General features: G+C 41.2%; 50 protein-coding genes, 1 tRNA gene and 1 pseudogene (2 of these 52 cut by a window edge). 11 read left to right on the forward strand and 41 right to left on the reverse strand.

Annotation, left to right across the window (positions count from 1 at the left end):
- Both QYC40_RS09675 and QYC40_RS09680 read right to left on the reverse strand, forming a co-directional pair.
- A protein-coding gene (locus tag QYC40_RS09675) for a SusC/RagA family TonB-linked outer membrane protein (RefSeq protein WP_301990046.1) crosses the window boundary here: on the reverse strand, positions 1-2,551 show its 5' portion. The gene continues 818 nt to the left of window position 1, outside the view; only the first 2,551 of its 3,369 coding nucleotides appear in the window; the start codon lies at positions 2,549-2,551; its stop codon lies off the left edge, out of view.
- A gap of 205 nt (positions 2,552-2,756) precedes the next feature.
- Positions 2,757-3,011, reverse strand: a complete 255-nt coding sequence (locus QYC40_RS09680; RefSeq protein WP_301990047.1) for a hypothetical protein — start codon at positions 3,009-3,011, stop codon at positions 2,757-2,759.
- A gap of 190 nt (positions 3,012-3,201) precedes the next feature.
- Between QYC40_RS09680 and QYC40_RS09685 the strand changes: the two genes are divergently transcribed.
- Positions 3,202-4,827, forward strand: coding sequence for an ABC-F family ATP-binding cassette domain-containing protein (locus tag QYC40_RS09685; RefSeq protein WP_301990048.1), 1,626 nt, complete (start codon positions 3,202-3,204; stop codon positions 4,825-4,827).
- Between the two features lie 415 nt (positions 4,828-5,242).
- Here QYC40_RS09685 and QYC40_RS09690 read toward each other — a convergent pair whose 3' ends face one another.
- The 9 genes from QYC40_RS09690 to QYC40_RS09730 form a co-directional block, all read right to left on the reverse strand.
- A complete protein-coding gene (locus QYC40_RS09690) occupies positions 5,243-5,965 on the reverse strand; it encodes an AAA family ATPase (protein ID WP_301990049.1) in 723 nt (240 codons plus the stop codon).
- A 47-nt stretch (positions 5,966-6,012) separates the two neighbouring features.
- Positions 6,013-6,456, reverse strand: a complete 444-nt coding sequence (locus tag QYC40_RS09695) for a GNAT family N-acetyltransferase (protein ID WP_301990050.1) — start codon at positions 6,454-6,456, stop codon at positions 6,013-6,015.
- On the reverse strand, positions 6,435-6,980 hold the full coding sequence (locus QYC40_RS09700; protein WP_301990051.1) for a GNAT family N-acetyltransferase: 546 nt from the start codon (positions 6,978-6,980) through the stop codon (positions 6,435-6,437). Before QYC40_RS09700 ends, QYC40_RS09695 begins: the two co-directional genes overlap by 22 nt.
- Before the next feature lie 44 nt (positions 6,981-7,024).
- A complete protein-coding gene (locus tag QYC40_RS09705) occupies positions 7,025-10,681 on the reverse strand; it encodes a M1 family aminopeptidase (protein ID WP_301990052.1) in 3,657 nt (1,218 codons plus the stop codon).
- Entirely contained in the window at positions 10,674-11,558 is an 885-nt protein-coding gene (locus QYC40_RS09710; RefSeq protein WP_301990053.1) for an ABC transporter ATP-binding protein, read from the reverse strand. Before QYC40_RS09710 ends, QYC40_RS09705 begins: the two co-directional genes overlap by 8 nt.
- Before the next feature lie 514 nt (positions 11,559-12,072).
- On the reverse strand, positions 12,073-12,873 hold the full coding sequence (locus QYC40_RS09715; protein WP_301990054.1) for a M48 family metallopeptidase: 801 nt from the start codon (positions 12,871-12,873) through the stop codon (positions 12,073-12,075).
- 72 nt (positions 12,874-12,945) lie between these two features.
- Positions 12,946-13,596 (reverse strand): glycerol-3-phosphate 1-O-acyltransferase PlsY, encoded by a 651-nt coding sequence (plsY, locus tag QYC40_RS09720; RefSeq protein ID WP_301990055.1) that lies wholly within the window; start codon positions 13,594-13,596, stop codon positions 12,946-12,948.
- Between the two features lie 13 nt (positions 13,597-13,609).
- Positions 13,610-14,467 carry a carboxylating nicotinate-nucleotide diphosphorylase gene (nadC, locus tag QYC40_RS09725; protein WP_301990056.1) on the reverse strand — a complete coding sequence of 286 codons (858 nt, stop codon included), beginning with the start codon at positions 14,465-14,467 and terminating at the stop codon, positions 13,610-13,612.
- 72 nt (positions 14,468-14,539) lie between these two features.
- On the reverse strand, positions 14,540-14,839 hold the full coding sequence (locus QYC40_RS09730) for a DUF4783 domain-containing protein (protein WP_301990057.1): 300 nt from the start codon (positions 14,837-14,839) through the stop codon (positions 14,540-14,542).
- A gap of 282 nt (positions 14,840-15,121) precedes the next feature.
- On the opposite strand from QYC40_RS09730, the gene gpmI reads away from it, so the two are divergent.
- Together gpmI and QYC40_RS09740 are read left to right on the forward strand one after the other, a co-directional pair.
- On the forward strand, positions 15,122-16,657 hold the full coding sequence (gene gpmI, locus QYC40_RS09735) for a 2,3-bisphosphoglycerate-independent phosphoglycerate mutase (RefSeq protein WP_301990058.1): 1,536 nt from the start codon (positions 15,122-15,124) through the stop codon (positions 16,655-16,657).
- Positions 16,641-17,219 carry a hypothetical protein gene (locus QYC40_RS09740; RefSeq protein ID WP_301990059.1) on the forward strand — a complete coding sequence of 193 codons (579 nt, stop codon included), beginning with the start codon at positions 16,641-16,643 and terminating at the stop codon, positions 17,217-17,219. The genes gpmI and QYC40_RS09740 overlap by 17 nt, the downstream gene beginning before the upstream one ends.
- Before the next feature lie 100 nt (positions 17,220-17,319).
- Here QYC40_RS09740 and QYC40_RS09745 read toward each other — a convergent pair whose 3' ends face one another.
- Genes QYC40_RS09745 through QYC40_RS09755 form a run of 3 tightly spaced genes read right to left on the reverse strand, consistent with a single transcriptional unit; the run spans position 17,320 to position 19,559 of the window.
- Positions 17,320-18,093: a TerC family protein gene (locus QYC40_RS09745; RefSeq protein WP_301990060.1), complete on the reverse strand. Its 774-nt coding sequence runs from the start codon at positions 18,091-18,093 to the stop codon at positions 17,320-17,322.
- A 30-nt stretch (positions 18,094-18,123) separates the two neighbouring features.
- On the reverse strand, positions 18,124-18,654 hold the full coding sequence (locus tag QYC40_RS09750) for an adenine phosphoribosyltransferase (RefSeq protein ID WP_301990061.1): 531 nt from the start codon (positions 18,652-18,654) through the stop codon (positions 18,124-18,126).
- A complete protein-coding gene (locus QYC40_RS09755; RefSeq protein ID WP_301990062.1) occupies positions 18,651-19,559 on the reverse strand; it encodes a helix-hairpin-helix domain-containing protein in 909 nt (302 codons plus the stop codon). The genes QYC40_RS09750 and QYC40_RS09755 overlap by 4 nt, the downstream gene beginning before the upstream one ends.
- A 70-nt stretch (positions 19,560-19,629) precedes the next feature.
- On the opposite strand from QYC40_RS09755, the gene QYC40_RS09760 reads away from it, so the two are divergent.
- Positions 19,630-20,238 (forward strand): polysaccharide deacetylase family protein, encoded by a 609-nt coding sequence (locus tag QYC40_RS09760; protein ID WP_301990063.1) that lies wholly within the window; start codon positions 19,630-19,632, stop codon positions 20,236-20,238.
- On the opposite strand, the gene QYC40_RS09765 is transcribed toward QYC40_RS09760, so the two are convergent.
- The 6 genes from QYC40_RS09765 to QYC40_RS09790 form a co-directional block, all read right to left on the reverse strand.
- Positions 20,235-21,053, reverse strand: a complete 819-nt coding sequence (locus QYC40_RS09765; RefSeq protein WP_301990064.1) for a DUF4249 domain-containing protein — start codon at positions 21,051-21,053, stop codon at positions 20,235-20,237. The two genes, QYC40_RS09760 and QYC40_RS09765, sit on opposite strands and share 4 nt — an antisense overlap.
- Before the next feature lie 3 nt (positions 21,054-21,056).
- A complete protein-coding gene (locus QYC40_RS09770; RefSeq protein ID WP_301990065.1) occupies positions 21,057-23,387 on the reverse strand; it encodes a TonB-dependent receptor in 2,331 nt (776 codons plus the stop codon).
- Positions 23,388-23,517: 130 nt separating this feature from the next.
- Complete coding sequence (locus QYC40_RS09775) at positions 23,518-24,342, reverse strand: alpha/beta hydrolase family protein (RefSeq protein WP_301990066.1); 825 nt, start codon at positions 24,340-24,342, stop codon at positions 23,518-23,520.
- The gene (locus QYC40_RS09780) at positions 24,339-25,220 is read right to left on the reverse strand and encodes a hypothetical protein (protein ID WP_301990068.1); all 882 of its coding nucleotides are present in this window, start codon (positions 25,218-25,220) and stop codon (positions 24,339-24,341) included. Before QYC40_RS09780 ends, QYC40_RS09775 begins: the two co-directional genes overlap by 4 nt.
- 367 nt (positions 25,221-25,587) lie before the next feature.
- Positions 25,588-26,241, reverse strand: a complete 654-nt coding sequence (locus QYC40_RS09785; protein WP_301990069.1) for a hypothetical protein — start codon at positions 26,239-26,241, stop codon at positions 25,588-25,590.
- 45 nt (positions 26,242-26,286) lie between these two features.
- Positions 26,287-29,211, reverse strand: a complete 2,925-nt coding sequence (locus QYC40_RS09790) for an FAD-binding and (Fe-S)-binding domain-containing protein (RefSeq protein WP_301990070.1) — start codon at positions 29,209-29,211, stop codon at positions 26,287-26,289.
- 327 nt (positions 29,212-29,538) lie between these two features.
- On the opposite strand from QYC40_RS09790, the gene QYC40_RS09795 reads away from it, so the two are divergent.
- Positions 29,539-30,018: an Lrp/AsnC family transcriptional regulator gene (locus tag QYC40_RS09795; RefSeq protein ID WP_149526474.1), complete on the forward strand. Its 480-nt coding sequence runs from the start codon at positions 29,539-29,541 to the stop codon at positions 30,016-30,018.
- A 7-nt stretch (positions 30,019-30,025) separates the two neighbouring features.
- Entirely contained in the window at positions 30,026-31,174 is a 1,149-nt protein-coding gene (locus tag QYC40_RS09800; RefSeq protein ID WP_301990071.1) for an EamA family transporter, read from the forward strand.
- Positions 31,175-31,250: 76 nt separating this feature from the next.
- Here QYC40_RS09800 and QYC40_RS09805 read toward each other — a convergent pair whose 3' ends face one another.
- Genes QYC40_RS09805 through QYC40_RS09820 form a run of 4 tightly spaced genes read right to left on the reverse strand, consistent with a single transcriptional unit; the run spans position 31,251 to position 38,346 of the window.
- Positions 31,251-32,522 carry a glucose-1-phosphate adenylyltransferase gene (locus QYC40_RS09805; RefSeq protein WP_301990072.1) on the reverse strand — a complete coding sequence of 424 codons (1,272 nt, stop codon included), beginning with the start codon at positions 32,520-32,522 and terminating at the stop codon, positions 31,251-31,253.
- 1 nt (position 32,523) lies between these two features.
- Entirely contained in the window at positions 32,524-33,939 is a 1,416-nt protein-coding gene (locus QYC40_RS09810) for a glycogen synthase (RefSeq protein WP_301990073.1), read from the reverse strand.
- 3 nt (positions 33,940-33,942) lie between these two features.
- Positions 33,943-35,856 carry a 1,4-alpha-glucan branching protein GlgB gene (gene glgB / locus QYC40_RS09815; protein WP_301990074.1) on the reverse strand — a complete coding sequence of 638 codons (1,914 nt, stop codon included), beginning with the start codon at positions 35,854-35,856 and terminating at the stop codon, positions 33,943-33,945.
- A 30-nt stretch (positions 35,857-35,886) separates the two neighbouring features.
- Positions 35,887-38,346, reverse strand: coding sequence for a TIM-barrel domain-containing protein (locus tag QYC40_RS09820; protein WP_301990075.1), 2,460 nt, complete (start codon positions 38,344-38,346; stop codon positions 35,887-35,889).
- A gap of 267 nt (positions 38,347-38,613) precedes the next feature.
- Between QYC40_RS09820 and queA the strand changes: the two genes are divergently transcribed.
- Together queA and QYC40_RS09830 are read left to right on the forward strand one after the other, a co-directional pair.
- Positions 38,614-39,663: a tRNA preQ1(34) S-adenosylmethionine ribosyltransferase-isomerase QueA gene (queA, locus tag QYC40_RS09825; RefSeq protein ID WP_149526480.1), complete on the forward strand. Its 1,050-nt coding sequence runs from the start codon at positions 38,614-38,616 to the stop codon at positions 39,661-39,663.
- Positions 39,664-39,730: 67 nt separating this feature from the next.
- Positions 39,731-40,426, forward strand: a complete 696-nt coding sequence (locus tag QYC40_RS09830) for a 2-C-methyl-D-erythritol 4-phosphate cytidylyltransferase (RefSeq protein ID WP_301990076.1) — start codon at positions 39,731-39,733, stop codon at positions 40,424-40,426.
- A gap of 6 nt (positions 40,427-40,432) precedes the next feature.
- Here QYC40_RS09830 and QYC40_RS09835 read toward each other — a convergent pair whose 3' ends face one another.
- The 10 genes from QYC40_RS09835 to QYC40_RS09880 form a co-directional block, all read right to left on the reverse strand.
- A complete protein-coding gene (locus QYC40_RS09835; RefSeq protein WP_149526482.1) occupies positions 40,433-40,585 on the reverse strand; it encodes a lmo0937 family membrane protein in 153 nt (50 codons plus the stop codon).
- A gap of 380 nt (positions 40,586-40,965) precedes the next feature.
- A complete protein-coding gene (locus QYC40_RS09840) occupies positions 40,966-41,736 on the reverse strand; it encodes an MBL fold metallo-hydrolase (protein ID WP_301990077.1) in 771 nt (256 codons plus the stop codon).
- The gene (locus tag QYC40_RS09845; protein ID WP_301990078.1) at positions 41,733-42,005 is read right to left on the reverse strand and encodes a hypothetical protein; all 273 of its coding nucleotides are present in this window, start codon (positions 42,003-42,005) and stop codon (positions 41,733-41,735) included. Before QYC40_RS09845 ends, QYC40_RS09840 begins: the two co-directional genes overlap by 4 nt.
- Positions 42,006-42,036: 31 nt before the next feature.
- Positions 42,037-43,053 (reverse strand): glycosyltransferase, encoded by a 1,017-nt coding sequence (locus QYC40_RS09850; RefSeq protein ID WP_301990079.1) that lies wholly within the window; start codon positions 43,051-43,053, stop codon positions 42,037-42,039.
- 1 nt (position 43,054) lies between these two features.
- Positions 43,055-44,005 (reverse strand): glycosyltransferase family 2 protein, encoded by a 951-nt coding sequence (locus QYC40_RS09855; protein ID WP_301990080.1) that lies wholly within the window; start codon positions 44,003-44,005, stop codon positions 43,055-43,057.
- 64 nt (positions 44,006-44,069) lie between these two features.
- Positions 44,070-44,690 (reverse strand): DUF4199 domain-containing protein, encoded by a 621-nt coding sequence (locus QYC40_RS09860; RefSeq protein ID WP_301990081.1) that lies wholly within the window; start codon positions 44,688-44,690, stop codon positions 44,070-44,072.
- Positions 44,690-45,358: a hypothetical protein gene (locus QYC40_RS09865; RefSeq protein ID WP_301990082.1), complete on the reverse strand. Its 669-nt coding sequence runs from the start codon at positions 45,356-45,358 to the stop codon at positions 44,690-44,692. Before QYC40_RS09865 ends, QYC40_RS09860 begins: the two co-directional genes overlap by 1 nt.
- Position 45,359: 1 nt before the next feature.
- The gene (locus tag QYC40_RS09870) at positions 45,360-46,628 is read right to left on the reverse strand and encodes a dihydroorotase family protein (protein WP_301990083.1); all 1,269 of its coding nucleotides are present in this window, start codon (positions 46,626-46,628) and stop codon (positions 45,360-45,362) included.
- A 271-nt stretch (positions 46,629-46,899) separates the two neighbouring features.
- Positions 46,900-47,466, reverse strand: coding sequence for a UbiX family flavin prenyltransferase (locus QYC40_RS09875; RefSeq protein WP_301990084.1), 567 nt, complete (start codon positions 47,464-47,466; stop codon positions 46,900-46,902).
- 159 nt (positions 47,467-47,625) lie between these two features.
- Positions 47,626-48,693 carry a LacI family DNA-binding transcriptional regulator gene (locus tag QYC40_RS09880; protein ID WP_301990085.1) on the reverse strand — a complete coding sequence of 356 codons (1,068 nt, stop codon included), beginning with the start codon at positions 48,691-48,693 and terminating at the stop codon, positions 47,626-47,628.
- Between the two features lie 678 nt (positions 48,694-49,371).
- Here QYC40_RS09880 and QYC40_RS09885 point away from each other — a divergent pair.
- The gene (locus QYC40_RS09885; RefSeq protein WP_301990086.1) at positions 49,372-50,022 is read left to right on the forward strand and encodes an ankyrin repeat domain-containing protein; all 651 of its coding nucleotides are present in this window, start codon (positions 49,372-49,374) and stop codon (positions 50,020-50,022) included.
- Here QYC40_RS09885 and QYC40_RS09890 read toward each other — a convergent pair.
- Entirely contained in the window at positions 50,019-51,299 is a 1,281-nt protein-coding gene (locus QYC40_RS09890) for a DUF2851 family protein (RefSeq protein ID WP_301990087.1), read from the reverse strand. The two genes, QYC40_RS09885 and QYC40_RS09890, sit on opposite strands and share 4 nt — an antisense overlap.
- A 50-nt stretch (positions 51,300-51,349) precedes the next feature.
- Positions 51,350-52,402 (reverse strand): bifunctional diaminohydroxyphosphoribosylaminopyrimidine deaminase/5-amino-6-(5-phosphoribosylamino)uracil reductase RibD, encoded by a 1,053-nt coding sequence (gene ribD / locus QYC40_RS09895; protein ID WP_301990088.1) that lies wholly within the window; start codon positions 52,400-52,402, stop codon positions 51,350-51,352.
- Positions 52,403-52,467: 65 nt separating this feature from the next.
- Here ribD and prmC point away from each other — a divergent pair, with 65 nt between their 5' ends.
- Positions 52,468-53,322 (forward strand): peptide chain release factor N(5)-glutamine methyltransferase, encoded by an 855-nt coding sequence (gene prmC, locus QYC40_RS09900; RefSeq protein WP_301990089.1) that lies wholly within the window; start codon positions 52,468-52,470, stop codon positions 53,320-53,322.
- 249 nt (positions 53,323-53,571) lie between these two features.
- Positions 53,572-53,644, forward strand: a tRNA-Lys gene (locus QYC40_RS09905).
- A gap of 231 nt (positions 53,645-53,875) precedes the next feature.
- Here the strand turns inward: QYC40_RS09905 and QYC40_RS09910 are convergent.
- From QYC40_RS09910 to ppk1, 5 genes and pseudogenes are all read right to left on the reverse strand, one after another.
- A pseudogene (locus QYC40_RS09910) lies at positions 53,876-54,040 on the reverse strand (hypothetical protein); the annotation flags it as partial.
- Positions 54,039-54,176 carry a peroxiredoxin family protein gene (locus QYC40_RS18575; protein ID WP_367652267.1) on the reverse strand — a complete coding sequence of 46 codons (138 nt, stop codon included), beginning with the start codon at positions 54,174-54,176 and terminating at the stop codon, positions 54,039-54,041. The pseudogene QYC40_RS09910 and the gene QYC40_RS18575, both read right to left, overlap by 2 nt.
- Before the next feature lie 57 nt (positions 54,177-54,233).
- On the reverse strand, positions 54,234-54,929 hold the full coding sequence (locus QYC40_RS09915; RefSeq protein WP_301990090.1) for a hypothetical protein: 696 nt from the start codon (positions 54,927-54,929) through the stop codon (positions 54,234-54,236).
- A gap of 327 nt (positions 54,930-55,256) precedes the next feature.
- Positions 55,257-56,771, reverse strand: coding sequence for an NAD(P)H-dependent oxidoreductase (locus QYC40_RS09920; RefSeq protein ID WP_301990091.1), 1,515 nt, complete (start codon positions 56,769-56,771; stop codon positions 55,257-55,259).
- Between the two features lie 63 nt (positions 56,772-56,834).
- A protein-coding gene (ppk1, locus tag QYC40_RS09925; RefSeq protein ID WP_301990092.1) for a polyphosphate kinase 1 crosses the window boundary here: on the reverse strand, positions 56,835-57,671 show its end. 1,209 nt of this gene lie beyond the right edge of the window; the window shows 837 of its 2,046 coding nt (coding positions 1,210-2,046); its start codon lies off the right edge, out of view; the stop codon is at positions 56,835-56,837.

Raw genomic sequence — 57,671 nt, forward strand, 5'->3', positions numbered from 1 at the left:
AAGCTTCCATATCGGCATAGTTTGCCAACTTCATGGGCTCCCCGTCTATTCCTCCTGTTCGGATAAGACCAATCAGATCATAGCTATCGTGATCATAATAATCCATTGTTAGGGTCAGTTTATTATTCCACATAGCCATATCAAATCCGATATTAGCTTTGTACATTTTTTCCCAGGTCAACTCGGAGTTCTCGACGTGGTCTATCCCAATCACAGACTCTCTTTCGGTTAAGTATGGTCTATTCGCGGCACGATTGCGCAGTACCACGCTTGAGTTCGTCGCGGGCCCGCTACTTGCGGTCAAACCATAACTGGCGCGAAGCGTCGCAGTGTTTATAAAGCTTTGGTTTTGGAAGAATGCTTCGCCATCGATGTTCCAGGAGCCACTGACGTTCCAAGTTGGTAACCAACGTGCGGTATTCGTGCGTCCCATTAAGTTGGAGCCGTCATAGCGAACAGTTCCTGCCAGGTTGTATCGATCTTTGAATGTATATCGTGTATTTAAACCATAGGCTAGAAATCGCTCCTTTCGTTTGGACATCTCAAAATAGTTGGCATTCGCTTCGACCATCATTTTCAGAAACTTAGGGTCTACATACGGCACACCGCCCTTATCAAATTGATAGCCATATCCGTTGAATTGCTTAAACTTTCTGTCTGCTGAACGTAGCTCCATAAAGGCGTAAGTGTTCAGCTTATGGTCTTTAGCGAGTTTTACATTATAGTCCAACGAATTCCGCAGGATGTAACTAACCATATTAACATCGTCGGTATTGTAGAACCCTCCATAAGGTAGTATAACAATAGGCTCCGCCTCTGGATTATCCGGATCGCGATACAGGAATCGGTTCGATTCTCGGATCGTCGCATCTGCATCCGCGCGGTACGCATTAGGCATATTCGAGTTTTCATGAATATTATGCTCTTGGTTGGTGACGGCGTATCGATATGCTCCTTCAAAAGAAAACTTAAGGTTATTTAGAATATTATAGCGCAAATCACCCTGCATCTTGAAATCAATAAAGTTCAGCTTGATATTATTGTATTCTAACTCGTTAAGAATGTTGAAGGGTGCAAAATTGCGTCTGAAATATTCAAGGTTACCATGTTCGTCATACGGTGTAAGCACTCTGCTTGTATTCAATGCATAACTAAACGGGTTGATATCAAAATCACGATCAAAACTCCCCGTAACCTGATTACTGGTTCGACCTAAAGTTCCCGGTGCATTTTGATCACGTATGGAACCTTGGGCGATTATTCCAAAGTTCAGGCGCTTACTTGGGGTAAAAGTTGCCCGCACGTTCCCCGTATAACGTTGAACCGCATCGGCTTTACTCCAACCATTATCGTTCAAATAACTAGTAGATACATACAACTGACCATTTTCGGTACCCATCGAAACACTTAATGCATGTTCCTGCATCAGCGAATTATTGAACAGTACATCAAACCAATCGGTATTTGCATTCGCATAGCGCTCCAAAAAGGCGCGTCTGCTCGCAGGATCATTCTTCAATCCAAATTGTCCATTCGATTCGTCATACTGATTGATCAAATCGGCCATCTTAACGAAGACACCCCCATTTGCGAACCGCGATGTTTGCCCATAATTCAACCAGCCCTTGCGCTGCAATTCAGCATACATAGACATCTGATCGTGGGAATTCATGATGTTGAATTGACCGTAAGAAGGTTTAAGATAGGTCGAGAAATTTCCTGTGTAAGAAACCAAAGGCGTGCCGACCCGACCTTTTTTAGTGGTAATCACGATCACCCCGTTCATGGCGCGGGCGCCATATAGAGAAGTCGCAGCGGCATCTTTTAAGATCTCGAAACTCTCAATATCGTCGGGATTTAATCCCGCAACAGAGGAGCCGATTAATGTCGCTGGGTCACCAGTCGACAGCTGCTCGTTAGAAATATTGATAATGTCCTCTAGGATCATCCCATCAACAACCCATAAGGGTTTGTTGTCCCCGCTGATGGAAGTTGCACCCCGGACACGGATTTTAGGAGCAGCACCAAATGTCCCCGACACATTCTGAACCGAAACACCCGCAACTTGCCCTTCCAACATTCTGCTGACATCGGCAATACCGTCGCGACGGACATCTTCGGTGTTAATCTTGGTCGAAGCGCCAGTAAACTGTCGCTTACTCACAATCTGATAGCCCGTCACGACGACATCATCTAGAACGGTGCTTGTAGCCTTCAGACGAACACTGATAAAGTCACGAGTACCAACAGCAATATCTTGCCCTTCATAGCCTAATAATCGAATTTGGAGAACTGCATCCGCAGGAACCTGAAGTGTAAACTGTCCTTTTGAATCCGTTGACAGTCCTTGAGATGTTCCCTTGATCATCACCGAAGCTCCAGACAATGGATTACCCGCCTGATCACGCACTTCCCCTTTAATCGTTCTTTGGATTTTTATCAAATCAATACCATTCGCCTCAGCGTTCGATACACAGCATAAAACCAACATCAAAGAAAATGTTGTTATCCAAAACGACTTTGCTTTGTTAAAAATTAAAAATAAATCCATATAGTTAAGTAATTAGTCATAAAAATTCTGTCAAAACTTAAAGTGTATTTTGGTTAATTATTATCGAATGATGATGTTTAGAACAGCGTTTTGCCGTTCAGTATTTCAATGAGATGCCCTAATTAATTGTTGTATTATGCTCCAATTTGCTATGGTTATTATTTAGTTGGTTTGTCTTAAATGCTAATTAGCCTGCTAGTCGAGACTATCTCTTCCCATTGCGATCTTCCATGTGCTTTTCCCTTTCAACCTCCTCCAAAAACATCTTTCTGCATACTTCTAGCACCGTCTCATCCACTCGCTCTTTCAAAACATTCTCCCATGCCCTATCCAAATATTGATCTAGATGTTGCTTTCCTTCGATCGAACTTAAATACTCCTCTACGAACTTCAGTTCTTCTTTGGAGCAACTATCGGATAGATACTTATCCAACAATAATTCTGTAATCCTCACGGTCATAATTGGCTTTATTATGTTCGAACGACGCGAAAGAATGAGGTTCGTTCAATAGTATAAACAGTATTTTTCAGGCTGAGTACTATCGACTACTGAAATTTATTTTCAATTTATCAAATCGACTACTAATCAGTCCCTAATTATTAGCGACTTGACCGTACACTAATCCAATCGAAAAGCGTATCTTTGCAGCATGATTAATGTATCAAATTTATCTCTTCGCTATGGAAAACGTATTCTATTCGAAGATGTCAACCTAAAATTTACTCCCGGAAATTGTTACGGTATTATTGGTGCCAATGGTGCTGGTAAATCTACATTCCTAAAAATCATATCAGGAGAAGTAGATCCAAGTACAGGATCAGTTTCTTTTACTCCAGGTGAGCGCATGTCCGTTCTTAACCAGAACCACTATGCATTCGACGAATTCTCAGTAATCCAAACAGTCATGATGGGTAACCAAGAGTTATTCAAAGTCATGAAAGAAAAGGATGAAATCTATATGAAAGATCCCTTTACGGATGCCGACGGAGAGCGTGCGGGTGAGTTAGAAAGTTTATTCGCAGAAATGGATGGCTGGAACGCGGAAAGCAATGCAGCAACCCTATTGAGCAACTTAGGAATCAAAGAAGAACAACACTATAAGCAAGTAAAGGAATTGGATGGTAATGAAAAGGTTCGTGTCCTATTAGCACAAGCACTTTTCGGTAACCCGGATATCCTGATTCTGGATGAGCCTACCAACGACTTGGACATCAATACCATTGCTTGGTTGGAAGATTTCCTTGCTTCTTACGAAGCGATCGTATTGGTCGTATCCCACGACCGTCACTTCTTAGATGCTGTATGTACGCACATTGTGGATATCGACTTCAGCAAGATGTCAATCTACTCTGGTAACTACACCTTCTGGTACGAGTCTTCTCAATTAGCATTGAAACAACGTGCTGATCAGAATAAGAAGATGGAAGATAAGGTTAAAGAACTACAGGAGTTTATCCGTCGCTTCTCGGCCAACGCTTCCAAATCGAAACAAGCAACTTCTCGTAAGAAAGCCTTGGACAAGATCAATATCGACGAGATCAAGCCTTCAAACAGAAAATACCCTGCTATCATGTTCAACATGATGGATAGAGAGCCTGGAGATCAAATCTTGAATGTCGAAGGATTAAGCAAAACCAAGAACGGTGAAGTTTATTTCAAAGACATCACATTTATGATGAATAAAGGTGATAAGATTGCTGTCCTTGCGGAAAACAACTTAGTGACCTCAGCATTCTACGATATCCTAACAGGCCGTGATCAAGACTATAAAGGTGAGTTCAAATGGGGCGTAACAATTACGCCAGCAGACATGCCTATAGACAACTCTGCGTTCTTCGACGGAAAGGATGAGAACCTCGTTGACTGGTTAAGAGACTACACTACGAAACCTGACGCTGATGAGCAATTCATCCGCGGATTCTTAGGTAAAATGTTATTCTCGGGTGAAGAGGTATTGAAGAAATGTTCAGTACTATCCGGTGGTGAGAAAATGCGTTGTATGTTCTCTCGTATGATGTTACAAGGAGCTAATTTCCTAATCTTCGACGAACCTACCAACCACTTGGACCTGGAATCCATTACCGCATTAAACAACGGTATGAACGATTTCAAAGGATCGATGCTGTTTACATCTCGTGACCACGAGTTGACCCAAACTGTGGCAAACCGCATCATTGAGCTTACTCCAAACGGAATCATCGACAAACTCATGACGTATGACGAATACATCAACTCCGATGCTGTAAAAGCACAACGCGAGCAAATGTACAAATAACAAAAAGGCGGTTCTTCGAACCGCCTTTTTTGTTATTTAGATGTTTGATTTAGATGTGAGATATTAGGTTTTAGATATCAGACACTGATCGTCGGAATGTATATTGTCTTGAACAGAAATAGTAGTTAGTAGTAAGTATTTAGTAGTTAGACCCATGACGCAAGATCCTGTCAATCCTTAAATCCTTTCTTTCCTGGTTCAAGATAGTACTTAGTAATAAGTACTTAGTATAAAGACCTATGGCGCTCAATATGTCCCTCATTTATACGGTATACCAATCATCCTGTCAATCCTAAAATCTTTCCTTTCCTGGTTCAAGACAAACCGTAATTCAAATGAGTTGTCTGAACAAGGAAAGGAAGGATGTAAGGATGACCATGATCGGGTCTAAAATCTAAAATCTAACGTCTTATACCTACTCAACAATTTTCTGATGCCTTCCTTCCAATGCGGCGATCAACTTCGCTTTTACAAGCGTGTAAGTATAATCCTTCGCTTCCGCGAAAGAGATATTATAGCGACGTTCAATCTGCTGCAATTCGCTTGGGAAACGCGCAAGCAACTTATTATAATAGGTATCCAATACTTCGTCGGATGGCATTTCAAAACTGATCTTTAACTGAAAACGACGAATCAGCGCAAAGTCTATGATGTCAATATGATTCGTTGCACAGATGAGCATAACTTGCTCGGGCAAATAATCTATCAGTTGGATCATGGTATTCACCAAACGGCGCATCTCGCCAACATCGTTCTCATCCTCGCCCCTCGCCTTTCCAATCTGATCAAACTCATCCAGAAATAGCACCGCCTTATCGCGGATTGCACGATCGAATACCTGCTTGATATTTTGGGAGGTCTCCCCAATTCTAGAATTAATGATATTGCTTAGGTTCAATACGATCAAGGGGCGTTCCACAGCATGGGCAATCGCCTTTGCCGTCGTTGTTTTCCCACAGCCGGAGCTGCCGAATAGCAAAACCTTATTGTTTACCGGGAGGCCATACTGTTGAAGATCTTCAACATATAACTGTTCTTTAATCAATTGCTCGATCTGCAATCGGTTTTCCTCGCTTAGGAAAACATCATTTAAATTAACTGGTTCTTTATCCTTAATAATAAGGTCTTGAATATTCATGTTTTATGGGGACTCAAACTTTTATAAAGCCCAAAAATACGAAATACTTAATCGATAACTAAGAGAAGAACCGGATAATCTTTACCCAGAGAATCCTTCTCCGTACGCGAAGCGACCTTAAATCCCTGCTTTTGATAGAATGCAACCGCCTGCTCATTCTGCTCATTTACATCCACAGAATTTACACCAAGCACTTCAACAGCATAACCCAACAGTTGCTTCCCAATTCCACAGCCGCGAACCGCATCATGCACGAACAACATTTCTAAATGCTGCTCATTTACTGCCATAAATCCGAGAATAGTCTCCGCTCGAAAAACATAGATCTTCAACAGAGGCAGATATTCGTTCGGAATCGCATCTTTGAAAAACAGAAAGTCCTCCTCTGCCAAAAAATCATGAGTAGCTTTTACAGCAGATTCCCATATATCAACCAATACCTGATAATCATTCGACTCGTATCGCTCGATTAACCCTCTAAGTTCTGCCAATTGCTTTTATCAATTAAGTAAACAAAATTCTTCTTCACGCCCTCTCCATAATAGGCCACTTCCTTCTCATCAATCTTAATAGCACCCAGGCGCTCGATGGAAATCTGCGAACGTAAGTTCTCCGCTCCAATATGGAAAAGGACTTTCGAAACATAGGGAAAAATGTAGGTTAGCATCATGCGCTTCACAGCATGATTTGCCCCCGAACCCCAGTAGTTCGTTGCATAGAATGTATAGCCTATATGGATGCTATCATTCTCGGGCTCTCTATCGTAAAATCGCGTGCAGCCAATAACCGCCATACTATCCTTATCGATAACTTTGAAGGCGCCACCACTATTTAGTGCACCTTCAAAGAAATTCGTAAAGACATCACGACGCCATCGGTCTTTATTCGGATGCTGCTCCCAAACTTTAGGATCCGAAGCAACGGTATATAGTTCTTCGAAATCATCCGCTTGTAAAGGAAGTAGCAAATAATGGTCATGCTCCAGCACAGGTTGTAAGTTCACAATCTTATCCATGGCTCTCTGGTTTTTGCTGTTTACCAAAGGTAAAGAACAATCAATTAAAATGTATGACGATTGTCATTAGAATCTGTATCGATCAATTTATTATAAGGGTCTACCCCTACCGCAATAGGCTTCTCATTAACAACAAAAGTCAAACGGTTTTTAATACGATCTACTTTAACCCGCTTTTCTAAAAGCGCATGCTCATGCTCATACTTCCCTTCTTTCTTCGGTGAACCGAAAATCGCGATATCAACGTAATCGCGCAAAGGCAGGGATTCCACAGTGCGCTTATCGCTATCTTTCATCTTCTCCGAAAGCTTCGCCCCCTTCACATCCTCATAGCTACGCTTTCCCTTCTCATCCGTGCGATATTTCGAAACCTTAAAGTCCATGCTCACCTCATATTTACCATCTTTGAGCGGCTTAACGCTGGCATTTTCGATGGCGTTATCATATAGCGTCACTGTTTCGTACATGTCTTTGATCAAGTATTGCAACGAATCTGGCGTGTGCTTTCTGAGTACATCCACAAACTCGATTGAAGTCGTATAAGGTGGATTTTGAAAAGCTGTCTTTGCAATATATTCCTTTAACATGCCGCTGAATGCATTTTCTCCTAAATAGTCACTCATCGCATACATCACCAACGAACCTTTATTATAATGAATGTATTGTTGATTTTCATTAAACATCAACGGATTCTCCTTCAATTGTTCACTCGCACGCCCCATTAAATATTGGTCCAAAGCATCCTTCAAAAACTTACGCATCTGTCCTTTGCCGTAGGTGTGCTCCAACACTTTCAAGGAACTATATTCAGCTAAAGATTCCGACATCATGGTAGCCCCCTTCACATTTGCCCCAATCACCTGATGCGCCCACCATTGATGCGCAAACTCATGTGCTACGACCGAATACGGATAATCTACTGCATTTGGATTTTCATCGTCTACTTTTGCAATAAAACCGATGCTCTCGGAAAATGGAACCGTATTCGCAAAAGCTTGTGCAAACGTACCGTGCGTACTAGGAAACTCAATAATACGCAACTGATTGAACTGATATGGACTGAAATTCGACTCGTAATATCCTAACGATTTCTTAATCGAAGCCATCATACGTTCCAGATTATACTCATGTCCTTTATGATAGTAAATCTCCATATTCTTGCCGTTCATTTTTTCCTTCTTCACCTCATATTTCGCCGAAATAAACGAGTAAAAGTTAAGGATAGGGCTATCCATTTTATAATGGAAGTACTTCTTTCCATTCTCCTCCCATTCCTTCTGCAAGTATCCTGGCGCAATCGCTATCTGATCAGGACTCGTACTTACGATCGCTTCAAAGTCAATCCAATCGGCATCTTTCGAGATATAGGTATTCCCCAATTTGCTGCTGTCGCGCGGGTCGGCCATACGATCGCGTGGCGCCAATTTATACTTCTCACGAACCCTATTGTCAACAAGCTCTACACCATCTTCGTATGCCAAAGATGGAAAAACGGAGTTGTTAAAGAATGTCCCATTTTCCAATATCAAGGAACGATCCATCAAGAATGTATTCGAAAGGCTAGTAAGTTGATACTTAATTTTCAAACTATCACCAGGCATCAAAGGCTCCTGCAAATGATAGATATTGACTTCCAAAATACTATCCTTCACCGTATTTTTAATCTTACGATCCAAATTAACAATCGTCTTCACGGATCCATTAAATCGCATAAACATCGAATCGATAGGCTGCGCCGTTTTATTCACATAGATAAAATCGCCCTCTGCCTGAAGATGACGGTCTTTCGGGGCTATATCGACCTTCGCAAATACGCTCACCAATCGTGGCATAGGCAAATCTTGGAAATGCCTGTATTTTTTCTCATAATCTACCTGCTGCAACTCTTTTTCTTTGTTGGAATAGCGCGTCGAAACGACATTGTTTACATAGTATATCGCATATCCTAATCCGACGAAAGCAATCAACGACAGTAACGCTGGAATTACGATAGGCGCCTTAAAACGCAGAGCAAATTGTTGCAATCTATCTTTCACGTTCGAGATGATACCGCGACGCCAGAACAATAAAGTCAAGGCAAATAAGACAGCGGTAAACAACAACCAATATAATCGATAATATAAATAATGACGGATATCGGCATAGCCATTCATATCCGAATATTGATAGCTAGCGCCGTTATTGAATTTATAAATCGCCTGCTCAACACCAATCTTGGAAAGAAACGGAATACCTAAAACAATGATTAGACAAACGATAAACCCGACGAAGTAATTACGGAAGAAGCCATGTATAAATAAAGCAAAACCTATCAATACCACATATTTCAAGTAGTCCAGGATAAACAATTCGTACAGGTAATGTCCAATCTCGAACTTGAAATAGCCATTATATATTTGATAGATTATACCGGTCAGCATGCTGATGATGAGGACAGCAATCGTCATCTTCATTAAAGCAATAAATTTGGAACTCAATAATACCCAGTTAGGAACGGATGTCGAGTCGATCAGCAATTTCATATTACTCTGTTGATCACGCTGTATAAGCATTCCCGCAAACAGCAAGATCATGATCACGAGGAAGAAACTGTATATTCCACCCATCGTTTGCAGGACCTGCCAGGTAACCGGATAAGTCACCGTTCCATATAGCATTCCCCCAACAGACATCACCGCCAATACAAATAAAGCAGCTATCAGCAACAGGATGATGAAGGTCCAGTTCTTAACCACATATTTGAAATCGATGTGGCTCAATCGCCAGCTCAGTTTTAAATTGCTGAAAAAAGAATGCGATATCCCGACTTTTGGCAAATCAATCTTAATAATACTACCGAAGTTATTCTTCGTAACGCGCTCAGAAGACTTTGAACGTGTGAAGCTAATGCCCAATTGCGAGAAGGAAAACTTGTAATAGACCAAACCTAAGATCAGCACTGCCAAACCCGACCAAATAAGGCGGTTATAGAGCATTACGCCCGTCATCGGTAATAAGTTATTGTTCTGTTCTTCAACGCTCCAATACTTTGTATAATAGGTAATTGGCTGGAAACCAAACGGATCTAACAGCGCAACCAAATAGCGGTTATCGGCATCTCGAGTAGCAATATCAAGCACCGACTGCAATAACAACAGAAGCAGCACAAAGACAAAGCCAACGTATATGTTCCTGCTGAAGGTAACCAAAGCAAAAATAATGCTCCCGAACAATAGAAAGTTTGGTAATACAACCAATAGAAAACCGCTGAAATAAGCGTCCAAACGATTTGGCCCCAACATGCTCTGATCGATTCCGGGATGAAATTGAGCCATGTAATAGCCTAATATTGTCAGGATCGCCACAAAACTGACAACCAATAATGCGCTCAGGAACTTCGCCGACAGATAACTTAATTTGTCGAGCGGATATGAAAATAATAGGTTATGTACGTGATACAGATAGTCTCTATACACCGCCGCGCCGATAATGGTCGGCAACAGGAAATAAATCAGCGTAGAAAAACTATTGAAGAATCCCGCGATATTTAATGGCGAATTGACATATACAGGAGTCGATGTCGTTGCAGAAACAGCGTCGAAAGCACCCAATGCAGCGATCGTCGTAAAATAGGCTAAAGCAAAATAAATAACGCAATAGACATAGAAAACAGGCTGTTTAAACCAGCGTGTTACTTCGAAAGTAAAGATGGTACTAAACATTGACGCTATCGTTTTTAAGGGCTACAAAATAAACATCTTCTAGGATAGGACTCACCGAGCGGAAAGATTCGTCGGGCTGCACATCGCTCATCACACGGATATTGAGCGTATTGTCCTGATTATAGTTCGAAGAGATGATATTATGGGTTGCGTTGGCAGCATCAAACTCGCTACGTTCAACGCGCTTCGTCCAGATCTTACCATTCAACTGCTCCTCGCCTTGTTGCGATGAGCCCCGGAACAGCACACGACCACCATTCATGATCGCCAATTCGTGGCATAACTCACGAACATCATCCACAATGTGAGTCGAGAAGATAACCGTATGCTGCGCCCCGATCTCGCGAAGAACATTTAAAAATCGATGCCGCTCTGCAGGATCTAATCCCGCCGTCGGCTCATCAACAATAATTAATTTCGGATTATTCAACAACATCTGCGCAATACCGAAACGTTGTTTCATACCACCAGAATAGCCGCTTACGCTCTTTTTGCGCACGTCGTAAAGATTGGTGACCTGCAACACTTCCGTAACGATCTTTTGGCGATCGGCTTTAGCGCTGATTCCTTTCAGATTAGCAAAATAGTTCAACAGTTCCTCGGCGGATAAGTTAGGATAAACTCCAAATTCCTGTGGCAAATATCCCAAAACGCGACGTAACGCATTCTTATCGCTCAATATATCGATGTCCCCAAAAGTAATATCTCCAGAATCTGGTGTTTGTAAAGTGGCGATAGTACGCATCAGCGATGATTTCCCCGCACCATTTGGACCCAATAAACCAAACATACCCGGCCCTATCGTCAAATTAACATTATCTAGCGCTTTCACGCCGTTACCATAAGTTTTGTTTAAATTACTAATCGTTAAGTTCATGTTGTTTGTTGTTATATTAGGTTAGTCGCCTTTAAAGCAAAAATGTAACAATAAAAATTAAAATAAATAATTTTCAAACAGCATCAAATAGAATAACCAATAAACCCAAGAATATAACCCGAACTTACCATCCTCAAGTCATAGCCTTTCTTATCCCATATCACAACCCTTTCAAAGCCCTTTCCGAAGGGTTCTGAAAGGGCTTTGAAAGGGTTATGAAAGGGTTATACATTGGGTTTGACTTGTACTAGTATTTAGTAGGTAGTACTTAGTAGTTAGTAGTTAGTATTTAGACCTAGGGCGTCCTATATGGCGTTGGGGATTTTGTTTTTCTATGTCCGCTAGAATCTATTTGACGCTAGTAATGTTTCGTCTGAACCAGGAAAGGAAGGATTTAAGGAAGAAGCAGGATGTTTCGCCATAGGTCTTAATACTAAGTACTAAATACTAAATACTATAGGCAAAAAAAAGGAGCCCCGTTAGGGAGCTCCTTTTTTAGTATATACTAGTTTGTTTATTTCTTATAATACTTCATTACCTCTGGAATCATCGCTTGCAATTGCGCAATACGACGAGCATCGCTAGGGTGAGTACTTAACCACTCTGGTGGGTTTCCTGACTTACCTTGTGCCATTCTTTCCCAGAATTTGATTGACTCATTTGGATCATAACCCGCCATTGCCATCAGAATAAGACCGGCTTTATCAGCTGCTAATTCGTCGTTTCTGGAGAATCGTAATGAGCCTACTTGGTAGCCAATACCATACAATTGGTTAAAGATACCGATGTATTTGCTGTTAGACATTGCACCTGCAGCACCTAAAATCTGTGCACCGTATTGTGCTGCCATAGCATTTGAATACTGAGAAACAGAGTGTTCTTCGATTGCGTGTGCAATCTCATGTCCCATAACTGTTGCTAGTCCAGCATCATTTTTCGCTACCGGAAGGATACCAGTATAAACTGCCACTTTACCGCCTGGCATACACCATGCATTGACATCCGGGCTCTCGATCAAGTTAAACTCCCAGTTGAAGTTAAATTTGTCTGCAATTCCCAATTGTTTTAAGTACTGGTTTGCAGCCACAGCGATATTGCTACCGACACGCTTAACCTGGGTTGCAGCAGCCGTACCTGTAACTACTTTCGAGTTGTTTTTGCTTAAAAAGTCTTTATAGGCAAGTGCAGCTTGATCATTAATCTGTTGAGAATCTACCAATTTTAGGTATTTACGACCAGTGATTGCTGATGTCGCACATCCTGCAATCGAAGCCCCCAACATTAACATGGCCGTATATTTAAAAATTCTTTTCATAAACGTTGTTATTAAGTTTACTCAATACAAATAATGTTTTACAAAGATTAAACAAAACTTGTACCCAAAAGTTTAACCGGATGATTTTTTCTTGAATAAAAATATTTTAGACTCCTTGCCTTTGAGTAGGCGTTCGATGTTTTTCTGATGAGTGACTAAAATCAACGCGCAGATTGCAATGCCATACAATAAAACCGAAGGTACGGTGGTCTTAAAAATGAAAGCAATACTAAATGGAAAAGTAAATCCCGCTAAGATGGATCCTAGCGAAACGTAGTGGAATATAAATAATACGAGTAGGAAGACCGTGACACAGCATAGGGCTGCGGGCCAATGTATTGCCAAGACCATCCCAAATAATGTAGCCACGCCTTTACCGCCACGGAAACCAGCAAATATCGGAAACAAGTGTCCTAATACAGCTATTACGCCTAGGGCAAGCTGGAAATTTACAAATTGTGGGGCATCGTGATTACCCACCACGCTACTATCTAATAAATAAGGTAAATTAGTTGCTGTCCAGCCCTTTAGGATGTCGACAAACATCACCACGGAGCCTGCTTTTTTTCCGAGAACACGAAATGTATTGGTGGCCCCTGCATTCCCACTACCATACTCACGTACATCAACACCATAGAATGCTTGTCCAAACCAAACCGCGGTAGGGATCGATCCGAATAAATATGCTAATATGACTATTCCTACGAGATAGATTGAAATCATATACAGCAATTTACTAAATAAGTTTTGCTTTTAAGCTCAAATCCAGACTTTTAACCGAGTGAGTTAAAGCTCCAACAGAGATGAAATCAACTCCTTGTTTTGCGTATTCTGCGATCGTATCGAGGGTGATTCCACCAGAAGCTTCAGTAACCAATTGACCGTTTACAAGGTCAACGGCTTCCTTCACTTGTGTCGGCGTAAAGTTGTCGAACATAACACGATCTACTTTACCGATAGCAATAACTTCTTTCAACTCGTCAAAGTTGCGCACTTCTACTTCGATAGGTATGTTTAAGTTATGCTCGCGCTTATACGATAAGGCCGAATTAACAGCGGCTGTAATGCCACCAGCATAGTCAACATGATTGTCTTTGATGAGAATCATATCATACAACGCGAAGCGATGGTTTACCCCTCCCCCTAACTCTACAGCTTTCTTTTCTAAGAAACGCAGTAAAGGCGTTGTTTTGCGCGTGTCTAGAACGCGAGCTTTGGTCCCCGCGATTGCTGCCACATACTTTGCCGTTTGTGTTGCAATTCCAGACATACGTTGCATGACATTGAGAACCAATCGTTCTCCTTTGAGTATAGTATGGATAGCTCCTCTCAAGCGAAATGCGATATCTCCGTATTTCACCGTATCACCATCCTTTAAAAGTATTTCGAAATGTAAATTGGGATCAATGGCTAAAAATATTTCCTTAGCTACCTCAATACCGGCAATAATCCCCGATTCCTTAACTAATAGCTGAGCTTCACCTTGCTTTGATTCGTCAATAGTAGAAAGAGTGGTATAGTCTCCTGGCCCAACGTCCTCTTTTATTGCTTCTTCAACAAATTGCAATAGCTTTTCTTTAAATTCTTTCTCCATTTATTAATGTAAAATTAAGCGAAGATGAATAAAAATTACTTTAAATAAAAGATAAATCCAATAAAATGTATGTTATTCTATTCTAAGTTCAGCAATTTGAGTCTCTCCCGAGATTTGGCTAAGCTTCGTAAAAACCCGGTAGGTTCCGACCGACGTTTTTAATTGGTAAACGATATAAAAACTGTTATTGCTTTGCGAAGTTCTTTGCACCTGTTTGATCTCTGAGGTCTTATTGCTTTGAAAAAAATCACTTAGCAACATCTCGGCCTGAAATTTTGAATAATAGCCACCATCGCTCTTAATAGACAAAGAAACATTCGATCCGAAATAGTTCGAAATCGCTTTTGCATTGTTCGATTTAAAAGCTTCCATTATCTCATTTCCAACGTCGTTATAATACGCGCTGAATGACAATAATGGCAAAATAAGAAGGGCATAGCATAAAAATAATAATGGTCTGCAGCTTATTTTTAAATGATGTATCATGACTCTAAAAACTCCAATGATCGGAACTTCTCTAAAAATATCAAAGTTTATCGCTCTAAAATTCCAATTTTTACAACCAAAACTATGCCAAGGATAATTATTTTTAACAAAATCTAAGCTTAACCATCATAATTATACTTTTCGCTGCATTAATATTATATTTGTGTAATGAGTTCTGATCAAAAAAGAGTAGCATTATTAATCCTGGATGGATTAGGCTACGGAAAAGAAGACAATTCAAACGCTGTATTAGCTGCAAAAACTCCATACCTAGACTACTTACTAGCAACTTATCCAAATTCTAAACTGGAGGCATCTGGTGAAGCCGTAGGTTTACCTGCAGGACAGATGGGTAATTCGGAGGTTGGACATATGAATTTAGGTGCCGGACGCACGGTTTACCAGGAGTTGGGGCGCATTAATAAAGCTGCAAACGAAGGGATATTCAATTCAGATTTAACATTAGAGCGGGCATTCGATTACGCCAAAGAAAATAATAAGAAAGTACATTTCATTGGATTGCTATCTGATGGCGGGGTGCACTCCCATATTCTACACTTGAAAGCGCTTTGCGATGCTGCAAGGAATGCGGAGCTCGGTAATGATCAGGTTTTCATCCATGCTTTCTTAGATGGTCGTGATACCGATCCGAATGGCGGTGTTGGCTATATGCGAGAGCTCAATCAGCATTTAGTATCCTCCGTCGGCACTGTCGCTTCGGCGATCGGCCGTTATTATGCCATGGACCGTGATAATCGCTGGGAGCGGGTAAAAGAAGCCTACGACTTACTGACAAAAGGATTAGGAACTCCGTCAACTGATATGATCGCTTCGATCGAAACTTCTTATGCCAATGATGTAACGGATGAATTCGTGAAGCCAATCGTTATGGTAAAACCAGACGGCACCCCTATCGCAACGATAGAAAATGGCGACGTGGTGATTTGCTATAACTTCCGGACAGACCGTGGCCGAGAGATCACGATCGCATTAACTCAACAGGAATTCCCGGAATATGATATGCATCCATTGGATTTATATTATGTGACGATGACTTCATACGACGATACTTTCAAAGGCGTTAAAGTGATCTTCCAAAAGGATAATTTAACAAAGACCTTGGGAGAAACATTATCGGCTCAGCACAAGACACAGGTTCGCATCGCGGAAACCGAAAAGTATCCGCATGTGACTTTCTTTTTCTCCGGAGGACGCGAAGAGCAGTTTGAAGGAGAATCTCGCATCTTGATCCCTTCGCCGAAGGTTGCAACTTATGATCTGCAACCAGAAATGAGCGCGCAAGGCATCGCAGACGCTATCTGCGAAGATATGGTAGTAAATCACCCTGATTTCATCTGTTTAAATTTTGCCAATCCAGACATGGTAGGTCATACGGGCGTTTTTGAAGCAGTAGTGAAAGCTGTAGAGAAAGTGGATAGTATGACCAAGCAGGTAGTTGATCAGGGTCTTAGAGAAGGATATTCGTTTATTATTCTTGCCGATCATGGTAATTCGGAATATATGTTGAATGAGGACGGCTCTGTGAATACGGCACATACGACAAACTTGGTACCTTGTATTCTAATCGATAGTGAGTATAAGCATATTAAGAATGGGAAACTGGGAGATGTAGCTCCTACAGTTCTGAAGATGATGAACTTGGAGATTCCTTTAGAAATGAACGGGGATGTATTGGTATACTAAGAACTTATCGAAAAAACTTGTATTATTCGCAGGTCTAGCCTTAGGCTTACACGCGTGTTCCTCTCCTGAAGTTGAGAAAAAGTCAGAACAGAAGGCACAAGCATATTTTGATATTCCTAGTTTCATACAACAGGAAATAGACTCGCTAAAACAAGCAAATCCAACAGTAAATAAAACCGTAACGAAGGATAAAGAGGAGGAGACTAAGGATTTGAAGATAAAAGATTGGGATAATGAATTCTCAAGTTTTAAAGCGATTGATCTCAATAAGCCAGCATATGCGGGTTTTATCGAGTTAGACACTGTAGATTCGGTTATTGAATATAACTTTACTAATCCCGACCTAGATCTCGCTTGCGTTAGAATTGCATTTAACGAGGAAGGAAAGGTTAAGATGTTGAGCGTGGATAAGCATGTGAAAAACACTTTATATCAGACTTCTGAGTTCTTAGTATATGAAAAGGGTAATTTCTATATTGTAGAAAAGAACCAGAACGTGCGCGTGATGGGAGAAAACTATTATAAAGTGCAAGGAAACTTAAAAGCAGATAAAGCTTTATAAGAAAAGTAAAATCAGTGCGAACCAGATGTTTCCCTCCGAGGAATCTGATAAATAGGCATAAAAAAAGGACCATCCAATGTTATTGGATGGTCCTTTTTTTTTAATTGTTTTTCCCTTTTTCTAACTGTTCCAATGCTTTTTTCTCTGCACGGATATTTAAGAATTCAACGAGTACGGAGAATGCCATAGCGAAATAGATATAGCCTTTCGGAATATGCTGATCGAACGCTTCTGCAGTAAGCGAGACACCAATCAATAATAAGAAGGCTAATGCGAGCATCTTAACCGATGGATAATCATTCACAAACTTGGAAATACTCTCCGCTGATAGCAACATGATTCCCACTGCAACAATAACAGCCGCTATCATTACTCCAATCTGATCTACCATTCCAACAGCGGTAATAACGGAGTCTAAGGAGAAAACTAAATCGAGTATGATAATCTGAATAATTACGCTGGAGAAAGTAACGGTCTTGCTTCTTCCAGAACTCGCTTCGATATGACCTTCCACTTTATGATGAATCTCCGTAGTGGCTTTATATATCAAGAATAATCCACCTATGAACAAGATGAGGTCTCGTCCGGACAATGTCAAATAGCGATGCCATTGTGGATCCTCAATCCCTAGAGTATCGGCAAGGTTTAAGAATGGCTCGGTTAAGCCCATAATCCATTTAATCGAGAATAATAGACCAACCCGCATAACGAGTGCTAATAACAAACCAATCTGACGAGCTTTTTTCTGTTGCTCTACAGGTAATTTTGCACTTTGAATCGAGATAAAGACAATATTGTCAATACCCAATACGATTTCAAGAATTGTTAGTGTTAAAAAAGATATCCAGATGTTTGGATCCAGCAGCCATTCCATAGATAACGTTTAGACGTTGTAATGTTAGTGTTATTGATAACCGATTAAAGATATAATATTTTCATTAAAACGTGTTAATCGACCTGCACTTTGTAGAAAATCTAAACTGATGACAAATGTATAACCTGCAACCACCCCTCCTACTTTTTCAATCAACTTACTAGCGGCTACTACCGTTCCGCCCGTTGCCAAAAGGTCATCATGTAAGAGAACTCTAGTTCCCGCGGGAAAAGCATCCTCATGCATTTCGATGGTTGCTTGTCCATACTCTAACTTGTAAGACTCAGAGACTGTATGATATGGAAGCTTGCCCTGCTTGCGAATAGGTATAAAAGGTTTGTTCAAATGTTGGGCTAATAAGAATCCGAAAAGAAAGCCTCGGCTTTCAATACCAGCAATAACATCAAAATCGATGTTGTCCAAACGACGTGCAAACTCTTGAACAGCCAATTCAACAAGCTCCGCATGTTGAAGTAATGGTGTGATGTCTTTAAATACAATACCTGGTTTAGGGAAATCCGGAATATCGCGTATTACCGCTTTAAGTTGATCTTCTATCATCTGAAATCTATATAGATTTCAATTTTACGAAAAAAAGCCTCATCGAGAGAAAGAATCTTTTTTAAATCTTCCATCGACTTAAAAGGACCATGATGTTCTCTAAAGTTTACCATTGTCCTCGCCTGCTTGTAAGAGATATAAGGGTGTTTTGCCAAGGCATTGACATCCAATTCGTTTATTCTCAGCTTTACAATCGATGCTTTATCTACCTGTACATGTTTTTTGATGTGGAGATAGGTTTCCTCGGGTAGACCATAAACTTCGCTTAACTGCTCGGTCGAATGGAAACCACCAAGTGAGTTTCTAAAATTGACAATCCGCCTGGAAAAGGCCGGGCCAATCCCACGAAGCTGAGTCAACTCCGCACTATCCGCCGAGTTGAGATTAATACGCAGCGATTCATAAGAATTGGAGTAGGGTTTGGTTGCCATTGGTCTTTCAAAAATCGTTTCTTTGAATGGTCTTTCGGCAATTCTAACGTAGGGTAAAAGACGAGCCACATCCTCATCAGATAAACTGTAAAGTTTTGCAATATCCTCCGGTTTTCGAAAATGTCCTCCTTTAGCCTCATAGTTATGAATCACTCTAATCTGTCGCTCCGATAAACCCAATCGCATCCAATCTTCTACTGATAAGTCGTTAGGATCAAAATAGAAATAGGAAACTGTGGGTCTAATTTTATTCGCTTCTCGCTGTTTCCTTCTTTCAGGACGTCCGGGTCGGACTTCCGGATTCGCAACAAGGTCTTCTGCCAGCATTCGGACTTCAGGAGACACTTTCTTCTCTCTGGGAAGTACATCATATATAAAAGTGCTGAATAAAACGAGAGCAATGAATACCGCCATTATGGAAAAACCAATCTGTTCTTCTCTACGCATTCGGAAGTAAGCGAATAATCTGTTCATCTTCTTATTGAATAATTGGATGGATAATTAAATCTTGATAAATTTGCCAATATTAAAGTAGTCTATCAACATGCATTTTGTCCGTCCGCTTTTCATTCTTCCTTACCTTTACCCAAATGCAGTTTGGAGGCAAAAAGAGGAAAAAGATAATATATTCTTAACCTTTGACGACGGCCCAATTCCCGAGATCACCCCATGGATTCTTGATTGCCTAAAAGAGAAAAATGTAAAAGCTTGTTTTTTCTGTGTGGCAGATAATGTTCGCAAGCATCCGGACATCTTCCAACGTATTCTAGATGAAGGACATCAGGTTGGCAATCATACCTTCAACCACTTAAAAGGTTGGAATACGGATGACGCCATTTATTTGGAAAATATAGAAAAAGCTGATCAACTGATTAGTAGCCACTTATTCCGTCCACCCTATGGTAGAATTAAAAAGTCACAACTTAGGGCGGTTGCCAAGAAGTATAAGGTTATTATGTGGGATGTACTTACAGGAGATTACGATAATCGAATTAGTCCGTCGCAATGCCTTAAAAACGCAGTCAACTACACAAGACGAGGAAGCATCATCGTCTTTCACGACAATATTAAAGCCATTGAGAATGTTCAGTATGCTCTTCCTAGAGCAATTGATCAACTACAAAGTAAGGGATTTAATTTCGCTAGCTTTTAATCCTCCAAGCTAGCGGAGTCGTCAATCTCAACAACAAATTCTTTTACTCCAGCTACCGAGAAATAGCCTAGAGCACCATTACTGATGTTGGAGGTAGGATTAGCTGGTGATGCACTTCCTGGATTGGTTGACTGATACTCCGACCAGTATTTATAAACATCCTTTGCAATACAGTAACGACGGACGCGGACTTTATCGCCGTTTTCTATCTCCGCATTTCTGCCACCTATTTGATGCGTAACATGTAAACCATCATTAAACTTATCCGAATAGGCAGAGTTGAATTGCATGGGAGTGGAATTATCTCCCGCACTTTGAATCTCAACATTATACTTATAATAGTTTTCTACGCCTTCTGGATCATCAAAGCACAGATTAACAAAATAGTAATCTTCATTGAAGATATTCTCCTTCGTAACTTTGACAGAGTCTACTTCGACATAGTTCGGCATGCGCGTCTTCGAGCTATAAGTTTGTCCATCCACCGAAACATTTAGTGTGTATTCTTGTTGCGCAATGACGCCCATGTTGCTATGCGAATAACGTCCTCCACCAATAGATTCAAAATTATAGGTTCTACCTGAAGATGTTACGACACTGACCACAGCGTTATCAACGGGTTCAAAAGCTCGGTTCTCATCAAAAGCGACTGTCCTAGAGACCACAATCTCCTGATTCCTATCGAAGTTATTCAAATCCGCTTCTATCACAACTTTCGCATTTGCGGTATTCAAATCTACATCAATCTTCTCTTCGCAAGAAGCGAAACTAAGTACAATTAGAATTGACAATAAGTATATCTGTATGCTTCGCATCTTTTAAAATTTAAAGTTCCAAGTAACTGAAGGGATGATTCCGAACAATGCAATCTTATAGGCTTCCGTCACATTAGGATTTTGTTCATTCTCTCTAAAATCAATGATATAAGCATTCTTTCGGTTATACACATTGTAAATTCCGAAAGACCAGCTTGAATTAAAACGCTTGTTTTCCTTGTTCGGTTCATAATTGGCCGACAAATCCAAACGATGGTAATTCGGCATCCTGTAGCCGTTTCTTTCGGTATAATAGAACATTGTCGTCCCATCGATCTGATACTTTCCACTTGGGAAAGTGATCGCATTTCCGGTATTAAATACAAAGGTTGCTCCTAAGTTCCAACTTTTAGATAATTGATACATTCCTACGACCGACACATCGTGTGTTCTATCCTGTCGCGCTGCAAACCAGTTGCCATCGTTAATACCATCAAACTGTCGTTCGCTACGTCCCAAAGTGTAAGATATCCAACCATTCAGCTTTCCTTTATTCTTACGCACAAGAAACTCAACCCCATACGATCTTCCAATTCCAAACAACAGCTCCCCTTCCAGGTATTTGTTCGCTTGCAAATCGGCTCCATTTCTAAAATCTATCTGATTATCCATGAACTTATAGAAGGTTTCTACGGAAAGCTCATATGCATCATTGTTCAAGTTACGGAAGTAACCCAAAGCTACTTGATCAGCAATTTGCGGTTTGATGTTTAAGCTACTCAACACATATTGATCGGTCGGAAGACTCGAAGTTGTGTTTGTCAGCTGATGTAGATTCTGTGCAATGCGGTTATAGCTGGCTTTGATACTATTTTGGGGATTTAAGATGTAGGCCATCGACGCTCGTGGCTCCAAATTGAAATGATGCTTAATAATCGAGCTGCCATACAGCGCTTCATCCGTCGGCTCGCCATCTTGATCAAAGGAATAGAAAGTACCAGGCCCCAACACCATGAAATCGTTCAAACGAAGTCCATAAATAAGTGACAATTGTTCAAACGGCTTCCACTCATGGGAAACATAGGCAGCAGCTTCAATTCCTTGACGCTTCTCGATATTAATAGAATTCACCGCCGACTCACTGCTGGCGTTTAAACTAGCCGGTAGGACTTGCTGGCGCAACACATTCAATCCAAACTTTAAAGTATTGTTGTTGGAGGAATAATAAGAGAAATCCTGCTTCAGGTTCCAATTTCTAATCTTTGAGGCTATCTTAAAATCCGAATCATCATTATTGACTTTCACATTATAGGTAAAATCACTATAAATCATAGTGGTATTGCTGAATAGCTTTTCATTAAAAATATGATTCCAGCGAACGGTAGCAGTTGCATTTCCCCAGTCGAAACCAAACAGATCACCATATCCTAATTCATCCTTCCCGAAATAACCAGAAAGGTAAACTGTATTCCGCTCATTGAGCTTATAGTTCATCTTTGCGTTCAGATCATAGAAATACAAGCGACTTTTCTTCACAGTCTCATCTTTGGAAGCTTTCAGGAACATATCAGCATAGGTTCTGCGCCCGCTTAACATGAATGAACTCTTATCTTTAACGATTGGCCCTTCAAGTTTTAATCTCGATGCGATCAAACCTATTCCACCTTCGGCTGCAAACTTTTTATTGTTTCCATCCAACATGGAGATATCCATGACAGAAGAAATTCTCCCGCCGTATTGCGCAGGAATTCCACCTTTGTAAAGATTAACATCCTTTATCGCATCGGAGTTGAATGTAGAAAAAAAGCCAAGCAAATGAGATGCATTATATACGGTCGCTTCATCCAGTAAGATCAGGTTCTGATCGCCTGCGCCACCTCGAACGTAAAAGTTAGAACTTCCTTCACCACCGGAGGCAACCCCTGGCATCAACTGAATAGTCTTCAAGATATCTTTCTCTCCAAATAGAATCGGAACATTCTTCAGTTCCTCCATGGTAAACTTCAAGTTACCCATTTGCGGACTCGCTACATTTTCATTCTGACGCTTCCCGGAAACAACAACTTCCTCGATTGTCGTGGAGTTGTCGTTCAGCTCAAAGTCTAGCTTCCTATTCTCTGTAAGCGTAATGGATTGTGAAATACCGTTATAGCCTATATAGGATACCTCGATTAGATGCTCGCCAGCGGGCAGGGTAATGGAATAGAAACCATAATTATTGGAGTAGCCGCTAACATTTGCGTCTTGAATGCGAATTAAAGCGCCTATTAATGTTTCGCCCGAATTAACGTCTTTTATAATTCCACTTAAGGTAATTTTCTCTTGTCCAAAGGTCGATAAAACACTCAACAGGCATACTAAGAGGAATGTGCACTTTTTATAGTCGATCAGCATATATAGCGGCAGCTTTAAAATCCTCGACTAAAATAGAAAAGCCAAGCTGTTATTCAAAATCGCTAATGCAAGTTTAACTTCCTTATTAATATTCTGTTTTCCTGAAAAAATAAGATGCTTTATCCGACTATTACTTTTTAATTGGTTCGCTGGGTTTATGAAACACATCATTGAAGAAAGCCATCTGATAATGAATTGATTTACTCCAGTAGTCCCAATTATGGGCACCAGGCATGGTCAGATAGCGGTGTGGAATATTCATATACTGCAGCTTCTCGTGCAACTTCTCATTAACCCCGAAAAAGAAGTCATCTACGCCGCAATCGATGAAAATTTCCAGCGATTTAGGCTTTATCAAATGTGTCATCTCCATGACGGTATGTTGATTCCATTTCTCTGGATTTTCTGCATAACTGCCTAAACGCGCAGCCATCTCCCAATTATTTGGGAAGGGACGGATATCGACACCTCCCGCCGTACTGCCCACCACAGAAAAGACATCCTGATGACGTATCGCTAAATACAAAGCTCCATGTCCACCCATACTCAATCCTGAAATACCGCGCTTCGCACGGTCTTTGGCAGTGTTATATTTTCCATCAATATGGTTCACCAATTCTTTGCTGACGAAGGTTTCATACTGATAATCTTTTTTTCCTGCAATATCCCAATACCAAGATCCATAGCCTCCATCCGGACAAACAACCATGAAACCAAATTGATCAACTAATTCTTTCAAGGCCGGCACCTTGTTTACCCAATTGCTGTAGTCGCCAGAATAGCCATGCAAAAGATACAGCACAGGCATGTCCTTCCCCCCGTTATCCGGGCTAATAACAACTGTCTTAATGCTTTTGCCCATCGCAGCGCTATGCACCGACAAAGTATCGACTTTCGCAGCAAAGCTGAACGAGAATCCAAGAAGAAAGAATAGAATAGTAAACTTTATTTTCATGGTTTAGTGTATTTGTATTGATAAAGATAAGCATCTAATCCAAAAGGACGTTCACTGATCGTGACAAATGTAAATGGGCTATGGTCGAATGCGATTGCTTCCCCTTGTGGCTCAACAGTATAACTTACTTTTTGGAAGGGACTTCTTAAACTATTAATTATCGAACCTTTAGTTTTCCTGTCCCAATAGAACACCTGCGTTAAATTCTTCACGATAATCGCATCGCCATGCTCAGAAATATCTGCGGCAGTCACAAAGGTAAAAGGGAACTCCATCTCCTTGCGCAATATATATCGATCCTTTTTTGATTTGAAAATATCAGCGCTGTACAGCGTTGAATAGAAATCGCGTTTACTGATCAGATAGAAACGTTGATCCATTGGGTCTACAAAAATGGCTTCCGCATCCCGCGCTTTATCCGGATAATTTAATACAATCGTTCGAATCGCTTTGGAAGCAATCGTGTCCTTAGTCACTCCAGCCTCCATCAGGGGCTCCTCGAAATAGTAGAGCTTTATCTCTTCACGCTTCGCTAAATTGTCTCCAATATCCGCAAGAAGGATATAATTTTTCCCATTTTCTCTAACCCAAGCAATATCTTCTACATCCCTCGCATCAATGCCTTCCAAATGAAATTCACAAGACATCTTCGCAACGCTATCGATTAAGAAGACCCTGCCAGTGTCACCGCTGTCATTATGCACCCAATACTTCCCCGGATATGTTCGCGAAGCAACAATACCTGAAATCTCACCCAATGCTGGATGATCTGCCTTGCCCAATGCTGTTCGAACAACCCCTATCTCCTGTGCCGATAAATTCAAGACGGTACTGGTGAACAGTAAAAATAGCATGATGGAAGTGAAGGAATTTCTCATTCTCGTAAAATTAGTAAAACCAAGCGCAGATAAGCAAGCAAAATTTCTCGCCCAATTATCTATCGTCATGGACCAACCTCGCCATTTTATCATGATGTCAAAGAACTTCATAAGCCTGTTCCTCCCGGAATGGTCTAAAGCAAATGCAATTACATTACTGATAACTTTCAATTGGAATAAATTTTATAATTCAAAACTACATTATTTTCCTTGCAGGGGATATTAAATAAACATAAAGAATTTGAGAGGCCTATTTTATAGGACAGTACGATATTTCTTTCAAATTAGAGAAAAAGCACTCGAAGTTTCTGAAATGAAACAAAAAAAGCACCCACGGGGTGCTTTCAATTCTTTATTTGACTCTCCTTTACTTTCCAGTCAACGCATTAAAAAACGCGGAACGGAACGTAGAATCTTTTTCAGTCAGTTCAAATGACTTTTTATAGTTATCGACTACTGCAAAAAACTCCGCCGGCTCCCCATTCGCCTGATCAAAGAATAATTTGAAATTATAGGATTTCGATTTACTTAGATCCACAGGTTCATTATTTGAGGAGAATACCATGGGCGATATCGCCCTGTCCGTCATCGGACCGCCAGCCTGCATACCGTAAAGATCACCTACCGCTTTCATGAAATTATCAGAAACAGGTCCTAAACTCGAAATACGTAGCGACCCCACTCTAAACCCTTTGTCATTATCAGGCGTATTTTGCGCTGTAATTCCTGCTTCGATATTTTTTAATACTTCCAGTTTAAAACCAACGGTATCATTGTTATAAAGCGATTTTGCATCATAAACAACAGAGGAATCCGTCTGTCCGACCTCATTCATATTGAAATAAAAATGTAGAGGAGCTCCCTTGGGATCATTTGTCAGCTGATTTAAGGAACTAGCAGAAGAGCTGGTCGAGGTAGCTGTAGAATCTGCCGATGAGCCTTCTGATTTATTCGCATTTCCACAAGCAGCTAAGCCGACAACAGTAGATGCTAATAAACAATAGCTTAATATCTTTTTCATAATCTCTCTTTTTCTATTATAACAGCTTAATATACAAAAAGTTTCTTACTTGTTAACTAACGCATTGTACATAATCTCAACCGGGTGGTAGGATTTACGATTCACACCATCTTTAATTTGATGCCTACATGAGGTCCCTGCTGCTGCGATTATATACTCCGCCCCCGTTTTACGTAAAGTCGGAAATAAGACCAATTCAGCTACTTTCTGCGAAACCTCAAAATGTTCTTTCTCATAACCAAAAGATCCAGCCATACCGCAACAACCCGATGGAATCACTTCCACTTCAAAGTTCGTTGGCAAGGACAATAATTGTTTCGTGTAGTCTACTAATTTAAATGCCTTTTGATAACAATGCCCATGCAGCTTGATCTTTTGTTTATCCGCAGTGAACTGCTCCGCATGAATTCTTCCTGCCCTTATTTCTTTCACAAGAAATTCGTCTATCATCAGCGCATGCTTCGCCAAATTGACTGCTTTGATTTTATTTTCCGAATCGACAAGATCCACATATTCATCGCGGAACGTAATAATCGCAGAGGGCTCAATACCCAATAAAGGAGTTTCTTCGCTAATCAAATCGGCCAACATATCGACGTTCTTGTTTGCAAGTTCCTTCGCTTTCTTCACGAAACCTTTCGACAGAAATGTTCGCCCGCTCTCTAGATGTTTTGGAACAACAACCTCGTAACCTAGCGCGGTCAATAATTTATAAGCCGTAATACCAATCTCGGTATCATTATATTCTGTAAACTCGTCGCTAAATAAGTAAACTTTCCTTTTTTGTTTTGCAGGCTCCTGTTTCTTCACCCACGCACTTAACGTCGTACCGTGCACTTTTGGTAGGGAACGATTAGGCGCAAAGCCGACAACGGATTTGATGATTCCCGACGTAATCTGATTTGTTGCGAAGAAATTATAAATCGGAGCAACATAGGAACCTAGCTTCTGCGACTGCGTAAAATTTGCAATTAACTTAGAACGGAAGCTCGCTCCATTCGAATCATAATAATGCTGTAAGAACTCCGCTTTCATCTTCGCGATATCCACACTCGATGGACACTCCGTTTTACAGCCTTTACAGCTCAAACACAGGTCCATCACCTCTTTCAATTCTTCGTGATCAAAGCGATTTTCCTTATTGGAGTTCGTCAAAAACTGACGTAGCATATTGGCTCTCGCACGCGTGGTATCTTTTTCATCGCGCGTAGCCATAAACGATGGACACATCGTGCCACCGGTAATTTCTGTTTTTCTGCAATCCCCCGATCCCGAGCATTTCTCTGCTAGACGTAAAATGCTTTCGTTTTGTGTAAAGTCGAAATAAGTGTTGATGTCTTTCCCATCGCGAACTTGATCATAGCGCAGATGCGTATCCATCGGAGGCGTGTCCACAATCTTCTTGGCATTGAAGATACGATGTGGATCAAATGCATGCTTTACCTGCAACAAAAGCTGGTAGACCTGCTCACCCAATACCTTGCCAATAAATTCGCCGCGCAAACGACCATCCCCATGCTCGCCGCTTAAGGATCCATTATATTTCAACACCAAGTCGGTCGTTTTTTCTAAGATGGAACGAAATTGTCGTCTTCCTTCTACCGATTTTAAGTTGATGAAAGGCTCGATATGCAGCTCACCAGCACCAGCATGCGCATAGTACGAGGCATGCACCTGCTCTTCAGCCAACAGCTTTTGGATATCCGCAACATAATCCGGTAAATCCTCCGGCGAAACTGCGCAATCCTCAATCAAATTGACCGGTTGATTATCACCCGGTAGGTTCCTGATCAAGCCTAAACCAGCTTTACGCACATCCCACACTAAGTTACACTGTGCTGAACCTGTAATCAACGGATAGGCATATCCTAATTGAGCTGTTTGCAATGCTATTTTTAATGCTTCGGCCTTTCGCTCAATTTCTTCAATACTATCGGCACGGAACTCCACAATCAATAGCGCCTGTGGGTCGCCTTCAATAAAAAATCGGTTATACTGGTAAGTTGGATGGCCAACAGTAAAATCTAAAATATATTTATCGACAAGCTCAGATGCTTCAGGATGGTACTTTAATGCCAGCGCATTCCCACGCATACATTCAACCAGGTCGTTAAAATGAACACATAGCAAACCAATCTCTTTGGGAGGTAAAGGCATCAATTTAATCTTCGCCTCTGTAATGATTCCGATGGTTCCTTCAGAACCCGCCAACAAGCGACAAAAATTAAAGGGTTGGCTATTGTCCAATAAACTATCTAAAGCATAGCCGGTATTCCTACGCGTAATTTCACTCTTCGGGTATCCTGCAACAATCGCGTCACGATTCGCTTTATCCGTTAATATCCCGTTGATTTCTCTATAAATCTCTCCCTCCCTAGTCTTCAGGGCTAGCTTGCCAAAGAATTCAGCATCCGTTAGCTCCTTAAACTCCACCAGATTTGCGTCGTCCAGTAGCACTTGCGCCGCTAAGAGATTCTCGCGCGTGTCGCCCCATACAATCGAGTGCAATCCGGAAGAATTATTTCCAATCATCCCACCAATCATCGCTCGGCTTGCGGTCGATGTCTCCGGCCCAAACATTAAACCATAAGAATGCAGGTATGCATTCAGATCATCACGGATAACACCTGGTTGCACGCGCGCCCACTGTTCCTCCACGTTCACCTCTAAAATCTGATTGAAATATCTGGAAACATCGACAACAATCCCCGACCCGACAACCTGTCCTGCAAGGGAAGTCCCCGCGGTACGCGGAATTAACGTAGTATGATGCTGCTTCGCATACTGAATCAGTTTTTGTAAATCGTTAATATCATGTGGAATGCAAACCGCAAGCGGCAATTCCTGATAAACTGATGCATCAGTGGAATAGGCAAGGCGCATCGTCTGATGTTCTACATTGCTGGCATCAAAGAATAAATCTCCTGAAAGAGACTCAGATAAGGATAATAAACTTGAAATTTCCGACACGACTGTATAGATTGAAAACACTAAATTACGCAATATTCGATAAAATAAACTGCATTTTTTGCGTTTTACATCTATTTAAATCTTTTATTAAGCATTATTTTACGAAAAACACGCAAACAACCGCAAAAACGCAAAAATACATCGTGTTCAGTATCAGTAAATAAAAATGATATACGATTTAAATTCTGTATATTAGCGTATAGTCCCTGCGGATTTCGTTACGCTCCTCATAAACAATATCCTGCACCAAGATCTTTAAACTGAATTTTATTCATTTTATTCTATATTTATTTGAATTTTATTCGGAAATAACGATATTTGCGCGATATGGCAAAATTAGAATATTCATTAGACCAAATTGATCTTCAAATCCTTAGGATTATGCAAGACAATGCGCGCACAAACAACGCAGACATTGCGCGCGAATTGGGAATGGCCCCCTCTGCCATCCTCGAACGCGTAAAGAAGCTTGAACAAAAGGACGTTATCCTTCAATATAATGCTCGAATCAATCCCGCAGCATTGGACCAGAAAATGCTTTCCTTCATCTTTATCAAGACCCAAGATATCATTGGTGTGCAAAAAGTAGGGCTCCTATTAGCAGAGATTCCCGATGTGCTTGAGGTGCATGATATCGCTGGCGAGGACGGCTATTTAATAAAAGTTAGAACGAACGACTCGGCGGGTTTAGTCGACTTGATGCGCAATTCACTAAGTAAGATTGAAGGTATCATCTCAACACGTACGACCATCGTTCTAGAAACAGTTAAAGAAGACAATAAATTAGTGATTCCTACAAAGGAATAAGATCAGCATGGTAAAAGATACAACTACCCCATCAGCAAGCATCATTATTTTTGCTTATGCTGTCGTTTATGTGGTCTGGGGTTCCACTTTTTTCTTTATCGAGAAGGCGCTGCATGCCTTCCCTCCCTTTGTACTAGGCTCTATCCGATTTATAATTGCGGGTACACTATTAATGGGCTATTGCTACTTTAAGGGTTACAAGATTTATATTAAAAAAGCAGTAAAGGATGCTGCCTTTGTCGGCTTCCTCCTACTATTTGTTGACATGGCAGCCATTATTTGGTCTGAGCAGTACATCTCCAGTGCAATCGTTTCCATACTCTCGGCTGCAACAGCCATCTGGTTCATTATTTTAGATAAACCAAAATGGAAAGAGAACTTCTCTAGTGTGACAACCATCCTTGGCCTCGTGCTAGGTTTCATCGGAGTGATTATGTTGTTTGCAGAACAGATATTCGGACCAGCCTCCGAATCAGCAGAAAGCGAGAATAAATTAACAGCCATGATTGTCTTAACCCTAGGTACAATCGGTTGGACGGTTGGTTCATTGTGGTCAAAATATAGCAAAGAAAGAACAAAGGAAAAATCAAGTGATGCGGATACCCTAGCACCAGCAAAAGAGGAAGACCTCAATGTGATGGTAAAAACCGCTTGGCAAATGGTGGTAGCAGGAACAGCCTTTACGACGGTCGCATTAATAAACGGCGAATATAGCCGCTTCGATCCGGCAGCCGTATCGGTAGAATATTGGGGAGCTATGGTTTACTTAGCCCTGATGGGATCCATATTAGCATTTAGCTGTTACATTTTCCTATTGCAGGTTCGTCCAGCAACAGAGGTAAGTACCTATGCTTATGTTAATCCGATCGTTGCGCTTATCCTCGTGCACTTCTTCACCGATCATGAGGTGACCAAACTGCAAATTATTGGTTTAGCAGTAGTATTGTTCTCTGTTCTTTTAATGAACTGGAATTTATACCAGGGCAGCAGCTTAGTCAGAAACTACAAACGAAGAAGAAAAATCAAGAAGCTACGCCATATGGCTCCGAAATCAAGTATTCCGCGTATTGTTGAAGTTGCTGAGTTCGGCAAGAAGAAACCGAAAAGCGAAATCAAAGATCCAACAGCGAAAGAAACGCCAAAAACAGAAGAATAAGAAAAGCGCCTTGTCAAAAAACAAGGCGCTTATTCGTTAAGATTTTTCGTCCCCTCGATAGGAAGGGTCAAAAATATTACAAGCCAATACTTGTATTATGATCTATCACGGCGTTTTTCTTTACGACAATAATTCCATCCACAACGGAATATTGCTCAAAGTCTCCATCGGGCAAATGTTTACCACCTTTAATGCGAACATCATTACCAATCCGGCAGTTTTTATCTAGAATTGCATTTTCGATATAGCAGCGCTCGCCTACACCAATAGGTGGCGGCTCCTGGCTATTGGTCATTTCCACAACCTCCGTAAGTTCCTCATAATAATCGGACCCCATCATGTAAGTCATCTTAATAACGGTTCCTGCCCCAACGCGTGATCGAATTCCCATCACCGAACGATGAATCTTATCGGCCAGAATAATACAACCATCCGAAACAATCACATGATTCAAGGTGGTCCCGGAGACCTTTGACGGAGGAAGCATGCGCGCACGCGTATAAACGGTCTCGCCAAATAGATTAAATGCTGGAATATCATCCGTCAGACCAATATTAGCTTCAAAAAACGAAGAAATCGTACCGATATCAGTCCAGTAATTATCATATTGATAGCTCAATATCTTGACGTTGCCTATGGCATCCGGGATAATTTCCTTCCCAAAATCCATCCCCTTATTCTCTGCCAACAGTGTCTTCATGACGCCTTTCGAGAACACGTAGATCCCCATAGAGGCTAAATAATTTCTGCCCTGCTTTTCCAGTTCTTCAGGAACTTCCGAAGTCCAATCTTGAAGCAAATCCTTGCTGGGTTTTTCGATAAAAGAGGATACCTCTCCATTTTCGTCAGATTTCAAAATTCCAAAACCAGTTGCTTCTTTCCCTGTAACAGGGATTGTCGCGATTGTAATATCGCCTCCGCCCTCGACGTGGAAATCAACCATAGCAGAATAATCCATCTGGTATAATTGGTCTCCAGAAAGAATAAGAACATAGTCATAATCTACATTCACTAAGTTTTTCTGCGTACGGCGTACCGCATCTGCCGTTCCCTCAAACCAACTATCCCCCTCACTGGTCTGTTCAGCTGCAAGAATATCCACAAAACCTTTACTGAAAATACTGAAGTTGTAGGAGTTCTTGATATGCTTATTTAAGGACGCCGAGTTAAATTGTGTCAGTACAAATATCTTGTTGTAACCTGAGTTCAAACAGTTAGAGATGGGAATATCCACCAATCTGTATTTTCCAGCAATAGGAACCGCAGGTTTAGACCGCTGGTCGGTCAATGGATAAAGGCGTGTTCCGCGGCCTCCTCCTAATACAATTGAAACAACTTTGTGCGCCATATCATCTAAGTAATTGGTTATATAAATCAATATATTTTTGAGCAGACTTATGCCAGGAAAAATCCAGTTCCATGGCATTTGCCCGAATTTCATCAAATTGCTTCTCGTCAGAAATATAGGTTAAAGCTCTTCGAACCGTCGCCGCAGCCTCGGCAGCATCGACATCCCCAAATACAAAACCATAGCCCGAATCTTCTACATCAATAACGGTATCTTTTAATCCTCCGATTTTACGTACAATAGGAATGGTTCCATATTTTAATGCATAAAGCTGATTCAAACCACATGGCTCCACACGCGATGGCATAATCAGGAGATCCGACGCGGCATAGACCTGATGGGCCAAACCTTCGTTATAGCCAAAGAATACGGCTAACTTACCTTTGAATTGCTGCGTCAATGACGCAATGCTATTTTGTATGTTCGCATCGCCAGATCCCAATATAAAGATGCTGACCGAAGCCTCCGCCCCACCCAACAGATCTTTAATAATGTCTGCCAAAATATCAGCCCCTTTCTCAGTTGCGAATCGCCCGATAAAGCTTAACAGAGGCAAGGCAGGATCCAATCCGTACTGCGTACATAGGATTTTCTTATTCGCCAATTTGCCCTCATCCACCTGAGCAATACCATAATTTTCAATAATAAGCTGATCGCTGAGCGGATCCCAATAAGCAGGGTCGATGCCATTGACAATACCATGGGATTTCCCCCGTTCGTCATAAAACAAGGCTTGTAAGCCGTTCGCATCTACAAAGAGTTCCTCTAAATAGCCTTCAGAAACAGTAGTATAGGCATCACAGCACTTAATAGCTGTTGCCAATGGGTTGATCAATCCATCCCAGTCCAAAAGCCCCCATTTCCAGGTGTCAAATCCTGGAAGCAAAATGCCCTTGTTCCAATTCATCCAACCCTGATACTGTCCGTTGTGAACCGTAAAAACAGTGCGAATATCTGCCAAAGATCGATAGTCATTTGTGTAGCGGATCAAAAACGGAATCAGCCCTACATGATGGTCATGACAATGCAATACATCCGGTTTAAGTCCGCTCGTTTTCAAATAATGCAATAGTGCGTGCTGAAAAGCGATCCATTGCTCCGCTTCATCCGGGTAACAATAAACCTCCTCCCGGTCCAATACACCGGGAATACGAATCAGATAAAGTGGAAATCCCAATGTATCCTTGCTTTCGCGAAGCACCTCATAATTCAGTAAAGCCGAACCCTGATAAAACTCTCCTTTGCTGACCGATTCGAAATCATGATCTTGCGTAAATTTCCGGTCGAAATAAGGCATTATAACAGCGGCATCCACACCCAACTGACGTTGATATTTGGGCAAAGAGCCCACCACATCCGCTAGGCCACCGACTTTGGCAACAGGAAAACATTCTATACTTAAATGAATAACTTGCATAACCTATAAAACGCGTTTAAAAATTAATCCCGCTAAAGGCGGAATGTCTAACACAATAGACTGTTTTTGGTTCATCCAAAAAACAGCATCCGTGGCGACTTTCTTCTTGACAGAAACGCCACTGCCATTATACTTTGTCTCGTCAGAATTCAATACTAACTCCCAAGTGCCCCCATGTGTTGCTCCTACGCGAAAATTACGTCGCACAACCGGCGTTAGATTCAAGACGATTAACAAATCATTTTCTTCATCATGCCCCTTTCGGGTATATACAAAAAGACTGTTCGTATGATCGGCCATCTCAATCCATGAAAAGCCCTCCGGACTGAAAGCTTTCTCATACAAAGCAGGGTAATTCCTATACACCGCATTGAGGTCGGACACAAATTTCTTCATGCCCGCATGTGGTTTGAATTGTAATAAATGCCAATCTAAAGATTGGTTTACATTCCATTCCGAGGTCTGCCCAAATTCGCCACCCATAAACAGCAATTTGCTGCCACTATAAGTAAACATATAGAGATAAAGTGATCTTAAGTTAGCAAACTTTTGCCACTCATCACCAGGCATTTTATAGATTAAAGATTGCTTACCATACACAACTTCATCGTGTGAGAGTGGCAGCATAAAATTTTCTGTAAAAGTGTACATCCCGGCAAAAGTCATCTTATCATGATGGTAAGATCTGTTGATCGGATCTTCCTGAAAATAAGCCAAGGTATCGTGCATCCAACCCATCATCCATTTCATACCAAAGCCTAAACCGTTTTGGAAAGTTGCCCGACTGACGCCCGGCCAGGAAGTCGATTCCTCCGCTATGGTCTGCGTATTGGGAAAGTATTTGTAAACGGCCTCATTCAATTCTTTCAGAAAAGTGACAGCCTCTAAATTTTCGTTGCCTCCAAACTCGTTTGGAATCCACTCCCCTTCTTTTCTAGAATAATCCAAATATAGCATAGATGCAACGGCATCGACGCGAAGCCCATCAACATGATAGCGATCTAGCCAAAAGAAAGCATTGCTAATCAAAAACGATTTCACTTCGTTGCGCCCATAATTGAAGATGTAAGACTGCCAATCCGGATGAAATCCCTTCTTTGGATCCTCATGCTCAAAAAGATGCGTCCCATCAAATCGATACAGACCATGTGCATCCCCGGGAAAGTGAGATGGCACCCAATCGAGCAACACCCCAATATTCGCCTGATGCAGCGCATCAATAAGTCCCATCAATTCCTGCGGACTGCCATAGCGCGAGCTGGCAGCAAAATAACCTGTAATCTGGTATCCCCAAGATGGGTAATAAGGGTGCTCCATCACAGGCATAAATTCTACATGTGTAAAGCCTGTTTCTAAAAGATAAGGAATTAAACGCTCCGCTATTTCTTTATAACTTAGGAAACGATCCGGATGTTTCGGATCTCGCATCCAAGAACCTAAGTGCATTTCATAGACGGAATAAGGACGGTCTAACGCATTCGTTTCGCGACGGTTAAACATCCATTCCGAGTCTGTCCAAGCGTACCAAGTGGTCGATACAATGGATGCTGTACCCGGCGGAATCTCCGTATGCAAAGCAAAGGGATCTGCCTTTTCCAAACGTTCGCCCTGATTCGTTAAGATATGGTATTTATAAACCTCTCCATTCTGCAGCTTGGGAATAAAGCCTTCCCAAATACCACTGCTGTCCCAACGTACGTGCAGTAGGTGTGAATGCGGATTCCAGCCATTAAAGTTCCCTATTACGGAAACCTCTTTTGCATTCGGTGCCCAAACGGCAAAGTAAACCCCATCGACAGCATTTATCCTTAGCTCATGGGACCCGAATTTTTCATAAAGCTTATAATGCCTTCCTGACCGAAATAATGATACATCAAAATCCGACAGTAAGCTATGTACTTGAACCGCTTCAGTCATGCTTAACTTGTTTTTCTATTAGTAGAGTTATTATTGAATAATTATCTTCTTAAAATCACGGTCTAATTGTACATACGATTGTCCTTCCGCATCTGTTTTAAATTCTATTTTTAAGCCGTCAACAATCATTTGCTTCGGTGTAAACGGTAAGCCTACAAGGTATAAATCGAAGGTGCTGTAGTTCGGTGTATATAAGCCTTGTTCGCCTTGACGTATACTGACAGAAGTAGCTTGCCCTTCAGCGATAAAATGCTTATCCATGTAAACATCTTGCTCATAAGCAAAGGTGTCTCCATGATCAGAATACACATAAGAATCACAAGCTTGCTGTGCGAAGTAATAAGTCAATTTTAAGGATTCAATCTTTTGCTCGCCCGTATATTGCATCACTGGGAACTCCGGGATGATAGCACCTCCACGAACAAAGAATGGCATCTCATCCAAAGGTGTCTCAATTTGATGCTCCTGACTTCCCGCATATGCTTGATTGTTGAAATAATAATACCAGGTTCCCTCCGGCAAGTAGACTACTTTATTCAACTGTCCCGGGTGCAAAACTGGCGATACCAACAGATGATCGCCGAACGTAAATTCTTCTTCCCGTTGCAGGTTCTTTGCAATATGTTGTTCCAATAGCGCAATGGGTCTTAATATGGGGTCGCCATACTTATGTTGTTGCCAAAATACACTGTAGATGTAAGGCAGTAGTTTATAACGTAATTCTATGAATTTCTTACAGATTACCTCCCACTCCGGACCGAAGCTCCAGGGCTCTCGATCCCGGGTATCGCCTGCCGAATGCACGCGCATAAAGGGTGAGAAAACACCAAATTGCATCCAACGGGTGTAGAGCTCGCCATCCGGTTCGCCTGTAAATCCGCCAATATCTGTACCGCAGAACGACATACCGGAAACGGATAAGCGTTGCAACTGCAGCGTACCGATTCGCAGATGTTCCCAAGTAGCAATATTGTCGCCTGTCCATACCGAGGAATACCGCTGTGTACCCGAATAAGCGGCGCGGGTAATCGTGAATGGGCGCTTGTTGCGGTAAAGCTTTTTCAATCCTTCGTAAGTCGCTCGCACCATCTGCATCCCGTAAATATTATGGGCTTTACGATGCGAGCCGCGGTGCCCCTCAAACTGATGACGAACATCATCCGGGAAAGTTCCGCGGCCGAAGACTGCAGGTTCGTTCATATCATTCCAAAAGCCCGCAACCCCATCATCGACTAGTCCTTTGTACAAGGTTCCCCACCAGGTACGGACTTCGGGGTTGGTGAAGTCCGGAAATTGACAGCGACCCGGCCATACAAATCCTTCCATAAAATAATCATCCCCCCGTCGGCAGAAATAATTGTTTTCCTTGCCCTGCTTAAATACCCAATACTGATCGTCGACCTTGATTCCAGGATCAATCATCACGACAGTCTTGAAGCCATCAGCCGCCAAATCAGCGATCATCTTCTTCGGATCAGGAAAGTAACGCTTATTCCAAGTGAAACAACGGTAGCCGTCCATATAATCAATATCCAGATAGATGGCATCACAAGGTATTTCCCTTTTCCTAAATTCAGATGCTACATCCCGAACTTTTGCTTCCGGATAGTAGCTCCAACGGCATTGATGGTAGCCTATACCCCATAGCGGCGGCATGTAGTGTGTTCCGGTAATGCTATGGTATCGTTTGACCACATCAATCATCTTCGGGCCATGGATATAATAATATTGCAGTTCGCCACCCTCAGACCAAAAACTTGTCTGATCATGATGCTCCGCAGCGAAATCGAAAAATGTCTTAAAAGTATTATCGAAAAAGATACCATAGGCATCTCCTTGTGTTACGCCAATATAAAACGGAACCGTTTTATACAGTGGATCCTGGTTGAACGCGTAGGAATAGGTATCCGAGTTCCAATTTCGAACACGCTTTCCACGCAGATTCAAATTCGTCGCCTTATCACCCAAGCCAAAGAAAACCTCATCGGCATGCGCTTCTTTTGTACAGTACACATAATAACCGCCGAAGTCTACATTCTCTTCCCAGTGCATTGGCGCAAAGTCTGCATTCAACACCTTCTCATCTGCACTCCCGAAGGAGATAAAAAAGTTATCCTTTTTAATAAAACAGGTGACCGCGTTGGTCTTCACTTTATAATGGGTTTCTGACTCCTCTAACTGGTAATTCACATATTCATCCGGTTTATGGTTGATTGCATAGGAAAAATCCGCTAGAAAAACCCCCTCAGGAGCTAATCGAACGCGAATAATCTCTTCCGAAACCACCTTGACCTCAACCTTTGCGCGACCATCGGTAAAGTAAAATACATTCCGGTCTTGCGAAAAACCTTTGACAGTGGTTAAATATTGCTTTTCTATCCGGGGTAAATCAAGCACAGGGTTATTGACGTGTTGCATGCCGTCTTCTAGACTCTCAGGGATAGGTATGATATCGTTTGCAAACTCTTCTTTTTTGGTAGTATCAGCCATCTTTTCCTATTTCATTGGAGATATTAACAGTTATTTTTGTTCGATTTAAATTACGATATATTTTAGAAAAACCACTATCGCGGATAGAAATCTTTTGAATATCCCAAAAAAAAGTACAACTATCGCTACTCATTTTAAGAAGATTTCGTTAAGAATTTGTAAAGGGAACATATGACATATTAAATACATAAAAATGCTTACCTTTGTAAGCCTTATTAAATTCTAGCCCCAGTAAGGCTAGAGGGTCTAATATTGTCATTATTTAAAATGAAATTATCACAATTCAACTTTAATTTACCTGAATCTTTACTTGCCTCTGAACCATCTGAACAAAGAGACGAATCGCGTCTTATGGTTTTACACCGTGACAGTGGAAAAATTGAGCACAAAATCTTCAAGGATGTTTTAGATTATTTTGATGATAAAGATGTAATGATCTTAAATAACACCAAGGTATTCCCTGCCCGTATGTACGGAAACAAAGAGAAAACCGGTGCTACAATTGAAGTATTCTTATTGCGCGAGCTGAACAAAGAACTTCGCTTATGGGATGTATTGGTTGATCCTGCTCGTAAAATCCGTGTAGGGAACAAACTGTACTTCGGCGATGACGATTTGCTTGTTGCTGAAGTAGTTGATAACACAACATCTAGAGGACGTACGATCCGTTTCTTATTTGACGGTACAGACGAAGAATTCCGCAAAAACATTGAAATCTTAGGAGAAACACCACTTCCAAAATATATCAAACGTAAAGCAACACCAGAGGATAAATTCCGCTATCAGACTATTTACGCGAAAAACGAAGGTGCCGTTGCAGCTCCGACTGCAGGTTTACACTTCTCGCGCGAGTTGATGAAGCGCCTAGAGCTTAAAGGTGTTGAGTTTGCAGAAGTCACATTGCACGTTGGTCTAGGTACATTCCGTACGGTAGAGGTAGAAGATTTAACGAAGCATAAAATGGACTCCGAGCAATTCATCATCACGGATGAAGCGGCTAAATTGGTGAATAAGGGCATTGACAACAAACGCAAAATCTGTGCGGTTGGTACAACATCAATGCGCGCAATTGAGTCTTCGGTATCTGCTGACAAACACTTGAAAGCAGCGAACGATTGGACAAGCAAGTTCATCTACCCTCCCTATGATTTCAGTATCGCAAACTCAATGATCACCAACTTCCATACGCCACAGTCTACCCTATTGGTTATGATTGCTGCATTCGCAGGATATGAAAATACGATGAATGCCTATGAAGTGGCGGTAAAAGAGAAATACCGTTTCTATTCATACGGTGATGCAATGTTAATTATCTAATAAAACAGCATAAAGAAATAAAAGGAGGCCTAGGCCTCCTTTTCTGTTATTTGCTATCTTTGTTTTCATGAGCCAACACTTTGTTATCATTGTTGCCGCGGGGAGCGGTTCGCGTATGTCTAGCGATCTACCAAAACAATATATGCTGTTGGATGCTAAACCCATCCTGATGCACACCATAGATCAGTTCGCAAAGGCAAACGTACAGGCAAACATAATACTCGTAATTTCAGAAAGTATGCAGGCATTCTGGGATGAGCAATGCAAGGAATATGCCTTCCATACGTCTTATCAAATATGCTATGGCGGTGCTAGCAGATTTCAAAGTGTGAAAAATGGATTGCGCTACATACAAAAGAACTATGAACTTTCTCCTGGTGATGTGATTGGCGTGCATGATGCTGCGAGACCTCTCGTTTCTCAGACTTTAATAGAAAACCTATACCAATCCTGCAAGCCGGAAAATCCAGCAATCATCCCTGCCGTTCAAAGCAGCAATTCCGTTCGACTAGGTAGCTTAAAAGAAAGTAAAGCAGTAGATAGAGATCAAGTATGGTTGGTACAGACTCCGCAGGTATTCGAAGCGAGCCTTTTCCAAGAGGCCTATAAACAGGAAGAGGAAAGCACGTTTACAGACGATGCTTCTGTAATAGAAAAAATGAGCAACGGCTTAACCATCTATCCAGGTGATCATAAGAATATTAAAATCACCTTTAAGGAAGATATCGCCATTGCTCAATATTACTTAAATAATACTATTTAAGTTCATTTAAGCGTTTCCTCGAATAACTCTTAATAAAACGACAATTACAGCAATTACCAATAAAATGTGGATGATACCACCTGTAGCATAACCTCCCAAGAAGCTAATTGCCCAGATAATTACTAAGATTACAGCGATTAAATACAAAATATTTCCCATAGTAGTAAAGTTTTGATTTGTTTTAAATTATTTAAACATATTATCAACTTTCTAACAACTCGTATGACAAAAGGTTTGCAACTAGCAGATAATTTTTTTAAAAAAATTTGTCTCGACTCAATAAATTGGTGTAACCCTTACGCTCATATCTAATTTCTAACCTCTCATACCCGCCATAGGTCTTAATACTAACTACTAAATACCAAATACTAAACTAACCCAATACAAAGCCCAATCAAACCCGCTCCAGAAGGGTTATGAAAGGGCTATGAAAGGGTTATGAAAGGGAACTACAATGGGTATGATAAGATGAAGTTCTGAATAAGGCACAGCCAACCCTTGAAGTACTCAGGGTTTAAGAACAAAGAAGATCAGGATTACTATTCTGCGATATCGATCGCTAACCCATCATAGGCAACGGAAACGCCTTTGGGCAGTTCCTTTTGTATATCTTGATGTTTGCCGAAGCGGTGGCTGATATGCGTCAAATAGGTTTGTTCGGGAGCCAGGCGTTTAACGACCTCGAGGGCCTCATCCAACGTAAGATGAGAAATATGTGGATCTTTCTGCAGGGCATTGAGTACTAAAACTTTTACCCCCGCCAACAGTGCATACGATTCATCTGAAATGGTCTTCGCATCGGTAATGTAGGCAAAGTCGCCAAGTCGGAAACCAAGTACGGGCATTTTGAAGTGCATTACTTCGATGGGCAGTATGGATGCGCCGTAAAGTTCAAAGGCTTGACCGGCTTGAATCTCCTCCAGTTCCAATTGGGGTACTCCTGGATATTTATATTCGCTAAAAGCATAATAGAATTCCTTTCTCAGCGCGTCGTGCGTAGCTTTATTGGAATAGATGGGGATAGACTGTTGCTGTTGATAGTTGTAGGCGCGCACGTCGTCTAGACCGGCGATATGATCTTTGTGCGAATGCGTCATCAAGACAGCATCCAAGCGATCGACACGCTGACGCAACATTTGATAGCGGAAGTCGGGACCTGTATCAATGATTACAGCATGCTCATTATATTCCATGAGAATAGACGACCGCAAGCGATTGTCCCTTTTATCTGTAGACTGACATACAGGGCAGTGGCACGCAATAACGGGCACACCCTGCGAAGTACCGGTACCTAAAAATGTTACTCTCAAATCGTCTCTATCGTCTTTTTAATATTTGTATAAAAGGGCTGTAGTTTTTCACTGATCAGCGATTCGTCGACTTCTATACCTTGTAATATCTGTAATAGTGATTGTACTTTCATATCCACGCTGGAAAATTTGTTAACAACCACCACTTTAGAGGTCTGCAAGATACATGCGCCCGTACGGAAAGATCCCTTCTCATAACGCAACTTGAAGCCTAAGTCGCCATAAAGAACCTCTAACTTATCTAAACTAGTTTGTGTAAGTGGAATCATATTTTAATCTAGACAATATAACAAAGCTGTGTTAAACGGTCAATTTTTTCTTGCTTTTGTTGAAAAGCTTTACGTTTGAAAATTCAGTCATAAAACCTAAGCCATAAGCGATCAATTGGGTATAGGCCGCGATTACAGCAAGGAACGCTACTTTGAGGCTCTTGCATACAAATAGCGCGTGAAAGAACAGCATGAGCGTGTATAAAAACATAAAGGTATTGCCAATCCAACCCAACCAGTTGAAGAAGCTAATTTCATTCATCGTCAACAGATTGATTGCATTGATCATAATCAAGCCGAAAACGCCAATAGTGAAGACCGCAGGCAGCGCATGCACGGGTTTTAGTTCGGATGGATAACGTTGCCATATATCGATCCTCCCCTTTCCGAAATTATAAGTCTGCCGGTAAAATTGATGAAAATTAGCACGGCGTTTATGATAAACAAAGGCTTCCGGAATTAAGCCGACTTTAAAACCTTCATTGATCATTCGGATACTGAACTCAATATCTTCTGATCGTCTGGAGAGTTTGAAACCCTGCGTCTTTTCCCAAACAGCGCGCGAAATACCGAGGTTAAAGCTTCGTGGATGGAATTGCCCAACATGCTTTTTATTGCCACGGATACCGCCCGTTGTAAATGGGCTCGTCATGGAATAGGAAATTGCTTTCTGGATGGCTGTAAAGGATTTATGAGCCGCATCAGGACCACCAAAAGCATCCCAATGATCGCGTTCTAAGCCGATCATTACGTTCTTAAAGTAATCTGTCGGAACGATAATATCTGAGTCGAACACAATGAAAAAATCACCTTTGGCGCGCTCGAATCCATAGTTTCTAGCGAAGCCCTGCCCTTCATTTTCTTTATAGAAATAATGTACGTCGAGCGAATCCTTAAATTTTGCTACAATATCCTCCGAGGGTCTTGAGGAGCCATCTTCGACGATGATTACTTCAAAACTTTTATATTCCTGCTCGGTCAAAGACGTTAATAATTCTTTGATCTCAACAGGTCGATTGTAAAGAGGAATTATAATCGAAAAGAACATGTTAGATGACTTGGTCGATATGGTATTTATTTCTGTCTGAACCGTTTCTTGCGACTAATTCTGCGACAAATCCGGTCAAGAAGAGCTGCGTTCCTAAAATAATCGCGACTAAGGACAGGAAGAACATCGGTTGGTCGGTTACATTTCTGTATGGCGTACCATTGGCGATGCTCATCAATTTATCAGCGATCAGATAAATAGTGATAAAAAATCCAAGTAAGAAGCTGATCACACCTAATGGTCCGAAGAAGTGCATTGGGCGTTTGGCAAACTTACCGACAAAGAAAATAGACATCAAGTCGAGGAAGCCTTTGACAAAGCGTCCGGGACCGAACTTGGTCGTTCCGTATTTTCTCGGGAAGTGCTGTACAACTTGCTCCTGAATTTTGCTAAATCCCGCCCATTTTGCGAGAACAGGAATATATCTGTGCATTTCGCCATACACTTCGATACTCTTTACCACGTCTTTCTTATAGGCTTTTAAACCACAATTGAAGTCGTGCAAGTTATCGATGCCTGACATGCTACGTGTTACCGAGTTGAATAACTTAGTAGGAATTGTTTTAGTTAATGGGTCGTAACGTTTTTTCTTCCATCCCGACACTAAATCAGCATCTTGATTCATGATGCGATCGTAAAGTTCAGGAATTTCATCAGGACTATCTTGCAGATCGGCATCCATCGTAATGACCACATTGCCTTCGGCTGCCGTAAAGCCTACATTCAATGCTGCCGACTTCCCATAGTTTCTACGGAAGCGGATACCTGTAACATGTTCATTTTCTGCCTTCAGCGATTTAATCACTTGCCAAGAACGGTCCTTACTCCCATCATCAACCATGATGATCTCATAAGAGAAGTTGTTCTCGTCCATCACCCGCTTAATCCAGGCAACCAATTCAGGAAGCGATTCTTCCTCGTTATATAGTGGTATAACTACTGATATATCCATAATAATAAAAAGCAAAGGTATCATTTTCCAATGATACCTTTAGCATATAAACGGTTACGTTTAATTAAGAATTTTGATTTTGCCAAGGATGCGCATCGTCCGATGGCGCAGGGCTTTGGAAAATTGGTCTTTCACGTTTGAAAATTGCCGCGAAGATTAGCGATAGTACGAAGTACATTAGAATAGAAACTGCTAAACCTTTCAGGATTTGGCCAATTGACATCTCCGCTAACGCATTTCTTTGTTGCTCCAACATTTCAATCGTAGTGTCGATATTCTCATCGTTGGCACCGGTAGCTTCCATCGTTTCGATGGTCATGTTAATCGTGTTATCGATTGCTTCTTGCTGTAAGGTCGGGTTAACCATGTTCCAAACACTTACCCCCAATGTGCCAATTACCGCAGTAATGGCCATCATGATAAAGATGTTTTTTAAGGCCGTGGAGAAGTCCCAGTATCCTCCTGCAGCTTTTCTTAATGCGATGACAAAGAAGACCGCAACGATCAGGAAAACCACATAATTCACAAAACCTGCTGCCGCAGAAGAGGTAAATAAAGAGGTTGCCGATACGGTGATGTATAAAGAAATGATGGATAGGATAAATGAAATTACGCCAAGGACAACGCCCTGAATAATTGCTTTTTTCCTTACATCTGTCGTGTTTTCAATGGTTTGATTCATCATTATTTATTAAAGTTTATAATTAGTTGGTATAGTGCCGTATTTAAAGACTTGTTAGCTGCATGAGCCTCAAACTCTTTCAATTGCTCCGCTGAAGGATTTTGGTCTATAAAGAAACCAATAATTGGATAGAACAGTTCAAATAATTCTTCATCTTCCGAAATGGTCTTAGTTACTTCCGCTGCTGCTTCAAAGTCACTATCGATTAAGATCTGATTTGCAATAAGATCCTCATAGATGCGATACTCATCTTGAAACTCATCTTCTTCTACTAACAAAAATTCTTTAAGGAAGTCTTCCAATGAAGGTTCGATATCCTCATCGTCACACTCGCGAAGATATAACAAGATATTTAACATCTCTGATCCTCTATCGATTGTCTCCTCTTCAATAGCTTCCCATTCTTCCGAATCTAAGTAATCTTCTTCTAATTTCTCCACATCGACAGCAAAGAAATTAATCATCAACAAATCGAATGCATATTCGCGAAGCTCTTCAAAACGTTGCTCATCATCGAAAACCGCATCCATCTTAGCTACTTTGTCCATGAAGGCTGCATCTGACTCGAATACGTCAAGTAATGCTGCTAGCACCTGGTTTGCTTCTAATCCTTCGCTCTTTGCGTATGAATTGATACTGGCTTCTAATGCCTTTTTTACTTTCTTGTCCATATTAATCATTGATTAAGGTTTGATTATTATTGATTACTGCAAGTACTTTTCCTGTTAGCTCCTGTCCGAATAACGGGCTGTTTGCAGATTTCGACTTATTCGTTTTGGCGTCAAACGTCCATTTTTTGTTTGTGCTGAATAACACTAAGTTAGCTTCTGCCCCTTCTTCGATCTTCGGTTGCTCTAGATTTAAGATAACACGCGGGCCGACAGAAAGTTTCTCTACAATGGCTTCGGCATTCAATCCGGCTTTAACCAACATCGGTAAAACGGTTTGCGACGCAATAATACCATCGTATGCGATCTGGAATTCGACGTTCTTGAATTCGATTTCGTGTGGGGTATGTTGAGAAACAATCGCATCGATTGTTCCGTCTTTTAAACCTTTTAATAAAGCCTTTACGTCTTTTTTAGTACGTAGCGGCGGGCTTACTTTATAATTGCTGTCGAAGCCTTTCACTTCTTCATCTGTAAACACTAAACTATGCGCTGCCACATCACAGCTTACTTTTAACCCTTTTGCTTTCGCTTTTTTGATCAAATCAACGGATTCTTCCGTAGAGATGGTGCTGAAGTGGATTGGTGCTTCATTATATTCGGCTAAGAACAAATCGCGAGAGACCATAATAGACTCTGCTAAATTCGGGATACCTTTCATGCCGAGATAAGTACTCACATCGCCCTCATTCATTTGGTTTCCACCAGCGATTGAATCATCTTCCGGATGCGACATGATCAATGCATTAATCCCTTTAGCATACAATAACGCGCGCCCCATTAGGCCTGCCTGTTGTACGCTGTGGTTTCCGTCCGAGAATGCTACGGCTCCCGTTTGCTGCATATCGTAAAGCTCCGCTAGATCCTTCCCTTCTCTCTTCTTACTGATTGCTCCTACAGGATAGACATCAACGATATTGCCTTTCGCAGCATTGACGATCAGCGCTACTTCCGAGCGACTATGAACTGGCGGATTGGTATTCGGATGTACTGCAACAGCGGTAAAACCGCCCGCAGCAGCGGCTGCAGTTCCCGTTTGTATATCCTCTTTGGTTTCATAACCGGGTTCTCCGAAATTAACGTTCAAATCAAAGAATCCTACCGCTAAGAAGCTATCCTTAGCATCGATCACCTGCAGCTTCTTATCATCTGTTTTGATATTTTTAGCAATCTTTTCAATCTTTCCATTCTTTACAAGAACATCGACAGATGTGAGGTGCAAAGGATGAGATGCCGAAACTAATGTTGCAGAAGTAATTAATATTGTAGCCATGAAGTATGTTGATAATCTAAAGTTCGCGAAGTACGTTTGGTGTTATTAGGAATGAAAGCAATAACCCTACAGATCGATCTTTTCCAATGAGCATTTTCAAAAACCTTCTGCATACAGGAAACTGTGTTTAGCGAAGACGGGTACAGCTGTTTCATTAAAAAACAAAAGTACAAAATCATTCCAATAGATTGGTAATAGTTTTTAGGATTGCATGAAGAAATTAGCCTATATCTTACAAACTTTAAGCTTCCCTTCAAAGATCATATCGACTCTACTCACCCCAACGAAAGGTATCAAGGTCCAATCCGATCATATCGAGCACGCGGTCTATCACAGTTGCGGCAAGTTCTTCGAAAGTCGCAGGACGGCTATAAAAAGACGGCGAGGCCGGACAAATAACGGCACCAGCTTGGGTTGCCAATTGCATGTTCTGGATATGGATGAGATTTAATGGTGTTTCTCGCGTCACTAAGATCAATTTGCGACGCTCTTTCAGGATCACGTCGGCCGCACGCGTTGTCAGATCGGAAGAAGTGCCTTGTGCAATTCTAGCCATGGTACCCATGGAACAAGGTACAACGACCATGCTATCGAATTTTGCCGAACCTGATGCAAAGGGTGCCATGAAATCGTTCTTCTGATAGAATTTAAAGGGATAGTTATTGAAGGATTGGTCATCGAGCTCAAACTTCCACACATCTTTCGCATTATCGGACATCACAATACCCACTTCGGCGATTTGATCTTGAAGCTTCACGAGTTTATCTAACAATACTTTCGCATAAATGGAACCACTTGCTCCTGTAATAGCTACGACAATTTTCTTCTTTTTGACCATATCACAAAGCTAGGAAAAACTTTGATGATTTTCTTGCCAAGGACTTCGAGATGGAGAGAGGTAAATGTGAGCTCAACAGTATCGATAATCACCTAGAGACAGCTAGAAATGCAATCGAGCGCAGCTCCATTTAAACAGACAAGGCGGGAAAAGCTGCACTTAGTTTTCGTAGAACAAATAATTCTCTTTCGTGAGAATATCGATTGGCATAGGCTTATAGCCCTCAAAATTTTCTTTCTTCAAGAAATAGCGGTAGAGATAATTCAGCGCAAAGTAACCTTGTTTATCCGGACGTTGACAGATCAGGAAATCAACGATGCCCTCTGCGAGATATTGAACATTGGATGATAAAAAGTCGAATCCGATAATCGGCGGCTTTTTGAGTTCAGGGTGATCAGCATAGAAACGGCCGAGAAATGCTACACGTGAGTTGGTGAAGAAAATCAAATCTGGCTCGTGCTTTTTAATACTAATTTTCAGCTCCAACTCGACTTCTTCATAGTCGTTGTATGGAATATCTACAATATCGATATTGACTGAGGGATCATAAGAAAGCAAATACTCTTTGAAACCATCTATCTTCGTATCCAGATATCGGTAATTCTCAATACCTTTAGCCACATTTAGTACCAAGATATTCGACTTCGGCTTGACTAGATAAGAGGTTAAATTACCTGCTAATCTTCCTGTACTGTAAAGATCCGGACCTATATATCCTAACGTTGACTTTGTCGGTATGTCAGAATTGATGTAAATGGTTTGCATCTTTCTTTGATGGCAGGCTCGTACAAACTCTTCCGTCTCCTTAACAAAGATTGGGGCTATAACAACGGCCGTGAAATTCTCCGCGAGAAGCTTTTCACTTTCTTTTTTAAAGGTACTTACATCCTCTTGATCGTATAAAAATATCGTTGTTATAATTCCAAAAGGCACTAATTCCTCCTTGCCTTTATTGATTCCTTCCAAACAGAGCGCCCAATAACCCGTCTGGAATGAGGTCTTAGGAATAATGACCGCTACATGAATATTATTTTTAACAGACAAGCTGCGAGCAAAAAGGTTCGGCTGGTAGTTGTGCTCTTTGATAATTCCCAGCACACGTTGGCGAGTTGTTTCGGAAACATCCTTCCGATTATTAAGCACCCGATCAACGGTAGCAATAGAAACATTTGCCAACTTAGCTATATCTTTAATACCGAAATGCTTCTTATTTTGCTCGCCCGCCATAAATAGTTTTGTTTAAAAATTACGATAATTCGCTAACTCGTTCTCCGAGTCTCCTCAATGTATCGGTAAATAAATCCCTTTTAAAACGAATATCCAAATATATCATCTTGTCGATTAACTCCAAAATTCCCCTTTATAATTCACGCACATTACAAAAAACCATTGTTACAGTCGTAATAATTAAAAATAAAGCCCGAATGTTTCTGATTCTTTCACTTAGATTACAACTCCAATAGCATTCGCAATTAATAAATTTATATGCAGAGGGATTGGTAGTAATGAAAATGACAACACTCGATTGTAATTATTACCATAATCTAAACTTTACTAAAATATTGCTTAATCTAATGATAGAGTGGTATTTCGTCAAATTCGTTCATAAAAAAAGGGTCGAATAAAGAATATATTCGACCCTACATCTACCTATGAAAAACATGCCCTTGGGGAGGGCATTACAAAAGTAGTTATTTCGTGAAAATAAATATAGGGTTGCTTAATAAAAAAGACTACTTGTAGTTGTTTGTCTACAAAAATTAAATAGTGTTCGTAAACGTTAAAAAAGATTTGTATGCAAAAATAGGAATTAACATTAAGAAAAACACCAAAGTAATAGAAGAATGCCTTTAATAACGCTTATTTAACTTTTTTTTATTTATTTCGTAATATAAAATGCCTGATATGAGTTTGACAGTCTTAGAGGAATATATTGAAACAGGGAATCATCAAGATTTAGATCTTTTGTTGAGTAAAAACCCAGATTTATTGAAAGAAAGTACAAGCCATGAAATATCTCCTTTGCTCCTGGCGTGCTATTATCATAAAACACAGATTGTTCAAGTCATGCTCAAATATCTATCCAGCATAACTATTCATGAAGCCTGTGCAGCGGGACTCAGCGAACAAGTACGATTTATGTTGGAACAGAAGCCAGATGTTATTAACGAGCTTTCCTCACACGGCTTCTACCCCATTGGGATAGCAGCTCATTTTGGACAAGAAGAAATTGTCCGGATGCTGTTACGCAGCCACGCGAATCCGAACGCGGCTTCAAAAAACGGGTATCAGGTCTATCCGATTCATGCTGCATTGAGCGCACAACACGATAATATTGTAAAAATGCTAATTGAGGCAGGCGCAGAAGTAAATGTTGTGCAATCTTCTCGTATTACCCCAATGCACCTAGCTGCTCAACAGGGAAATATTGATTTGATCATTATACTTTTGGAACATGGAGCTGACATCAGTATTAGATATGAGTTTGGCCAAACGGCATCTGATTTAGCAGCAGACAAAGGCTTCCATGATATAGCAGAAATATTAAAGAGCTAGCTACGGTTAATGATCGAAGCGCCAATACCGCAATGTAAACAGCGCTTTTTTCCGCAATAAGAGCTTCGCAATTGCAAGACAGCCTGACTATCCAATGCGGATTCTAGAGGTAACCCTAAACTCTTGAAAGGGCGTACTAGCTTATTCTTCTCAACCGGCATGTGCTCTAACCATTCCAAAGAACGATTGACTAAACGACCATTGCCGACATACTTTCCATACGAAAATAAAATTAACGCAAAACTATTGATCACCAGCAGCTGAAAAAACTCCTTTGATATTGATGTGCTATGACCAACCGACTCCTTTTCAAAATGATAATGATTTGACCAGAATTCAGGAATCTCTAAATTATCTACAAAATATTTTATTTCGTCCAACGATTCTGTCGTTGTTATCCACGAGAACCAAGAAGATTGATGTGTATAAAGAGAAGCGAGTTGAGCTAGTTTAAAAGTGGGAAAATTTGCCGGACGCATCCGCATGAATTTCCATTGATATGGAGATAGACTTTCTAATCCATGTAGCTTTTCGATATAGGCGTACTCTTTCTTTAAGTCCTGTACGTAGCTTTCTCTTTCTGAGGCATTTTGTAGGAAGCCCGCTTGACCGAAGAACAATGCATGAACCAACCGAGGCTGGTGAGCGAATTTCTTCAGTAGTTTTAGATTCAGTAGCCTACTCAGTGCTTTAAACTGCTCTTTGTTTACCTTCATTCCAAATGCAGAAGCTATGAGAATCAGCGTCACCCTTTCCCAATCACCTTGCGTCTCTTTGAGAAGTACTTTCACGTGCTCATAGCGAACCTCTAAACGCTCGACAACAGCCCGTTGCAGTACCTGCAGTTTGATGTGCTTAGGCACATTCTTAATATCATAAGCGCAAGGGATAGGATTTATATTCTGCAACAAGGTGTTTGCTTTCCATACAATTTCGGGCTCGATTAATTCCTTGAGATTCAAGCTAGGCAACAAGGAACCATCTGCTAAATAACAAGGGTCCTCCCCTTCCCAAATCACATGTAATATGACTGAATTGTATGCGGGATTTTCTTGATGGCCATGAATATACCAGTCTTTTGCTGACACATGCACTTCTACATTTCCTGAGATGTAGATACCCTCGATGTATAACAACGCGCTTTGAAAATCAGGTCCAGCGTCATGGTTCCAGTCTCCAGGATGCAAAATACGTATGGGCAGCCCTGCGCTTGTAAATAGGGGAATCTGACGAAACAATCTGAACCGCCAAATGAATTGAAGGATATCTTCGGACATGCGCACAACCGAACATAGCCAATGTATATTAACTTAAATGCTAAAAAATATTAGGAATGAATTAAGGTTTGAAGACTATCGGAGCCTACTTTCTCCATAGACCTTTGCTCGCCTTCAATCTGTGGTGCGGGGATGCCAGAAGACCAAGTCTCGGCTGACCGGAAAATCCGCGCTTCGTCCCACAAATCTGCAGCAATAAACATATCCAGGGTTTTCTTGCCCCCTTCTATAATGATCGACTGCACATCCATTAAATATAATTGGTAAAGAATCTGTTGCGGAAGGTAAAGATCGAAGTTCTCAAGTTCGACGAACTTAAGATGCCCCTGCCATTCAGTCTTTACAGAATTGAACACAATGGTTTCCGCCTGATCATTTAGAATTGCAAAATCCTGAGGAACGGCTAAGTTTTTATCTATCAATACGCGCTTTGGATTCGTTCCTTTCCAATCTCGAACTGTAAGGCTCGGATTATCTAGGATCGCGGTATTTTTGCCGACCAAGATCGCATCTTCCTCAGCTCGCCATTTGTGAACCAACTGCTTGCTTGCTACATTCGATATCCACTTCCGAGCAGCTTCCAGAGGAGCAAAATAGCCATCGGCTGTTTGTGCCCATTTTAAAATGACGTAAGGACGGAACTTCTCTAACTTCGTGAAAAATCGACGATTTATCCATCGGGCCTCTTTCTCCAGGAGACCAACGTCAGTCGCTATTCCTGCATCTTGCAGTTTTTTTAAACCGGCGCCATTCACTTTTGCAAAAGGATCTAAACATGCAATAACAGCTTTCTGAAATCCCATATTGACTAAAAGATCTGCACAGGGAGGCGTTTTTCCATGATGAGCACAAGGCTCTAAACTAACATAGATTGTAGATTCGCTAAACATGGCTCTAGCCTCTTCCTCACCGTATCTGGCAATAGTTTGATTTACGGCATTTACTTCCGCATGGGCCCCACCATAGGGAGAAGTGAAACCCTCGCCGATGATCTGATCCTGAAATACAATGACCGCCCCAACCATAGGATTCGGGCTTGTTGTCCCTGCCCCTAAAACTGCCAACTCCAAACAGCGCTGCATGTAATCTTGATCACTCATCATACCGCAAAACTATTAATTATATGGTTAAAAACACAGTTCTCTATTGATTTTTGTAGGTTTGTAAGATGGTAACCTTATTAAAAATTCGCCAAGAATTCGTTGAAAAGCTAGGCGATATTTACGACGCTGATGAGGCTAAAACCTTGTCTCAGATTGCTGTTGAAGCAGTAACGGGCTGGAATCGAATGCAACAAAATATGCAATTACAAACGACGCTCGACAAAGAAGTAGTGAATGCATTAAATGACATGTTACAAACATTACGAGCCGGGAAACCCATACAACATATTCTTGGTCGCGCACCTTTTTACCATATGGATTTTACCGTCAATCAACATACACTCATCCCTCGTCCAGAAACGGAGGAACTGGTTGAACTTATCCTTACCGACCATAAAGGGAAAGAAAACTTAAAAGTTGTCGATATAGGCACAGGCACAGGCTGCATCGCTATCAGCCTCCAAAAGCACTTATTCAATGCCATGACGACGGCAGTCGATATTTCCAGCGATGCCCTGGAAGTTGCTCGTGAGAACGCAAAGAGATTAGGTGTGGCAATCGATTTCCGCTGTTTGGACATTCTCGAATGGGAATTTACTTTCGGCGAGGGGCAGTTTGATATTATCGTTAGCAATCCGCCTTATATTACGCAAACAGAGATGCGTGATATGCATCGAAATGTTTTGCAATATGAGCCACATACGGCTCTATTCGTCCCGGAAGAAGCTCCCCTCCTCTTTTATGACTATATCGCCGATTTTGCTTTATCTCACCTTGCACCGCAAGGAACTCTTTATTTCGAGATCAATCAATACCTCGCTGAGGAAACAAAAGCGCTAATGCTTAAAAAAGGGTTTTCGACTGCAGATATCTTTAACGACATAAACAATGTTCCTAGAATGTTGAAAGCCGCTTTATAGAGTTTCAAAAAACATGCGGATAATTTGAGACCGGAGTATCCAATTAATCGCGATAGTGTTAGCAACATCGAATCAAAAAAAGGCCTAAATCAGCAAAAGGGAAACGTTAGGGCTATTTTTTCAAACTGAAAAACAACGAGTTAAAAATTAGACCTTCTTTTTTTAACAAAAGATTTGGACTGTATGGATGATTTTTCTACCTTTGCATCACTTCAAACAACGAAGGGTACTACAAAATATCAAGTACAAGATTCCGTAGCTCAGCTGGTAGAGCAATACACTTTTAATGTATGGGTCCTGGGTTCGAATCCCAGCGGGATCACAAAAAAAAGCAACTCCAAAAGAGTTGCTTTTTTTGTGCCCGATGGATTCGAACAGAAGCGTCGGGAGGGGTTCGATTCTGGAAGGCTCAGGGTTAGTGTTTGGGAATCGCGGGGCTGAGCCACTCCCAGCGGGATCACAAAAAAAGCAACTCCAAAAGAGTTGCTTTTTTTTGTGCCCGATGGATTCGAACAGAAGCGTCGGGATGGGTTCGATTCTGGAAGGCTCAGGGTTAGTGTTTGGGGATCGCGGGGCTGAGCCACTCCAATTGATCTTCTTTTGTAGCATTAATCCATTTTTCTTTCCTACTTTCATCATCCAGGGAAATACCTAAAATATCAAAATTTTTAGTTTTGAATTTTTGATGAGCTTTCACAACATATTGATTTTCATCTCTACACGGTCCGCATCAGCTTGCCAAAAAAATTCAATAATAAATATTTCCCTTTCAAACTATTCAGCGATACCAAATTTCCAGATGTATCCCTACCACTAAAATCAGGTGCTACTTTTCCAACTTGAACTGCGTTCATACGATCAATACTCTTGCGAAATTCTTTACCGGTGGATGTTTGCTGATACCGAAATATCTACCTCTTATTTAATGCTTCTATCATTCTCAATATTTCAACAGTTCCTTTTCCGTCGTTATTTTCAATACGATCAATTCGACCACGTAAATCATATTCTATCCGAGTATCTCCAATTTGAATTACCCTGCCATGAAGATCATATTCAACACGCTGATCACCTATTCTATCCACACGACCACGTAAATCATAATCAACATCCTGATTCCCAATTCTATCCACGCGACCACGTAGATCATAATCAACATCTTGATTCCCGATTCTATCGACACGACCACGGAGATCATATTCGACATCCTGCTTACCAATTCTAACAACACGGCCACGAAGATCATACTCAACGTCCTGATTCCCTATTCTAACAACACGGCCACGAAGATCATACTCAACATCCTGTTCACCAACCTTCACGATTCTATTTCTGAGATCATATTCAATTCTTTGATCACCAATCTGCGATAAACGCCCGCGTAAATCGTACTCTAAGTGGTCGCCTCCAATTCGACCAGCACTTCCCGCATAGAATGGAAGTGTATTGACCAAGTTCCCTTTTCCGTCGATTAGAACTTTAGAATCACCATTCTGAATGGAAATAACGTTATTATTGATAAGATCGATAAGTCCTAAGGAGATATTTTGCGCATGCACGTAGGTCGTGAAAGAGAAAAGTAGAAATGTAAAAAAGAGAGATTTCATATGCCAAATTGAGGTTAACAACTATCGATTTGACAAGTAAAAACAGCCGACGTTTAATGCTGTCTATTCGAATATTCAAATTTATTATTAGTAGAAATTGAAAGATGTTATTGAGGAAATCAAAATTAGATAAATTGGAAGATAAACAACTTACAGAAGTCAAGAAAATGAAAAACGCATCCTAATAGATGCGCTGAAAGGAATGAAATCATTGCTTCTCAAATCTTAGATTAGATCCAATCGATCGCCATTAATTTCCATAATCATATAATAGTGAATATGAAACCTTCATAAACTGACTTAAAAACAGTCGTTCATGAACTATTCTCAAATCAAGCGAAAAAAAGGCACTAAAGCAAACCATAAGATGTACATCAAGGCAATAGCCATTATCCCATCAATACGGTCAGGCTTATTTCTCTTTTGAATAAAATTGAAAAACATCAGCAAAAGAATCCCGCCATGAATCGCTGCCAAATAAATTATATTGCCATAGGCGTCTTTAACGAGATCAATTTGGTTCAACAACGCCACTGATATCAGCGACATTAATACGAAGAAACCTGCAAGATAAGCCCCTCCGGTCTTGCCTAATCGTACCACCAATGTTCCTTTGTTACCAGCCTTATCCGCCTGATAATCTGGAACACCAGCCATAATAATCGCAGGGATAATGGAGAAAAACAAAGGAATTCCTAATAGCCATGGGTAGGAATGATTGAAATCGCCACCCTGAAAAATAAAACCGCATAGAATAACCGCGAAGCTATGCGTAAATCCTACAATTATTTCTCCCATTCCATGATAGGAAAACTTCAAAGGTGGAGCGGTGTAGGAAATAGCGATACCAAACAGTAAAACTACACTCAATACTATCGTTGGAAAACTGCTTATGGAGACAATTCCTAAAAGTATAGTGGACAAACTGAGGGCAATCAACAGTCCCTTCATCGCTCTGATCAACTCATCATCCGATATTACACCGCTAACCAAAACCCTTGAGCCTCCTGAAAAAGGACCAAATGATTGGTTTAGCTTATCGGTTTCCTTGTCGTAATAATCATTACTAAATACGGTAATCACTTCAATCAAAAACAGCACGAGGTAGCCCAGTAAAAATACCGTCCAGTTAAAGGAATCGAATAACTTTGCATAGGCAAATGCGCCGATACCGTAGGCGAAGAAGGTCATGGGGTAAAACTGTAATCGGATAGCCTGTATCCATGGCATCAGCTTTTTTATAAAGCGCTCTCTTGCATTTAAGACGCCGTTGCGGAGCGCATAACCTTGTTGATAGACTTTTTTCAACCAAAGATCCTTCTGTTCCTGGCTGGAATGCTTTATAGGACTCAGAAGCATCTTACGTACGGGGCTGACTCCACAGAACTTCAACGTCGCATTTTCCATAGAACGACGCGAGGGTGCTCCATTCACAATTCGATCGATCAGCACAGGTGTATCCATCGTAATAATCAGCTGTGCAGTTTTGGGTTTCAGCAATTTCTCAAAAGCGTCGGGTTGTATTTCGTAAAATGCAAAGCCCGGCACAAATACCCGATCGACAAATCCCTTCATCAGTGCCGGCATATTGCCCCACCAAGTCGGATAAATAAAGACCAGATGGTCCGCCCATTTAATTAGTTCCTTTGCCCTCACTATATCGGGTTCTGAAAATTGATCTTGAGGCGATGGAACGAGTACATTCAATTCAAAGTCTAAATCTGATAGTCGCAGAAACTCAACCTCCGCGCCTGCCGCCAGCGCACCAGCGCTGTATGCGTCTGCCAATGCCGAACAATAGCTGTCGGGGCGTGGATGTCCCAAAATGACAAGTACCTTCATATAAAACTCTTTCTTATACAACAGGCTGCGAAAGAAAGTGTTTAAAATCAATGAAAAACCCCGTCAGATAGACTTGTGCTTTTGCTTTTGCTGTAGGTACTGAAGAATGGCTTCCTGCGATGACATACCAGATCCGAATTCGACCCTACCATTATGGCCCTCGGGTAAAATCCAGGTTCCACTAACATCATCTTGGTTCTGAAGCTCTAAATAACGCAGTAGCTCTTCTTTATGATCGATATGATTAATAGGGAAACAAACTTCGACACGGTGAAAAATATTGCGATGCATCCAATCGGAGGAACCTAGAAACAGAAGCTCTTCGCCAGCATGGTGAAAATTGAAAATCCGAGAATGTTCTAAATAACGTCCCACGATTCGCTTCACCCTTATATTTTCGCTCAAGCCCTCCCTTCCAGCTACTAATCGGCAGATTCCACGAACGATTAACTCTACCTTAACCCCACTCTGTGAGGCCTCATAAAGTTTACTTATAAGCGTTTCTTCCTCTAGATTATTGAGCTTGATTCGGATGTGTCCTTTAAGCCCTTGCTTTGCTTCATTGATTTCGAAATCAATAAGATCGAGAAAGTCATCGTATAAATTAAAATGAGCAACCAGCAATTGCTGAAAATCAATCTGCTCGTCTGCGTTTTTCCTCCTGTTTTGTGATAGGAAAGAGAATAGAAGATGTAATTCCTGCAATATTCCTTGTTCAGCAGTTAGAAGCGAGTGATCGGTATATTGCTTCGCGGTATTCTCATTCAAATTTCCGGTCGACAGTAATCCATAGTATCGTCTATCGCGAATAACCAACGCTATTTTAGCATGCACTTTAATCTTCGGAATTCCATAGGAAATCTGCACGCCCTCTTTCGCTAATCGTTTTGCCCACTGTAT

It is taken from the genome of Sphingobacterium sp. BN32 (assembly GCF_030503615.1).
Lineage (GTDB): Bacteria > Bacteroidota > Bacteroidia > Sphingobacteriales > Sphingobacteriaceae > Sphingobacterium.

Coding starts and splice junctions, on each gene's coding strand:
- nadC (WP_301990056.1), bottom strand. CDS start 14,467: ATGGAGAAAGAATTTAAAGAAAAGCTATTGCAATTTGTTGAAGAAGCA.
- QYC40_RS09795 (WP_149526474.1), top strand. CDS start 29,539: ATGGCAAAATTAGAATATTCATTAGACCAAATTGATCTTCAAATCCTT.
- QYC40_RS09755 (WP_301990062.1), bottom strand. CDS start 19,559: ATGAACAGATTATTCGCTTACTTCCGAATGCGTAGAGAAGAACAGATT.
- QYC40_RS09745 (WP_301990060.1), bottom strand. CDS start 18,093: ATGGAATGGCTGCTGGATCCAAACATCTGGATATCTTTTTTAACACTA.
- QYC40_RS09785 (WP_301990069.1), bottom strand. CDS start 26,241: ATGAAAAAGATATTAAGCTATTGTTTATTAGCATCTACTGTTGTCGGC.
- glgB (WP_301990074.1), bottom strand. CDS start 35,856: ATGACTGAAGCGGTTCAAGTACATAGCTTACTGTCGGATTTTGATGTA.
- QYC40_RS18575 (WP_367652267.1), bottom strand. CDS start 54,176: ATGAACGCAGTTCAAGTTGGAAAAGTAGCACCTGATTTTAGTGGTAGG.
- QYC40_RS09765 (WP_301990064.1), bottom strand. CDS start 21,053: ATGCGAAGCATACAGATATACTTATTGTCAATTCTAATTGTACTTAGT.
- QYC40_RS09805 (WP_301990072.1), bottom strand. CDS start 32,522: ATGGCGCACAAAGTTGTTTCAATTGTATTAGGAGGAGGCCGCGGAACA.
- QYC40_RS09890 (WP_301990087.1), bottom strand. CDS start 51,299: ATGTCCGAAGATATCCTTCAATTCATTTGGCGGTTCAGATTGTTTCGT.
- QYC40_RS09860 (WP_301990081.1), bottom strand. CDS start 44,690: ATGATGAATCAAACCATTGAAAACACGACAGATGTAAGGAAAAAAGCA.
- QYC40_RS09715 (WP_301990054.1), bottom strand. CDS start 12,873: ATGAAAAGAATTTTTAAATATACGGCCATGTTAATGTTGGGGGCTTCG.
- ribD (WP_301990088.1), bottom strand. CDS start 52,402: ATGATGAGTGATCAAGATTACATGCAGCGCTGTTTGGAGTTGGCAGTT.
- QYC40_RS09870 (WP_301990083.1), bottom strand. CDS start 46,628: ATGGCTACAATATTAATTACTTCTGCAACATTAGTTTCGGCATCTCAT.
- QYC40_RS09730 (WP_301990057.1), bottom strand. CDS start 14,839: ATGGAAGCTTTTAAATCGAACAATGCAAAAGCGATTTCGAACTATTTC.
- QYC40_RS09780 (WP_301990068.1), bottom strand. CDS start 25,220: ATGAGAAATTCCTTCACTTCCATCATGCTATTTTTACTGTTCACCAGT.
- plsY (WP_301990055.1), bottom strand. CDS start 13,596: ATGATTTCAATCTATCTCGTAGGAATAGTCATATTAGCATATTTATTC.
- gpmI (WP_301990058.1), top strand. CDS start 15,122: ATGAGTTCTGATCAAAAAAGAGTAGCATTATTAATCCTGGATGGATTA.
- QYC40_RS09700 (WP_301990051.1), bottom strand. CDS start 6,980: ATGGATAAGATTGTGAACTTACAACCTGTGCTGGAGCATGACCATTAT.
- QYC40_RS09915 (WP_301990090.1), bottom strand. CDS start 54,929: ATGAAATCTCTCTTTTTTACATTTCTACTTTTCTCTTTCACGACCTAC.
- QYC40_RS09830 (WP_301990076.1), top strand. CDS start 39,731: ATGAGCCAACACTTTGTTATCATTGTTGCCGCGGGGAGCGGTTCGCGT.
- QYC40_RS09885 (WP_301990086.1), top strand. CDS start 49,372: ATGAGTTTGACAGTCTTAGAGGAATATATTGAAACAGGGAATCATCAA.
- QYC40_RS09690 (WP_301990049.1), bottom strand. CDS start 5,965: ATGAATATTCAAGACCTTATTATTAAGGATAAAGAACCAGTTAATTTA.
- QYC40_RS09775 (WP_301990066.1), bottom strand. CDS start 24,342: ATGAAAATAAAGTTTACTATTCTATTCTTTCTTCTTGGATTCTCGTTC.
- QYC40_RS09770 (WP_301990065.1), bottom strand. CDS start 23,387: ATGCTGATCGACTATAAAAAGTGCACATTCCTCTTAGTATGCCTGTTG.
- QYC40_RS09855 (WP_301990080.1), bottom strand. CDS start 44,005: ATGGATATATCAGTAGTTATACCACTATATAACGAGGAAGAATCGCTT.
- QYC40_RS09865 (WP_301990082.1), bottom strand. CDS start 45,358: ATGGACAAGAAAGTAAAAAAGGCATTAGAAGCCAGTATCAATTCATAC.
- QYC40_RS09710 (WP_301990053.1), bottom strand. CDS start 11,558: ATGAACTTAACGATTAGTAATTTAAACAAAACTTATGGTAACGGCGTG.
- QYC40_RS09850 (WP_301990079.1), bottom strand. CDS start 43,053: ATGTTCTTTTCGATTATAATTCCTCTTTACAATCGACCTGTTGAGATC.
- queA (WP_149526480.1), top strand. CDS start 38,614: ATGAAATTATCACAATTCAACTTTAATTTACCTGAATCTTTACTTGCC.
- QYC40_RS09875 (WP_301990084.1), bottom strand. CDS start 47,466: ATGGTCAAAAAGAAGAAAATTGTCGTAGCTATTACAGGAGCAAGTGGT.
- QYC40_RS09685 (WP_301990048.1), top strand. CDS start 3,202: ATGATTAATGTATCAAATTTATCTCTTCGCTATGGAAAACGTATTCTA.
- QYC40_RS09750 (WP_301990061.1), bottom strand. CDS start 18,654: ATGATAGAAGATCAACTTAAAGCGGTAATACGCGATATTCCGGATTTC.
- QYC40_RS09760 (WP_301990063.1), top strand. CDS start 19,630: ATGCATTTTGTCCGTCCGCTTTTCATTCTTCCTTACCTTTACCCAAAT.
- prmC (WP_301990089.1), top strand. CDS start 52,468: ATGGTAACCTTATTAAAAATTCGCCAAGAATTCGTTGAAAAGCTAGGC.
- QYC40_RS09810 (WP_301990073.1), bottom strand. CDS start 33,939: ATGCAAGTTATTCATTTAAGTATAGAATGTTTTCCTGTTGCCAAAGTC.
- QYC40_RS09800 (WP_301990071.1), top strand. CDS start 30,026: ATGGTAAAAGATACAACTACCCCATCAGCAAGCATCATTATTTTTGCT.
- QYC40_RS09835 (WP_149526482.1), bottom strand. CDS start 40,585: ATGGGAAATATTTTGTATTTAATCGCTGTAATCTTAGTAATTATCTGG.
- QYC40_RS09820 (WP_301990075.1), bottom strand. CDS start 38,346: ATGGCTGATACTACCAAAAAAGAAGAGTTTGCAAACGATATCATACCT.
- QYC40_RS09740 (WP_301990059.1), top strand. CDS start 16,641: ATGTATTGGTATACTAAGAACTTATCGAAAAAACTTGTATTATTCGCA.
- QYC40_RS09705 (WP_301990052.1), bottom strand. CDS start 10,681: ATGTTTAGTACCATCTTTACTTTCGAAGTAACACGCTGGTTTAAACAG.
- QYC40_RS09880 (WP_301990085.1), bottom strand. CDS start 48,693: ATGGCGGGCGAGCAAAATAAGAAGCATTTCGGTATTAAAGATATAGCT.
- QYC40_RS09920 (WP_301990091.1), bottom strand. CDS start 56,771: ATGAAGGTACTTGTCATTTTGGGACATCCACGCCCCGACAGCTATTGT.
- QYC40_RS09680 (WP_301990047.1), bottom strand. CDS start 3,011: ATGACCGTGAGGATTACAGAATTATTGTTGGATAAGTATCTATCCGAT.
- QYC40_RS09845 (WP_301990078.1), bottom strand. CDS start 42,005: ATGATTCCACTTACACAAACTAGTTTAGATAAGTTAGAGGTTCTTTAT.